Raw genomic sequence first — 54,385 nt, forward strand, 5'->3', positions numbered from 1 at the left:
GCTGGGGCTGACCGCCGACGGCGCCGCGGCCCTGGAGCAGTTGACCGTCGCCCCGATGGGCGACGGCGCCACCGTGCTGTTCCGGCAGCGCTTCGGCGACCTGCCGGCCGCGGTGGACGGCGTCCTCGCGGTCGGCGTACGCGACGGGGTGGTCTGGCACGTCAGCTCGTCCCTGGCCCGGGACGGCGGGGCCCCGGCCCCGGCCACGCTCAGCGCCGAGCAGGCGCGGCGGGCGGCCGTCGCAGACTCCGGGCTGACCGACCCGACGATCCTGCGTACCTCGCTGGTCGCGGTGCCGACCGCCGACCGGGGCGCGCGGGCCGCGTACGAGGTGGTCCTCGGCGCGGACGCCTCCGGCGCGGACCCGGCGGCCTTCGCCACCTACGTGGACGCCCGGGACGGCAGCGTGCTGGTCCGTGCGGACCTGGTCGACCACGACTCGGACAACCCCTCGTGGGACGTGTTCACGAACACGCCGTCGGTCGACAAGTCCTCCACCGACACCCGGGTGCGCTGGTGCTTCCAGCCCGGGGCCGGCTGCAACGAGGTGGTCGGCACCTCCGCCTCGCTGCCCTGGGACGTGAACCCGGCCACCGGGACGTCCACCAACACGACGAAGGGCAACAACGCGATCGCGGTGCAGAACTGGTTCAGCAACGACCCGTTCAGCGTGGGCACCGAGACCGCCACGCCGCGCCCCGACCGCAACTATGCGTACCCGTGGGCCAACCAGTGGTACGAGCAGAAGTGCAGCCCGGACACCTTCACCTCGCCGCAGGCCAACGACATCGACGCGGCCCGGGCGAACCTGTTCGCGATGCACAACCGGATGCACGACTGGTCCTACCACCTGGGCTTCACCGAGGCGACCTGGAACCTCCAGCAGGACAACCTGGGCCGCGGTGGGCTCGGCAACGACGCCGAGCAGGGCAACGCCCAGGCCGGTGGGGTCAGCGGCGGCCCGCCGAACTTCGCCGCCCGGGACAACGCCAACCAGATCACCCCGCCGGACGGCATCGCCCCGACCACCAACATGTACCTGTGGCAGCCCATCGCCGGCTCCTTCTACGCGCCCTGCGTGGACGGTGACTTCGACATGTCGGTCATCGCCCACGAGTACGGCCACGCGATCAGCAACCGCATGATCGCCGGCCCGAACGCCGGGGTGAGCTCGCCGCAGGGGATGAGTGAGAGCTGGTCGGACCAGCTCGCCATGGAATACCTCTACGAGCACGGTTACGCGGCGCCCGGCCGGCGCGGCTTCACCATCGGCGAGTACACCACCCGCGACCCGGACGCGGGCATCCGCAACTACAACATGAGCGACAGCCCGCTCAACTACAGCGCGATCGACTACGACTTCGTCGGCCTCCAGGTGCACGCGTCCGGCGAGGTGTGGTCCGCGACCAACGCCGACATCCGGACCGCGATGATGAAGCGGTACGGCGCCGGCGACGCGGCCCTGCAGAAGTCCTGCGCCAACGGGGCGACGCCGGTGACCGCCTGCCCGGGCAACCGGCGCTGGATCCAGCTGGTCTTCGACTCGTTCCTGCTGATGGCGGTCAGCCAGGTCAGCATGGTCGACGCCCGGGACGCGATGCTCGCCGCCGACCGGATCCGCTTCGGCGGGGCCAACCAGGACCTGCTCTGGAACGCCTTCGCCGCCCGGGGCCTCGGTGAGGCCGCGGCCAGCGTGGGCAACGGCGACGTCAACCCGACGCCCGGCTTCACCTCCCCGTACGCGGACGAGGCGACGCTGACCTTCAAGCCTGTCGACGACGACGTGCTGGTGCCGGGGGCGCAGCTGTTCGTGGGCCGCTACCAGGCCCGCGCCGTGCCGGTCGCCGACACCGACCCGGCCACCCCGCTCACCGACCAGGTGCGCCTGGTCCCCGGCACGTACGAGTTCGTCGTCCGTGCCCCGGGCCACGGGCACGTCCGGGTCGGCCCGGTCACCGTCAACGCCGGCCAGGTCCGCGACCTGCCGGTGAAGCTGCGCCGCAACCTCGCCTCCACCGCCGCTGGCGCGACGGTCAGCGGGGACGGGATCAACCTGGCCCGGATCGCGGACGACGACGAGACCACCGACTGGGCCTCGCTCGGCTCGCCGGTCGCCGGCCGGCAGGTCACCGTCGACCTGGCCGGCGGCACCCAGCAGGTCCGCCGGGTGCAGGTCAGCGCGATGCTCCGCCCGCCGGTCGCCGGTGACCCGGACGCCGGCACGCAGAGCCGCTTCTCGGCGCTGCGCCAGTTCCGGGTCCTCGCCTGCACGGCGGCGGACGGCGTGACCTGCGCCGACGCGGCCGACTTCCAGGTGGTCTACACCAGCGCGGCGGACGCCTTCCCGTCGGTGGCGCCCCGGCCGCGGGCCCCGGAGCTGATCATCCGGTCGTTCGACATCCCGCGGACCAAGGCGACCCACCTGCGGGTCGAGGTGGTCACCAACCAGTGCACCGGCGCGCCCGACTACGCCGGTGAGCAGGACGCCGACCCGCGGGCGGCGACCGACTGCGCCACCGCCAGCCCGCAGGCGAACAACGTGCGGATCGCCGAGTTCCAGGCGTTCGCGCAGTAGGCGAACGGGGTGCGGGTGGGCGGCGTCCGCCGCCCACCCGCACCCGTGCTCATGCACTTCTACCGGCTCTGACGGCGGCGGTCGGGTCGGACCGCCCCGGCGGCCCGGCCCGACCGACCGGGAAGGAAGGACGGATGGCCGCAGTCCACCCGCCGGCCTGGCTCGCGTTCGACAACGGGTCCGACGTGGCGTCGACCGCGCCCGCCCTGGCCGGGTTCGGCGCCCGTGACCGGGCGGGTCTCTTCGACGCGCTGACCGCAGCGCTCGCCCTGCCCGACTGGTTCGGGCGCAACTGGGACGCGCTCGCCGACGTGCTGGCCGAGCGGCTCGACGCCGGACCGCTCACCCTGGTCGTCGACGACGCGGGAGACCTGCTGGCCGACGAGCCGCCCGCGCAGATCGGCACCCTGCTCGACGTGCTCGGCGGGGTCGCCGCCGGCGGGCACCACTCGCTGCGGGTGGTGCTGCGCGACCGGGCGAACCGGCTACCCGCGCTGCGGCACCGGATCGCCGTCGCCCTGGACGGCCACGTCGGCGCCCCACCGCCCGACCCACGCTGACCACCCCGCGCCGCGCCCGCACGGCCCCGGCCGTCCAGTGAAGCCCTCATTCACGGAAATAGTGCCTTCAACTCGAAGAATGGGCACTCTTTCCGGGAATATGCGCGGATCTTGAGCGCGCCGGCGGGGGGCGGTTAGTTGGGGTGGTCGAGGATGGCGCTGAAGCGCTCCTCGGCCAGGTCGAGCTGGGCGAAGATGTGCCGCTTCACCGGGGCGGACAGCGGCGTGTCGGGGCGGGCGATGAGGTCCCGGTAGACCGGCACCAGCGGCCGGTACTTGGCCGCCGACCGGGCCACCTTCGGCCCGATCGTGTGGATCACGCCCACCCCGTTGTCGGTGAAGTCCGACACCTTGATCACCCGGGCCCACGGCTCCCGGTCCAAGCTGGCCGCGACGTGCTCGCGATACTGCGCGTGGCGGTCGCGCCCCGGGTCGTACGCCGGGTTGGTGACCGCGCCGACCAGGCGGGCGACGCGCGGGCCGAACCGGGAAGACAGCGCGGCCAGCGCCGCCGTCGTCGGGTCACCGGCGACGGCTCCAGGTCGACGCGCGGCGCCAGACGCGCCGAGCTGGAGTGGCCGCATGACGCCCGGGCCGGCCAGCTCCACCGGGTGGTCCTCCACCGCGTCGTGCAGCAGGCCCGCGACGATCACGTCCACATCCCGCACCTGGTAGTGGTGCATCATCCGGATCGCCACCCGGAGCAGGTGGTTGAGGTACGGCTCGCGTACCCGCCGGTCGTCGCGATGCAGTTCGGCGGCGAGGTCGAGGGCGGCGGTGAGCCGGTCCCGGGCGGCCTCGTCGAACGCCTCGATCTCCAGCCGGAACCGGGCCTGCAGGCCCGGTTCGCCGTGGATCTCGGTGATCGCGTGCATCGGCATCGTCGCCAGGTACGCGGGGAACTCCATGCGTCCCTTATAACTGATCTTCGCGGCCGGCGGGGTCCGCCGTCGTGCACCCGACCGACGTCAACCGCTTGATCATGCGCACTGTCGTCCCCTCCGGGGTGCCGGTGATGGCGGCCTCGTCCATCACCCGCGCCATGATCAAGCGCCCCCGGCCCCGGTCGATGCCGTCGTCGCCCGCGTCGTCCCGCCAGCCGCCGTGGTCGCGTACCTCGATCTCCAGCCGGTCGTCGCGCAGTTCGGCCCGGAGGATGGTGATCCCGCCGGACGCGAAACGGTACCCGTGCTCGATGGCGTTGGCGCACGCCTCCCCGGTGGCGATCAGCACCGTCTCGACGTCCCACTCGTCCACGCCGTGGGCGTGCAGCCAGCCACGCAGCCGTTCCCGAGTGGGGGCGAGCTGCCCCGGGTCGGCCGGCACCGTGAGGGTGAGGACCGGGTCGGGTCGGTCGACGGCGGGCGTCGTGCCGTCGCGGCCGGTCCCGGCGGTCGTCCCACCCTCCACGTCCGGCCCCCGTCCCGTGCGCGTCCCCGGCCTGACCGCTCGCTGGCGCGGTGCCCGTCCCGTCTCGGGATATTGTCCCCCGGCGGGCCCGGGCCACACCCCCCGACCCGGTGGTTCGGCCGCGCCGGCGCGCTTCGCGGTCCGCCGGTACGCCGGAGCTCGGGCGGACCCGGCGGTCGCGGGCGACAATCGGCGGATGGACCGGCTACTGAACCTGCTGGTGGCGCTGCCGCCCGCCCTGGTCCTGGCGCTGGTCTTCCTGCTGCCGGCGCTGGAGGCGTCGACCTTCCTCGGGCTGGTCGTACCGGGCGAGGTGGCGGTGCTGGTCGGCGGTGTGCTCGCCCACGAGGGGCGGCTGCCGCTCTGGGCGGTGATCGTGGCGGCGGTCGCCGGGGCGGCGCTCGGCGACCAGGTGGGCTACCTGGTCGGCCGCCGGTACGGCCGGCGGCTGCTGGACCGCGTCCCCCGGCGGTTCGCCCGCTCCGGCGAGCTGCGACGGGCACTGGACCTGTTACGCCGCCGGGGCGCGCTGGCGGTGGTGCTGGGCCGGTGGGCGGCGGCGCTGCGGGCACTGGTGCCCGGACTGGCCGGGATGAGCGGCATGCCGCGCCCCGCGTTCACGGTGGCGAACGTGGCCGGCGGCGCGCTCTGGGCGGCGACCGTGGCCGTGCTCGGCTACCTGGCCGGGGTCTCGTACCGACTGCTGGAGCGGCGGCTGGGCTGGGGCGGTGAGGCGGTGCTGGCGCTGGTGGTGCTGCTGGTGGCGGTGCGGCTGGTCCGGGCCCGCCAGCTCGCGCGCCGGGACCGCGAGGCGGGCGCGGGATCGCGCCGCGGCTGATCGCTCCCGAGGGCGTGGTGACCCGGCGCCCGCGCGCCCGGCCGCCTCACCGCGTCGAGGCGGTGGGGCGGGAGGTGGTGGCGGTGGAGCGGATCGCCTTGACGATCGCGGGGATCGACCCGATGAGCAGCACCAGAGCCCAGACGATCGCTACCACGGCGAAGACCAGCGCGCCGATGTCGTCGGTGATGCTGACCAGGATCCCCGGCACCAGCCGGTGCAGGAACTCCAGCACCACCGTGCAGAGCAGCGTGGTCAACGCCAGCAGCACCAGCCCCTTGTTCTGCAGGAAACGCGGCTGGGCGAGCAGCAGGAGGCCGCCCCAGACCAGCTTGAGCAACAGCACCAGCCCGAGCAGCCCGGCGGCCTCGCCGACCGGGAAGAATCCCCACACCGCCAGGTACGCGAGGGTGCCGAACGGCGCCGCCAGGAACAGCGACACCATGATGGTCAGTTCGACGAAGGCCACGATCAGCAGGACGATGGACACGATCAGCAGCACGATCGAGAAGATCAGGGTGGCCACGCCCTGCACCCGCCCCTGGATCCGGTCCGGCACCACCAGGCTCAGGCTGAACAGCCCGGTGGTCCAGAGCGCCACCACGTCGATCAGCGCCAGGTAGCCGGTGCCCCGGCCGGAGGGCTCGCTCACCCCGCCGACGTCACCGAGTTCGACGCCGAGCCGACCGGCGCTGTCCCGCAACGCGCCGCCGGCGTCCCCGCCGCCGGTGAGCAGCGCCGCGCCCAGCTCCAGCCCCACCACCAGGGCCACCGCGAGCAGCGCCAGCAGCAGGAACGGTTTGCGCAGCTCACCCATGGCGTACCTCCCCGCCGGTCAGGACCGGGCGACGGTGACCGTGCATCCGCCACCTCCCGGGCAGCCCAGGGCGACCTCGGTGGCCCGGTTCACGGCCACCTTCGCCACCGCCGTACCGTCCTCGCCGGGCGCCACCTCGTCGCGCACGGTGACCTTCGCGTCCCCGGGCGCCGGGGCGGTCACCTCGAACGACGCCCCGCTGCGCAGCACCAGGGTGCGTAGCCCGCCCGGGTCGGCGACCCGCAACAGGCAGCCGCTGGTGAAGCTGACCACCGTCCCGTCGGGGGACGCGCTGGGTGGCGGGGCGGGCGGCGCGCAGTCCACCCGTACCGTGGCCGGGTCGACCGGGCTGCTCCCGCCGCCGAGCCGGGCCAGCCAGCCGGGCCGGGCGGCCGGGTCCCCCCGGTCGTGCCGGCCCCCGCCGACCGCCACCAGGTAGAGCACCACCAGCAGCACGGCCAGCGCCGCCAGCAGGAGCTTCTGCCGTCCGGTCACGGCTGGAGGACCTGGGTGAAGCGGAGCTGGTCGACGCCGGCGAAGTACCGGTCGGTGCCCTGCGTCTTGCTGACCGCCACCAGGGTGACCTGGTGCGGCCCCTTGGTCAGGCTGACCGTGCCCACCTCGATCCAGTCGGTCTTCACCACCGTCGGCGTGAAGCCGAAGAAGGTGTCGCCGACCTGCCGGCCGTCCACCAGGAAGATGGTGTTGGCGTAGTCGAACGACGTGGTGCGCACGGTGGAGAAGCGCCAGGTTCCGTCGGCCGGGACGTCCACGGTGACGGTCACCCGGTCGCCGACCGACCGGCCCAGGAAGAACAGCTGGGCGTCGCCGGACCAGGTGACCAGGCAGCAGTTCTTCTGCTCGAGCACCTGCGCCGCGACCGGGCCGGTCGACTGGACCGTCGCGCCCGCCACCAGGCTCTCCGCCTCCAGGGTCACCTCCTGCGCCCGGGGCGGTGGCGGCGGCGGGTCGCCGCCGCGGGTCACCAGGAAGACGACCACCCCGGCCACCACCAGCACCAGCGCCGCCGCGGCCGCGATCCACGGCCACGGCGTGGGCTTCGGAGGTGCGGCCGCCTTCACGTCGTACGTCACCCGGCCGCTGGAGCGGGAGCTCTCCTCGGGCGCGGTGTTCGCCGAGTACGCGAACCCGGTCATGTCGTAGCGCCGGGGCGGGGTGCCGGCCGGCACGGTGAGCCGGACCAGGAAGGAGACCGAGCCCTGCCCGGGTACCACCCGCTGCGGTTCGGTGACGGTGAACCAGCCGCGCTGGCTGCCCTCGCCGGGCGCGACGTCGAAGACCACGGTGTCCGGCGCCGCGCCCGGGTTGGAGACGGTGAAGGTCAGCTCGCCGTTGTTGCGGGCGCCCAGGGTGAACTGCTCGGCGGCGGCGACGACGGCCCATTCGGTGGTCATGACGGCTCCTCTATGGCTGGTCACGGGGGACGGGGGACGGTACGTGCGCCCGGCCGACCGCGCGGACCTCGGCGACCCCGGTCGCCGGCCCGCCGGTCCCGCCGGGTTGGGGCTGGGCGTCGGTCGCCGCCGGGCCGGTGACGATCTCGACGGTGACCGCGGCCGGTTTCTCCGCCTCGACGATGCGGGTGATCACGGCGAGCTGGTCAACGGCCGCCGGCGGCACCCGGACCACCACGTGGAACGGCCGGTCCGCCGGTTCGTCCAGCCCGAAGCCGGTCACCCCGGTGGCCAGCTCCAACGCGGTGCGCATCCCGTACGGGGTGCCCCGCCAGCGGGCCAGCAGCGCGCCGTGCGCGACCAGGTCCCGCAGCCGCCCGACCGGCAGGGGCAGCGGCGCGTCCGTCCGGGGCGCGGCGACCACGTGGTCCATCGCCACCCACCGGGTCAGGTAGGCCACGAACCCGTCCGGCGTGCGGTAGGGCGCGAACAGCGCGTCCACCTCGGCGAGCACCGCCTCGTCGGGGGCGTGCAGCGCCTCCATCACGTCCAGCAGCGCGCCCAGCACGCTGCCCGGCCCGGCGGCCCGCTGGTACGCGGCGGGCAGCAGCCGCTCAATCGCCGCTCGGCGCATCCTGCCGCACCACCTCGATGTCGTGCTCGCCGGAGCAGAGCAGCCAGGTGTCGGGGACGGTGACCACGTCGGCGGTGGCCTGGTTGGCGCTGGCCGTCCAGTCCGCGGCGTCGCCGCTGCGGTACACCCCGCGTTCGCCGCCGGCGAGGATCAGCCGGGCGGCGCCACCGGCGCCGGACGGCACGGTGGCGGCGATCGCCTCGACCGGGACGAACCGGGGCCGGTCCCGCAGCGGCAGCCCGCAGTTGACCACCACCGGCTGCCACTGCGGCTGGGCGGCCAGGGTGTCCAGCCGGACCACCCCGCCGCTCTGCGTCGCGGCGACCGCCAGGCTGCCGCTGAAGGCGAGGCCCCGGCAGGTGCCGCCGATCCAGCCGGCCTGCACCGCCTGCCACTTCACGTCCGACTCGAACAGCCGGGTGCGGTGGCAGCCCTGCCCCGGCTTCTTCGGGTCGGGCTCGCCGGCGCCGCTCCACAGCAGGGTGGCCGGGCCGTCGTACTGGACGGCGAGGACCCGATTGTCCACGTTGGCCAGGCCGACGTGGGTGAAGGTGCCGGGGCGGCCGGCCGCGGTGGAGAGGTAGACCCCGAACCCGGCCTGTGCGGCCACCGCCACCCCGGGCGCGCCGCGCTCGGAGACGAACGCGCGGACGGCGTAGAAGCCGCGGTCGGCGTCGGTGGGATCGACCAGGATCTGCAGCGGCACCGCCCCGGGCAGCAGGGAGAGCTCGTACAGCCCGGTGTCGGTGGCGAGCAGCAGCGTCCCCGCCCCGTCCCGGTCGATCCAGGCCAGGTCCTGCACCCGGGAGTCCAGGTCGGTCAGCAGCGTCCAGGTCTCCCCGAGGTCGGTGCTCAGGTGCACCCGGGAACCCCCGGAGTCCCGGGCGGTGGCCACGGCCACCGAGCCGGCCCGGGGCACGATGCCGGGGCGGGCCGGGGCGGGGGCGGGCACCATCCGGACCACGATCTCCCCGTCGAACCGGCCGGCCGGCTCCCAGCCGGCCCCGGCGTTGGTGGAGCGGAACAGCACCGGGCCGCACCCGGCGTACCAGGTGCCGGGCTGGTACTGGTCGACGGCGAGGGTACGTACCTGCGCGTCGGGCGCCTCGTCCACGACGAACCGGACCGACTCGACGTAGCGCACGCCCGGCTCGGCGTGCTCCAGCATCCGGTACACGTTGGAGGCCCGCAGCGGCTCGCCGAACGCCCAGCCGGTGGGGTTGAGCGGGGTGGGCAGCGGGCTGAGCGTCTGGTGCAGCCGGTCGTGGATGCGGCGACGCACCGCGTCGACGTCCTCCTCCCGGCGGACCACCGCCCGGGCCCGGATGGAGACCGCCTTGTAGCGGGCCCACCCGGCCCGGACCGCGGTGCCCAGGGCGCGGCGCCGCTCCAGGTCGGCCTCCACTCCACGCCGGGCCTCCTCGACCTCGTGCTCGCGCAGCACGCTCACCGACAGCCGGCCCCCGGGCCGGGCCTGGTCCGGCACGTACGGCACCAGCACCACCTCGACCTCGCCTGGGCGGGCGAAGCTGTAGACGGCGGCCCGGGTGAACGCCCGGGCCCGGGCCACCGCGCCGGAGCCGGCGGCGAGGATCTCGAAGTCCCGGGCGGTGACGGCCCGCTGCTGGGCGAAGAACTCGTACGGCCCGCGCGCGAGGGCCGACTCCAGCGACTCCAGGTCCCGGCCGCCGCCGGCCGGCTGCGGGTTGTCCACCTTCAGTCCGGGCAGCGGGTCGCGCAGGCTGGTCAGGGTGCCGGCCGCGACGTTCCCGGCCGGCCCGCCGCCGCACCGGTACCAGAGCCGGATCTGCTGCCCGGCCGCCGGCACCGCCGCCACGGTCGTCGGCCCGACCGGGCCGGGCGCCCCCTCGACGCCCGGCCCGGTCCCGGGCCCGGCCGGTGGCCGCAGGTCCAGCGCGGGCGCGAAGGTGACCACCCCGGAGGCGCGGTCGACCAGGTAGACCTTCGCCTGCGGGCCGACGCCGGCGAAGCTGTCCACCGGCCGCCAGATCTCGTACGTGCGGCCCTCGTGCTCGCGGGCGGCCGCGCCCAGCTCCACCAAGCCGGTCGGCACCGCCACGCCGAGCAGCAGGTCCAGCGCCTCGGCGGTACGGGCCAGCGGCGGCCGGGCCGCCCGGAACACCTGCCCGGCCTGGCCGGTGCCGGTGCCGAGCAGTTCCGCCTCGACCACCTCGCAGTGGTGCACGCGTACCGTCACCTCGGTCTCCCCGGCGGGCAGCAGCGCCGGCTCGGTGGTGACGAAGACGACCGGCCGGGGGTCGGCGCCGCGGGCGGCGGCGACCCGGGTGCCGGCGGGGATGCGGACGGTGCCCCGGCCCGGTCCGGTCCGGCTGAACCGGACGTCCGCCCAGGCGGCGGCCGGCGGGTGCCGGGTGACCCCGAGCAGGTTGAGGAACGCCACGTACGCCTTCTCCGGCAACTGGTTCAGCCGGTAGATCATCACCTCGGTGAGGTACGCGAACGCCTCCAGCAGCGCCATCCCCGGGTCGTGGGCGGAGAGGTCCGTCCAGTCGGGGCAGGACCGACGGATCCGTTCCCGCGCCTCGGTGACCAGGTCGAGGAAGGCACGGTCGTCGAGGTGCGGCACCGGCAGCGTCATCGCGTCTCCTCCTCGGCGTGGTCGTCCGGGTCGTCGTCGGGCAGCAGGTCGACGGAGAAGACCAGCTGGCCGGGGGAGAGGCTGGCCCGGACCCGGTAGTCCAGGCGGATCACCAGGCGCCACGGGTCGTCCGGGTCGGGTCCGGCGTCCACGTCGATCACCTCGACCCGCGGCTCCCAGCGCCGGATGGCCTGCCGGACGTAGTGGATGGCCAGGCCGGCCGTGGTGTCGTCGTTGGGCGCGAAGACCAGCCGGTGCAGCCGGGAGCCGTACCCGGGGCGCATCAGCCGCTCGCCGGGCGTGGTCGACAGCAGCAGGTACAGCGCCTGGCGTACGGTCTCGTCGCCGTCGGTCATGGCCAGGCCGCCGGCCGCGGTCAGCGCGAGACCGCCGGTACGACCCGCGTCGAAGCCGGCGCCGACGAAGCGGAAGGCCCTCATCCGTCCGCCCCCAGGAAGGTCTGCCGCGGGTCGCGGACGGTGTGGTGGACCAGCCCGGGCGGGGTGCCGTCGGTGAGGCCGTCCAGGTTGGACAGCACCACCCGGTGGCCGTCGACCCGCAACCAGGAGCTGTAGCCGACGGTCACCTTCAGCGTCTGGGCGCAGGGCTTGATGGTCGGCCCGTAGTTCGGGCAGGCGGTGATGTCCCGTCCCTCCGGGTCGGCCTCCACCAGCACCGGCACGCCCTGCACGGTCAGCCACTGCTGGGAGGGCCGGTTGGCCACCCGGCCGTCGTGGTCGCAGGTGATCAGCGAGTCGCGGTGGATCCAGCGCATCAGCCACCTCCGTGGGCGCGGGCGAGGGTGCGGGCCTGAGCGGCGGCGGTGTCGGCGTCCTCGGTCGCCGGTGCGTGCCGGAAGTCGACGGTCCGGGCGCGGACCACCATGGCCCGGCCGGGCGCGGAGAGCACTAGGTCGCCGGCCGCGTGCACGGTGGTCAGTTCGGGGCGCAGCTCGACGAAGCTGCCCGCGTCGGTGGCCAGCCGCAGGGTGCGCCCGTCGTCGTCGATGACGATGGACTGGCCGGTGCCGGTCCGCATCGACCAGCGGCGGGACCGCCCGGACACGATCCCCGCGTCGTACGGCTCGACCGCCCCGAAGAGCGAGCCGAGCACGATCCCGGACGCCGGTTCGCCGCCGGGCAACGCCACCAGCACGGTGTCGTCCGGGTCGGGCAGCGCGACGATGCCCTTGCCCCGGCCCGCACCCGGGCAGACCACGGCCAGCCAGCCGGCGTCCAGGTCCCCGTACGCGGGCAGGGTGACCCGGGCCCGGCCCAGCCGGTCGGGGTCGTCGACGTCGGTGACCGTGCCGAGCGTGATCGTGGCCGGGGCGGGCGCCGCGGCCGGCGGCGGCTCGGGCGGGGCCGTGGCGAAGCGGGTCAGGTGGCCGTTCGCGTCGACGGTGTGCACCACCTCGGTGAGGACGTACACCCCGGCGACCGGGGCGGGGACGCCGGACAGGGCGATCCGCCGGCCGGGGCGCAGCGCCGGATCGCCCTCGGCTGTCCCCTCGGCGGTGACCAGCGCGGCCACCCGGGCGTCCAGCCCGGCCTGGGCCAGCGCGGCCAGCTCGTCGTCGCTGCGGCCGGGCTGGTCCACGGCGGTGCGCACGCCGTCCGCGCCGACCTCGCCGGGGTTGGGGCGCAGCGGGACCTGCCGGCCGGAACGGGCCTCGTCGGCCTGCTGGCGCAGCGGCTCGGCGCGCTGCGGGTGCCAGCCCAGCGCGACGCTCTCCCCGCCGGCCCGGTCCAGGTTCTCCGAGATCCGCAGGGTGTGCACGCTCTCGCCGAGGGCCAGCGGGATGGGCTCGCCGTAGCCGTCGAGGGTGAGCAGGCGCAGCCGGTCGCCGTCCACGGCCAGGTGCAGCCCGGCCCGGCCGGTGACCTCGCGCAGCAGCTCCAGGTCGGTGTGCCGGTGCTGGAGCAGCCGGTCCAGGCGCGGCCCGTCGGTGTCCGGGTCGACGGTGAGGCCGAGGTCGGCGCAGAGCGCCCCGGCCAGCTCGGCGGACGTCACCGACTCGAAGACCCGCAGCTCCTGCCGCTTGCGCAGCCGGTGCAGCGGATCGTACGCCCGGACCCGCAGCAGGGCCGCCCCGTCGGCGGCGTACTCCACCTCGACGCGGGTCACCTCGCCGGTGAACACGGCGTCGGACTGGCCGTCCAGGCGTACGTCCAGGGCGGCGCCCGGGCGGACCGGTGGGTCGAGGGCGGCGGCGCCCGGCGCGGCGGCGAGGGTGAGTTCGCACTGGGTGGGCTGGTCGAGGCGGGCGGCGACCCGGACGCCGCGCAGCCGGCGGGCGTCGGCGAGCGGGGTACCGTCGATGGTCACGGTGGCGGCCCGGATCACGGCGCACCTCCCGTCCCGGTGGATCCGTCGGCCGCCGGCGCGACGGCGGCGGTGACCGGCGGGACCGCGAGGGCGGTGCCGGCCGGCACGGTGAGCGGGTCGCTGATCCGGTTGTGTTCGGCGAGCAGCCGCCAGCGCAGCGGCGAGCCGAGCGCGTCGTGGGCGAGCAGGTCGAAGCGGACCCCGGACCAGCCCGGCTCGGCCGCCCCGTCGGCGGCGGCGACCACCGCCGAGCCGGGCGGTACGGTCGGCGTGCTCGCCGCGGCCAGCTCCTCCTCGAACCCCTCCCGGGCGGACTCGGCGGACTCGGCCACCCGGACCAGCTTCAGCCGCAGCCAGGAGCGGCGCGGGGTGCCGGTGAGGGTGAACGCGTCGAAGCGTTCGGCGATCGCCACGATGACGCCCGGCACGTTCCAGGTCTTGCCCCAGACCAGCCGGACCAGCGGCGGTCGCAGCCAGCCGTGTTCGGTGGTGGAGTTCTCCGCCAGCATCCACAGCGGACGGGTGAGCGCGCGGACGTCCTCGGGGCGTACCTGGGACTCCACGAAGTCGGTGTCGAAGAGCAGGTCCAGCACCAGCTCGGTGCGCCCGCCGCCGGTGAAGACCAGCGGGTCGTCGGCCAGGCCGACCCCGGTGAGCCGGCCGTCCGGGGCGCCCCGGGGGCGTACCCCGGCCAGCCGGGTGACCTGCACGGTCTCCGGGTTGAGCAGGCAGTCCACCCGGGTGCCGGACTCGTCCACGAGGAAGGCGACGCGTTCCATCAGCCACCCCGCTGTTCGCGGTCGAGCCGGCGCAGGTGCGCGGCGTCCGGCACGCCGGCAGCCGGCACCCACAGCTCGCGGTCGTCGGGCAGCGCCGGCCACGGGTCATGCCGGCGCTGATCCGCGGGCACGGCCCGGTCCTCGTCCGGCAGCGCCGGCCAGTGCCCGGCCAGCGCGCCGCTCCACTCCGGGGCGGAGAGTCCCGACCGGCCGGACGGCGCGGGACCGCCCGTGCCCACCGGGTTCGGGTGCGTTCGTTGTCCCCCCGGCGGCGACAAACGCATCCGGTGGTCGGGCTCCGGTGCCCGGCCCGGCCGTGTCGGCTCGCCGGCGAGCCGGAGATCGCCCTGCCGCCGGCCGGGGCGGGTCGGGTCGCCCGGCGTATCCCCGCGCCACACCGGATCGTCCGGTCGGCCCCGGTCGCCGTCCTGCCCGCCTCGCGGAGCCGGGCGCCCCGGCCATTCCGCCTGGCCGGCGGCTGCGCCCGGCCCGCCGCCGTCGGAGGGGACGGACGACGCGAGGCCGCGACCCTGCCCGGAGCGCGGGGTGCCGGCACCGGGCCCGGACCGCGAGCGGCCACCGCCGTACTCGGCAGGCCGGGCCCCATCGTCGGGACCGGCCGGGGTACGCCGCCCGACGGGGCGGGCGGCGCGGGACCGCAGGGCGAGCCCATCGCGTGCCGCGTCGTCTCCGGCGGTGTCCCGGCCCGACCCTGACGCTCTCGTCCGGACGCCGCCGCCGTCCGTCCGGCTGTCCGGCACGCCGCGGGCGGCACCGTGGTCCGCCCGCCCAGGGGAACCGGTGACGCCGTCCTCGCCGGTGTCGCTCCCCGGCCGGATCCGACCGGGGGCCGAGCTGGTAGGACCGGCCGGCCCGCCGGGCCCACCCGGGTGCCGCCGGCGTCCGACCCGGCGTCTCGCGGCCGGATCGTCCGGCTGCGCCGGTCCGGTGTCGACCTCGCGTTCCGCGCCCGCCAACTCCCCGCCCGGCGGAACGCCCGCACCCCACCAGTCGCCCGACGGCCGGTCGTTCCCGTCGAGCAAGAGGTTCCCGTCCGCCGAGGGCCCGAATCCGACCGGAACTTCCTGATCAACAGGGGAGTGCGGGAGGTCGTGGAGGAGGCCGGGGGCGTGCGCGGCGACCAGGCGCAGCCAGTGTTCCGGGGGTTCGCCGGGGCGGCGGGGCGCGGGGTGGTCCGGCGCGGGCGGGGTGACGGGTGGACCGGCGGGCGGGGCGAGGCGATCGGCGGTCGCCCGCAACGCCCGGGCCAGCAGGTCACGCGGTCGTCGGAGCGGCCGCACTGCCCGACTCCAGTTCCAGCCCCTCGTAGGCCAGGGTCAGCGCCTCGATGGCGATCTCCTGGGCGAGGGTGTTGAGGTGGGCGCCCCGCCACCGGGTCGGCCACGCGTTGATCATGTTCCAGCGCAGCACCTCGGCGGTGCCGGCCGGGTCCAGCAGCACCACCGAGACGTTGCGCCGGCTCACCGTGCCCTTCGCCGCCGCGTTCACCCAGTCCCAGAGCTCGCGGGACTGGGTGAGGCCGAAGTGGAGAGTAACCGGGGCGTACTCGACCTGGCCCGGCACCGCCCGGATCCGCTCGTTGCCCGCCTCCTTGTAGGTCACCGACGGGATGTACACCTCCAGGCCGCTGACCTCGGTGAAGTGCCCGTTGGTGACCCCGTTGATGAGCAGCTTGAAGTGGTACGACCGGTACGGGTCGACCGGAGCGCCCGGTTGCGGGGTGGCCGTGGTCGGCATGTCAGCCTCCGATCGTCTCGGTCTCGGTGCCGCCGGCCCACTGGCTCAGCTTGAACACCACGAACTCCGCGGGCTTGACCACCGCGATGCCGATGTGCGCGACCACCATGCCGGCGTCGCGGACGTCGGCCGGGTTGGTCTCCTCGTCGCACTTGACGAAGAACGCCTCCTCCGGCGTACGCCCGAGCAGTGCGCCGTCGCGCCACACCCGGGTCAGGAAGGCGCCGATGTCCCGCCGGATCGACCGCCAGAGCGTGTAGTCGTTGGGCTCGAACACCATCCACCGGGTGCCGTTGGCGATGGCCTGCTCGATGGCGATCGAGAGCCGCCGGACGTTGAGGTAGCGCCACTCGCTGGCCTCGGCGGCGAGCGTACGGGCCCCCCAGAGCCGGATCCCCTCGCCGGCGAAGTAGCGGATGACGTTGACGCCCTTGGGGTTGAGCACGTCGTGCTCGGGGCGGGTGACCAGGTAGCCGAGGTCCACCGCGCCGCGTACCGGCTCGTTGGCCGGGGCCTTGTGCACCCCGCGCAGGGCGTCGGTGCGGGCCCAGATGCCGGCCACGTGCCCGCTCGGCGGGGTGAGCACGAGGTCGCCGCTGATCGGGTCGCGTACCTTGATCCACGGGAAGTAGAAGGTGGCGAAGTCGGACTGCCGGGGCCGGTCGGCGCCCGGCTCGTTGTCATCGTCGTCGGGTTTGGCCGTGCCGTCCGCGGGCTTGCCGGCGGGCTTCCCGGAGCCCGGCGTGGCGACCCGGGTGAGGGTGGAGATGTCGTCGACGTCCGGCGGCGGGTCGCAGATCGCCACCATGGTGCGCAGCCGCTCGGCCATGCTGATCAGCGCCTCGTGCGACACCGGGTCGTGGTAGCCGGGGGCGGCGAGGATCGAGATCTCGTCGACCGCCTCCAGCAGTTGCAGCCCGCTGCGCCGCCCGCCGGTGCCGGTGAGCTGGCCGCCCTCCCCGACGTTCACCACCCAGCAGCGGGTGCCGCCGTTGTCGAGGTAGCCGAAGACCGCCCGGGCCAGGGCGGTGCTCTCCAGGTGCTCGCCGTCGGCGTAGCGGCGGAGGAACTCCGACCAGCTGTTCACCGCGAGGGCCTGGTTGACGTGGGCGGTGCGGTCCGGCGCGACCCCGACGAAGGCGGCGGTGCTGGTGCCGACCGCGCCGATCGGGCGGGCGCCGCTGGGCACCTCCTCGACGTAGATGCCGGGGGAGAAGTAGGTGGGCATCGGTCCTCCTTGAGGAGTCAGTCGGGGGCGCAGACGATGACGAGGTCGGGGTCGGCGGGGTCGAGGTCGGCGGTGAGGGTGCGGCCGCGCCCGACCAGCCGCACCCGGACCGGCCGGTCCGGGTCCTCCGGGTCGTGCGGGAGGCCGACCAGTCGGAACCGTCCGGCGTGGTCGGTCTCCGTGGCGTACGGGGTGCCGACCACCTCGACCCGCATCGCGGCGAGCGGCTGCCGTTCCGGGCCGACCACCTGCCCGTCGAGGGCGCGCATGGCGAGCTGCCGCAGCCGCAGCGGCTGCCGCACGGGCGGTGCGGCCGGCAGCGGCCGGGCGATCTGCGCCGGCACATCGAGCAGCAGCGCCGGCCGGGGCGCGACCCCGAACGCCCGCCAGAGCTCGGGGTCGCCCGCGGCGAGCACGACCTCCGGCTCGCCGGCCGTCGCCGCGGCGGCCAGCACCCGGTCCAGCGTGGGGAGCGCGTCCGGTCTGGTGCCGGCGAGCAGCAGCCGGACCACGAACCGGTACGGTTCGCGGGCCGCGCCGCTGCCCGCGGTCTGCCGGGCCGGCCGCAGCTCCAGCGGCCAGACGGTGAGACCGCCGTCGGGGTCGTCGCGGGGCGGGCCGACCGGGACGGACTCGCCCGCCGCCCCGGTCAGCCAGGCCGTGAGGTCCGCGACGGCCGCCTCGATCGCACCGGTCATCGCGGCGGCGTCCCCTGGATCCGGTACGCGATGACCTCGTTCCACACGTGCGGGTAGACGCCGATCTCGAAGTACCGGGTGAACCGGTTGATCGGCGCGTTGGTGTGGTCGTGCCAGAGCAGCCAGACCGGGGCGATGGTGAACAGGACGTAGTTGAGCATGACCAGCGGCAGGTAGAGCGGGCCGAGCAGCCGGGCCTGGAGGATGTGCACGTCCTCGTGGCGCTGGATGCCGGGGCGGGACCCGGCGCAGACCGTGCCGATGGTGGTGGCGTACCGGGGGGAGACCCCCTCGACCACGTTGACCCGGCCGCTGGCCTGGGAGATCACCCGGTCGAGCTGGTGCCCGAAGACCAGGTGCAGGGCGAGGTAGAGCGCGCCGACGGCGGTGTTGAGCAGGCTCCAGGTGTGGTCGACGACGAAGAGGAGGATCCCCTTCGCGTCCGCGCCGTACGTGCCCGCGGCGGCGACCGCCCAGCCGAAGGGCGCGCCGATCAGCAGCCCGACGACCGCGCCGACGAGCAGGCCGAGGAGACCGCCGGCCAGTTGGCCGAGCAGGGCCCCGAGGACGATGTGGACGGCGACGCTGATGATGCCGAAGACCATGGGGGTCACCTCTCTCAGACCCACGAGCGGAGGTAGCGGGGCTCGCGTCCCTGCGCGAGCTGGGTCGGCGAGGCGCTCGTCGCCTGCCGGTTGCCGGGCGGCAGCTGGTTGATGCCGAGGGCGGCGGAGAAGATGACCAGCCCGTTGAAGAACGCGATGATCCACTTTTCCGGGCCGGCGTCGTCGGCGAACGCCGCCGTCAGGTACGACAGCGCCAGGGCGAAGCCCAGCGCGATCCACTTGCGGGCCTTGTCGCCGCTGGGGCCGAGCAGTCCGCCGATGACGTTGCTGGCCAGCAGGGTGGCGGCGCTGGCGCCGGTGAGGCTGCCCAGGGCGGCCCAGGTGAAGAGATCGTTCACGGCGATCTCCCTTCGGATGGTGCGGTGGTGCCTTCGGGGTGGTGGGTGAGGTGCGGCGGCCGGGACCGGGCGGGCCCGCCCGCCCGAGGGGCGGCGCCGCGCCGGGTCAGGCCGGATGGTCGGCCCGGGGTGCCGGCGCGGGGGTGGTGGCGGTCGGGGCGGCGGTGGCCGGGCCACGCGGGCGGCGGAGCAGGAGGACGACGACCACAGCGACCAGCAGCAGGACGACCACGCCGCCCACCACCAGGAGCCAGGGGAAGCCGTCGCCGGAGGCGGGGTCGGCGGTGGCGGTGGCGGACGCCGGCGCCTCCGCCTCGGCGACCAGCTCGGTCGGCTTGTCCTGGTTGCTGGCCACCTTCCAGCTCACCGACCGGCCGTTGACCGTGCCGTTGGAGCTGATCACCCGGCCCGGGAAGGTCACCGATATCTCGAACGACATCAACGTGACGAACGCCCGCCGGGTGTCCGGATTCTGCTCGGGCACTTTCCCGGCGTAACTGTCCGGGTTCAGCGGAAACGAGAAGCGGTAGCGGTCGCCGAGGCGGACCAGTTTCACGCTGTCGCTGGTGAATTGCGACAACGGCTTTTTCCGGTACGCGACCTGCACGCCGTAGAACTTGGCGTCCTCGTAGCGGCTCTCGTCGCCGGCGGGGAGGGTGGGGAGCTGCCGCCGCATGTCGGCGAAGGCCGTCTGGACGTCCGGGTTGCGATCCTTGAGCAGGGACTTCTCGGCGGTCACCAGGAGCTGGCCGGTGACCGTGTCGTCGGGGTTCACGGTCAGCCCGAGATTGAGCTGCATGCAGCCGCTCAGCGCCGCCACGAGGGCGAGACCTACCGCGAGGCGAATAGCCCGACTGCGGCGGAGTCTCGTATTCATGCGCACAGTGTGTGTGATCGCTATCACACTGAGCAGTCAGCGATCAGTCACAAGCAAGTCGCCGATCTTACCGGTCGTATCTCCCATTCGGACGACCCCGGAAAGTCACGCGATCGATATTCTGGAAGGTTGACCAATTTCCGGTTCCACGGGTGATCCACGTCGGACGGACCGCGTCGCGGCCGGGGGCGGAATGCGGTTGTGGCGGTGGGCGTCGCCGGTGATGCTGGCCGGGATGACGCGACAGGACGATACGCCGATGACGGCCCGGGACCGCGTCCCGCCGATCGACGTGGCGCTGGTCCGCCGGCTGGTGGCCACGCAGTTCCCGCGCTGGGCCGACCTCCCGGTCCGGCCGGTCGCGGTGGGCGGCTGGGACAACCGCACCTTCCACCTGGGCGACGAGCTGACCGTGCGGCTGCCCAGCGCGGCGGGATACGTGCCGCAGGTCGAGAAGGAGGATCGCTGGCTACCGGTCCTCGCACCGCGGCTCCCGCTGGCGGTGCCGACCGCGGTGGCCAGGGGAGAGCCGGGCGAGGGCTACCCGTTCCCGTGGTCGGTCCGGCGCTGGATCGCGGGGGAGACCGCCACGGCCGAGCGAATCGGCGATCAGGTCGCGTTCGCCCGGGCGCTCGCCGACTTCCTCCTCACCCTGCACCGCACCGAGCCGGCGGGTGGGCCGCCGGCCGGCGCGCACAGCGCCTTCCGGGGCGCTCCGCTGGCCACCTACGACGGGGAGACCCGCCGGGCGGTCGCGCAGCTCGGCGACCGGATCCCCGGCGGCGAGGTCATGGCGATCTGGGCGGCGGCCCTGCGGTCCACCTGGACCGGCCCGCCGGTGTGGTTCCACGGCGACGTCGCCTGGGGGAACCTGCTGGTGCGGGCGGGACGGCTCGCGGCGGTCATCGACTTCGGCTGCTGCGGGACGGGCGACCCGGCGTGCGACCTGGCCATCGCCTGGACGCTGCTGTCCGGGGCGAGCCGGGAGGTCTTCCGCGCCGCGCTCGGCACCGACGACGCCACCTGGGCGCGGGGGCGGGGCTGGGTGCTCTGGAAGGCGCTGATCACCCTCGACAACCCCGACCCGGTCCGCGCGGCGGAGGCCCGCCACGCGCTCGACGCGGTCCTCACCGACTGGCGGGCGACCGGTCCGGGGTGATCCGGAAGACCGGGATGTCGGCCGCGACCCGGACGAACTCGGCCGGCGGGGCGTGCCGGTCCACCGGGACGTGCGCCCGTGCCCCGGGGGCGAGCGCGAGGTGCCGGCGCAGGACCGGGGGCCGCTCCGCCACGTCCACCTCGACCAGCCGGACCGGCTCCCGCCGACCGTGCCGCAGCACCGCCCGGCCGCCCGCAGCGCGGACGTTGGCCACCCATTCGGCCCGGGCGCCGAGCATCGACACCAGGTAGCGGCCGCCGTCGTGGTCGGCGACGACCAGGGGCACGGAGATCGTCCGGCCGCTGCGGCGCCCCCGCACCTCGAGGATCACCCAGTGCCCGGGGGCGAGCCCGGCCGCGTACTGCCGGGCGGAGAGCCGGTTCAGGAACCTGGCGACCGCGTTCGGGTGGCCGGTGCGGTACATCCACCTCAGGTGCCGGTACCAGAGGCCAGCGGACATCGGAACCTCCTCGGACGGGGCGTACACCTACATTGAGGACCGCCCGGGGCGGTGCCGGGAAGGGTCCTAAGGCCCGCGCCGCCTGTACTAGGTTGGGCCGATGCATCCTGTCGCCACCGTCATCCTGGTCGACCGCTCCGGCCGGCTGCTGCTCCAGCTCCGCGACGCGCACGCGCCGTACCACCCGAACGTGTGGGGCCTGCCGGGCGGGCACTGGGAGCCGGGGGAGACCGTCGACGAGACGGCGGTCCGGGAGCTGCGGGAGGAGACCGGGCTGCGGCCCGACGCGCCGCTGCAGCTCTTCACCGTCCAGGAGCTCCCCGAGGTCGACCGGGTGAAGCACTACTTCTGCGGCGCGACCGCCGCGCGGCAGGAGGACGTGGTGCTCGGCGAGGGTGCCGCGATCGTCTTCACCACCCCGGATGAGGTGCTGGACGGGCGACCGTACACCCCGGGCACCGCGGCGGTGCTCGCCGACTTCCTCGCCTCGCCGGAATACGCCGAGCTGGCCGCGGGCTGAGTCAGCGGTCGGGCCGACGGCGGCTGCCGGTCGGCGTACCGGGCCATGCCGCTGGCCGCCGGGTGACCGTCGCCACCGGCTCGGGGTGGCCTCCACCGCTGCCGACCGGGCCGCCGCGTCGCAGGATGGTGGGCGAAACGACGGGAGGCGACGATGGCGTGGTGGGGCAGGGTCCGAGCGGCCGCCGGTCGGCTGCGGCGCGGCTGGCTGCCGGTGGCGGAGGCGACCCTCGCGGCCACCGTCGCCTGGATCCTCGCCACCCGGCTGGTCGGCCACCCGGAGCCGTTCTTCGCCCCGGCCGCGGCGCTGATCGTGCTCGGCCAGGCTCGCGGCCAACGGATGCGCCGGGCGGTCGAGGTGGTGCTCGGCGTGGCTGCCGGCGTGCTCGTGGCCGACCTGGTGGTGCAGGCGCTCGGCCCGCGTACCACCTGGACGGTCCTCACCGTCATCCTGCTCACCGTCTCCCTCGCGGTGGCGATCGGCGCCAGCTCGGTCACCGTCGTACAGGCCGCCGTCTCCGCCCTCTACCTGGTGGTCGTCGCGCCCCCGACGGAGACGCTGATCCCGTTCCGGTTCGTCGACGCGCTGATCGGCGGCGGGGTGGCGGTCGTGGCAAGCCAACTCGTCGACGTCCGCCGTCCGCTCGCCCCGCTGATCACCGAGTTCCGGCACACCTTCCAGGAACTCGCCGGCGTGCTCGACGAGGTCGCCGCCGCCTTGGACGCCGGCGACGACGAGGCGGCGCTGGCCGCGCTGGAGCGGGCCCGCCACGCCGACGCCGGGGTGGAACGGCTGCGCGGGGCCGTACAGGCGGCCGGCGAGGCGCTCCGGCTCAACCTGCGCCGCCGCGAGCACCTCGGGCGGCTGCGCTCGGTCGAGGCCTCGATCCGGCAGATCGACTACGCGGTCCGCAACGTGCGCGTGCTGGCCCGCGCCGCGGTCACCCTCACCCGGGGCCCCGCGCCGGTGCCGCCCGACCTGGGTGCCGCCGTACGGACCCTCGCCGAGGCGGTGCGCTCGGCCGGCGACGCGCTCGCCGCCGACCTCAACGGGCAGGACGCCGTTGCCGACACCCACGCCGAGCGGGCGGACGTCGCCGCGCTGGAGGCGGTCCGGGCGGCGGGACGGCTCTTCACCGCGGGCCAGACGCTGCCTCTCGCCATGATCATCGGCCAGATCCGGGCGACCGCCATCGACCTGCTGCGCGGGGTCGGCGGGGACGACGACGCGACGGTGCTCAGCCGGGTCGACGCGGCGGTCACCGGGCCGGCGCACTGACCCCGGGCTCAGCCACCAGCCAGTCCACGGCCCGCCGCCGGATCTCCTCCGGCACCTCGTGCCCGCCGGTGAACTCGGCGTACTCGGCCGGGTAGCCGAGGGTGTGGAGGCGCGGGACCAGCCGCCGGCTGCACACGTCCACCGGCAGCACCCGGTCGTCGGTGCCGTGCGAGACGAAGACCCGCGGCCGGCCGTGGGTCACCAGCGGCGCGGCGAAGCCGGGGGAGAAGGCCAGCACCGCGTCGACCAGGTCGCCGTTGGTCAACCCCAGGGAGAGGGCGTACGACGCGCCGTCGGAGAAGCCGCCGAACGTCACCCCGGCCACCGGATACGTGCCGAGGGCGTCCGCCAGGAGCGTGTCGATCCGGGCGACGTCCGGGCCGTACCCCTCGGCGATCAGGTCCCAGGTGCTCGCGGCGGCCTGTGGGGCGACCAGCAGCAGCCGGTGCGCGTCGGCGAGCGGCAGCAGCAGGTCCAGGCCCTGCCGGGCCGAGCCGCCCGCGCCGTGCAGCAGCACCACCAGCCGGTACGGCCCGGCGCCCGGCGGGACGTGCCGCAGGCCCGGCCGACCGCCGCTCGGGTCGGCCAGCGGGGTGGTCCCGGGCGGAGCGGGCTGGGCAACCACGGTCGCGCGGGCGCTCAGCCGGCCGTGCCGGTGCCCCTCCTCGGGCTGCCGGTGCGGCGGCGCGGGCTCGGTCACCTCGTCCTCGCCCCCTCGTCGGTCGGATCGCCGGCGCTCACCCCGCTGCCGCCGGTCGGGTCGCCGGGGCTTACCCGGCTCCCGCCGGTCCAACCGCGCGGGTCAGGCGCTCTCCCGAGCGACCAGCGCCGACGGGAACGCGGTCACGGGGGGCACCGGCCGGCCCTCCAGCACCGCCGTGACCGCCGCGGCGGCGATCCGGGCCACCGGGTGGGTGGCGGTGGTCAGCGCCGGGCTGCTCACCGCCGCGTACGGGATGTCGTCGAAACCGGCGACCGCCACGTCCCGCGGCACCCCGATGCCGCGCCCGCGCAGCGCGGCGATCGCGCCCAGCGCGGTGGCGTCGCTCGCGGCGTAGATGGCGTCGGTCTCCGGCCAGCGGTCGAGGGCCTCCAGCGCGGCCCGGCCGCCCCGGTCGGCGGTGAAGTCCCCGATCACCAGGCGCTCCGGCAGGCCCGCTGCCCGCATCAACGACCGGTACGCGGTCACCGACCGCTCGGCACAGGTGAGCCAGCGGGGACCGGTGACCATGACGATCCGCCGCCGACCCCCGGCGTACAGGTGGCGCAGCACCGCGTCGGAGCCCCCGGCGTTGTCCACGTCGAACGAGGGCACGGCGGGCGAGCCGATGCCGATCGAGGCGACCCGGCCGCGCATCCCGGCGGGCAGCGCGTCGAGCACCGGCTGCGTGGTGTTGACCAGCACCATCCCGCACACGCTCCGGTCGTCGCCGAGCCGGCGCAGGCCGGCCGAAGCGGTCCGGGACAGCCACTGCAGGGTCACCCCGACGCCGTGCGGGGAGCAGACCCGGGCCGCCGCGCTGACCACCCGGTCCACGTACGGGTCGTCGAGGACGGTCTCGTCCCGGCCGGCGACGGCGACCACGAGGCGTACCCCGGCACCCCGGACCAGGGCGCGGGCGGTGGTGTTCGGCACGTAGCCGAGGCGGTCGGCGGCGGCGGTGACCCGATCGCGGGCGTCCGGCGAGGCGAACCCGTAGCCGCCGAGCACCCAGGAGGCGGTGGCCCGGGAGACCCCGGCCGCCTGCGCGACGTCGTCGAGGGTGGTGGGTCGTGTCGTCGGCGTACCCATGTCGGCATCATGCCTGCTCGGGGCGGACGGGGTAAGGGGTGGGAGCGCTTGCGATGAGAGCGCTCTCAGGTGTGCGATGGTGGTCGGCAGCACCGGGGGAGAGGACCACAACACAGTGAACAGCACCATCGACGCGCCGGCCGTCGACCGGCGGGCCGTGCCGCGGCCGGTCCTGGCGGCCCGCAACGGGGTGGCGGTCGTGTTCGCCCTCAACGGGCTCGCGGTGGCCACCTGGTTCTCGCGGGTGCCCGCGATCCGCGAGGCGCTCGGGCTCAGCGCCGGGCGGCTCGGCCTGCTGCTGCTGGCCATGTCGGCCGGCGCGCTGGTGGCGATGTCCACCGCCGGGCTGGTCACCCTGCGGCTCGGCCCGTCCCGCACCGTAACCGCGTCGACCGTGCTGGTCGCGCTCGGCCTGACGGTCGCCGGCCTCTCCGCCAGCCTGGCCGGTTCGCTGGTCGGCGTCGTGGTCGGGCTCTTCGCCGTCGGCTACGGCTCCGGCACCTGCGACGTGGCGATGAACGTCGAGGGCGCGGCGGTGGAGAAGCGGCTCGGCCGGACGATCATGCCCCGGTTCCACGCCGCCTGGAGCCTCGGCTCGGTGGCCGGGGCCGGGATCGGCGCCGGGGCGGCCCGGTTGGGCGTACCGGTCGGCTGGCACCTGCCCGTGGTCGCGGCGGCGGTCCTGGCCGGCACGCTGCTCGGCGCCCGCGCCTTCCTGCCCGCACCGGCCGAGGCGGCCGGCCCGGCCGATCCGGCGGCCCGCCGGCGCGCGCTGCTGGCCACCTGGCGGGAGCCGCGCACCCTGCTGATCGGCCTGTTCGTGCTGGTGATGGCGTTCACTGAGGGCAGCGCCAACGACTGGCTGGCGGTGGCGTTCGTCGACGGGTACGGGGTCAGCGAGGCGATCGGTGCCACCGTCTTCGGAGTCTTCGTGGTCGGCATGACCCTCGGCCGGACCGCCGGCACCGTCGCCATCGACCGGTGGGGCCGGGTGCCGGTGCTGTTCGGCACCATCGGGCTGGCCGCCACCGGCGCCACCCTAGCCGTGCTGGCCGGCTCCGGGCCCCTCGCCGTGGTCGGCGTGGCGCTGTGGGGGATCGGAGCGTCGCTCGGCTTCCCGGTCGGGATGAGCGCCGCCGCCGACGACGAGGACCGGGCGCCGACCCGGGTCAGCGTGGTCGCGATGGTCGGCTACAGCGCCTTCCTCGGCGGCCCGCCGCTGCTCGGCTTCCTCGGCGACCACCTGGGCATCCTGCCCGCCCTCGGGCTCGTACCGCTGCTCCTGCTGCCCACCTTCGCCCTGGTGTCGGTGCTGCGCCCGCCGTCCCGCTGACCCGCGGCCGGGCCCGGCCACGGCACCGCTCACGCGCCGTCAGCGGACTCCCACCGGCCTCGCAGCCGGTTGACAGGTACGGGTGCTGCACTGGGAGGACGCCGAGGAGAGGAGGCGGAGATGGGCTGGTTCAGCCGCCGGGCCACCGACCCGACCACCCCGACCAAGCTCGACCGTGAGGCGAATCGGGACGACCTGGCCGCGCTGGAGGCCTTCGTGACCAGCCGGCGCGGGGTGGAGTTCTACCTGGAGCCGGAGACCACGGCCACCGACACCACGGTGGTCGCCATCGCCCACGACGGCGAGTGGATCCGTCGCCGCACCGGCTCGCCCCGGACCGCCGCGAAGATCGCCCAGCGGCACGCGGTGCCGCTCTACGAGGCGGCCCGCTCCGGCTACCCGGAGCGGATGCGGGCCTGGAACCGCGCGCACCCGGAGCGCCGCGCCCGCTGACCCGTCGCGACGCCCGGGGCGGTCAGACCCCGGCGGCCACGCCGGCGCCGATGCAGAGCAGGGCGCAGCCGGTGACGAGCTGGAGGCGTCGGTGCACGGCCGGCGTGGACACCAGCGCGCGCCCGCGGTCCACCGCCCAGGTGAACAGCAGGTACCAGCAGCCGGTGACGGCCGCCCAGAGCGCCCCGAGGGCGAGGCTGGAGAGGAACACCGGCCCGTCGGTGGTGAGGAACTGCGGCAGCAGGGAGACGGCGAACACACCGGCCTTCGGATTGCCGAGGTTGGTCGCCAGGCCCGCGGCGTACGCCCGCCAGCGGCCGGCCCGCGCGGCGACCGTCCGGCCGGGGGCGATAGTCGCGGGTCGACGCAGCGACAGCAGCGTGGTCACCCCGAGAACGGTCAGCAGCGCGCCGCCGGCGACGCGTACCGCCGCGTAGGCGTGGGGGTTGGCCAGCAGGACCGCGGACAGGCCGGCCGCCGCGGCCGTGGTCCAGATCAGCAGCCCGCTGCACGTGCCGGCGATGCTGGCCCAGGCCCGACGCCGACCGCCGTCGAGGGTCTGCCGCAGCATGAGCGCCTGCCCGGCCCCGGGCAGCATCGCCAGCAGCCACGTCGTGGCGACGAAAACGGGCAGGTGAGTGGGCATGTCCGGCCACCTCCAGGTCGCAGTCAGGTGCTCCACCGTAAGGCTGCCCACCGTTGCCGATTCAGAGAAGTAAAAGATCTGCGCTGCAGCTGTAAGCTGGCTTAATGCTCCTGGAGCCGGCGCAGTTGCGGCTGTTGGCCCTGGTCGAACGCCACCGATCGCTGTCGGCCGCCGCGACGGCGTTGGGTATCACCCCCGCCGCGGTGACGCAGCAGGTCGCCCGGGCCGAACGCGACTGCGGTGCGGCGCTGGTGCGTCGCGGGCCTCGAGGCGCCACGCTGACGGCGGCGGGCGCGCTGCTCGCCGCGCACGGGCAGGTGATCGACCAGCACACCCGGGAGGCCGCCGACGGCCTGGCGGCGCTGCTCGGCGAGCTGTCCCTCCGGCTGCGCATCGGCGCGTTCCAGGCGGCCGCCCTGCACCTGCTGCCCCCGGCGCTGACCGCCCTGCGCCACCGCCATCCCGACGCCGACCTGTCGGTGGTCGACATCACCTCCGACCTCGGCATGCCCGCCGTGGCCGCCGGCGACCTCGACCTGGCCGTCATCGCCTCCTGGGACGAGCCACCCGCCCCGCCGGAACACGTCCGGGTGCACCCGCTGCTGACCGACCCGATGGTCGTCGTCCTGCCCGACGACCACCCGCTCGCCGCCGCGCACCCGCCGGACGTCGCCCTCCAGCTCGACCAGCTCCGCGACGAAGCCTGGGTCACCATCCTGGCCGGGCATGCCGCCCGGGCCCAGTTCGACCGCGCCGCGGCCGCCGCCGGCTTCAGCCCGAGGGTGCGTTTCCAGACCGCGTCCTACGACGTCGCCCAGGCTCTCGTCGGCACCGGCATCGGCGTCGCCCTGGTCTCCCGACTCGCCCTCACCAACACCCCCGGCACCACCCACCGCGAACTGACCCCGCACGGGCTGCACCGCCGGCTCTCCGCCGCCACCCTCGCCGACAGCAGCCTCACCCCGCTGGTCGGGGCGTTCCTCCAGCTCCTGCACGACGTCGCCAATGACGTCACCGCCACCTGGGCGGCGCGCTAGGCAGGGTGTTTCGCCCGGGCGTCAGGACCGGTTGCCGGACTGCCACCCCTGCTGATGGAGTCTCTCGAACCCGTCGAGCAGCAGGTCGAGCGCGAACTCGAACTCGAACTGGTCGTCACAGCCGCGGCCCACGACCGACCCTTCGTCGTGGGCGCCGGACGTGGCTATCTCCGCGATGTGCGGATACCGACCGGCGAGCTCCCGGAACATGGCCGCGTGCGCCTCCGGCTCGGCGGGCAGCGGTGAGGCGGGAAACAGCTCCTGGGTGAACCCCCACACGCGGCTGCCGAGAACGTGCATCACGTGGTGAGTGAGGTCAACGGACAAGCCGCCGGCCCGGAACGTGCCGGCGATCGAGTCCAGGTAGTCCAGAACGAGCAGGGTGGGCTGCGAGCGGGACTCGATCACGCGCGACGCCCAGGGGTGGCGCAGCAGCGCCCGTCGGGCCGAGAGGATGCGCTGGCGGATGCCGGTCTTCCAGCCGGTGTCGAGGTCCGGTGGGTCGATCTCGCCGACGATGACGTCGACCATGCCCTCGAGGAGCTCTTCCTTGTTGGCCACGTGCTTGTAGAGCGCCATCGGCACGACGCCCAGCTCCTGGGCGAGGTTGCGCATGCTCAGCGAGTCGATTCCGGCGGCGTCGGCGAGCGCGACGGCGGCGCGCAGTACGCGGTCTCGGTTGAGGGGGCTCCGGCGCCCACCATCCGGCTGCTGGACCATCTCGACCGCCTTCCATGCCAACGGTTGCCGAAGGGTACCCGCCCTTGACGGTGTACGGCGTACACCTTAGCCTGGCGGGAGATGTGTACGCCGTACACCTCTGGGTCGCGCCGACGTGGCCGACCACCGATGACCGGAACCAGGAAGGGACCCCCGTGACCTCCTCCAGTAAACGAGAGTGGCTGGTACCAGTCGGGCTGATCGTGCTCAGCGCCGTTCCGGTCATCGCCGGCGCCGCCCGCCTCACCGAGCTCACCGGGGGTGCGACGGTGACACCGGAGAACGCGCGGTTCTTCGCCTCACCGGTACCCGTGGTCGTGCACATCGTCGGTGCGAGCCTGTACTGCCTGCTGGGCGCCTTCCAGTTCGCCCGCGGCTTCCGCCGCCGCAGGCCCGGCTGGCACCGGATCGCCGGGCGGCTGCTGATCCCCTGCGGGCTCGCCGCGGCCCTGTCGGGCGTGTGGATGGCGGCGCTCTATCCCCGTCCGCCCATCGACGACGTGCTCCTGACCCCGATCCGGCTCGTCTTCGGCTCGGCCATGGTCGCCTGCATCGTCCTCGGCGTCGCCGCCATCCGGCGTCGGGACCTCGCTCGGCACCGGGTGTGGATGGCCCGTGGCTACGCGATCGGTCTGGGCGCGGGTACCCAGGTCCTGACCCACCTGCCCTGGATGCTGCTGGCCGGTCAGCCGAGGGGGCTCGGCCGGGTGCTGCTGATGGTCGCCGGCTGGGTGATCAACCTGGCCGTGGCCGAGTGGGCGCTTCGCCGGGGGCAGATCAAGTCAGCCCGGGCCGTCAGAGACCTTACCGGCGCTCGCGCCGGCGTACTTGCCAGCCGGTGAGGTCGACACGGCGACGCGCGGTCGGACAGCTCCACCCGGGTACTGGCGCTGGCCATCCGCGGATCCATCATGGACGGACCCCAGCCGGCAGGCGGCATTGGCCGGCAAGCGGTATCCTACCGCCCGCACGACCACAAGATTTGCCCGAAGGGAGGGACTGCCCATGACAACCGACAGCCCAACGGTGGCCGCATCGGGCCTGGTCTGCCGCGTCGGCGCGGGCGTGATCGGCGGGCTCGCCGGGGGCGTGGTCTTCGGTGTCATGATGCAGGCGACGGACATGTTGCCGATGGTTGCCAGGCTCGTCGATGGCGAGTCGGTCCTCGTTGGCTGGGGTGTGCACCTGGCGATCTCCGCGTTCGTCGGCACCACGTACGCGCTCATCTTCGGCGCCTTGGCCGAGGTCCTCGTCGCATCGACGGTGCTCGGTGTGCTCTACGGGGCGGTCTGGTGGCTCCTCGGCGGGCTCACGCTCATGCCGCTACGGCTGGGCTTGGGCCTGTTCGTCCTCGACAGCGCGGCCTGGCAGAGCCTGGCCGGCCACCTCGCCTACGGCCTGGTCCTCGGCCTCACGTACGCCCTGGTCATCCCCGGGCGGCTCGGGGCCGAATAGCTCGCCGGGTCGGACAACGTCCACGACGGCGACCAGGGCGCGGAAGGGGACTTGCCTGCCTGGCACGATGGGCGGGTGAACATCACCCGACTCGTCACCGCGGCGGACGCGCCTGCCCTGGCCGAGCTGCTCCGCGTCAACCGTGAGTTTCTCGCGCCATGGTGCCCCATCCGCAACGACGACTACCGCACGGCAGACGGCCAGCACGCCGTCATCCAAGCCGATCTCCAGCAGCACGAGCAGGGATCGAAGCTGCCCCACGTCATCCTCGACGACTCCGATCGAGTGATCGGCCGCATCACGCTCAGCGGCATCGTGCACGGCCCGTTCCAGTCATGCGCCATGGGGTACTGGGTGAGCGCCAGCCACAACGGCCGAGGGTTCGCGACCAGGGCAGTGCGCGAGATCGTGCAGGTGGCCTTCGAGGAGTTGGGGTTGCACCGGGTGCAGGCAGAGATCCTGCTGCACAACACCGGATCGCAGCGGGTGCTGGAACGCAACGGGTTCGTGCAGTACGGCATGGCGCCGGAGTACCTCAACATCGCCGGCCGATGGCAGGACCACGCCATGTACCAGGTGGTGAAGCCGTCCTCGGCAACCGGCTGAACGTCATCGCCCCAGCACAGCGCGCTGAAGCCGCGCCTTACGATCACGGTGCCCGGTGTTCGACGGCCCACCGGGTGGTCAGCCGGCCAGCGCTGCCCGCGCCTCGGCCAGCCGCACCGGCTCGTCGTGGGCCGAGACGTACCACTCGACGTCGTCGCTGAGCAGGCCGCGCGCCATCGCCAGGTCGGGCCCGTCCTCCGGGGTGCGCAGGTGGGCCGGGGGCGGATACCAGCAGTCACCGAGCAGCAGCACTCCCGAGTCCGGCACCAGCACCACCGCCGAGTCCGGCGCGTGCCGGCCGCCCACGTGCCGGACCACCACACCGGTGGGCAGGGTCAGCTCGTCGGTGAAGGTCCGGGTCGGCGGGAGCACCGCGAAGCCGTCCCAGGAGTCCACGGCGAGGGCTCGGGCGCGGTAGCTGTGCCCGAGCAGGGGGTTGTCGCGTACCTGCTCGCGGAGGTGGCGGTGGCTCCACGGCCGGGCCGCCTCGGCGCGCAGCGGCGCCACCCCGGCCTCGTGCCCGACGATCTCGACGCCCGGCCAGGCGCAGGCGCCCCAGACGTGGTCCCAGTGGTGGTGGGTGTAGACCAGCCAGCGCGGCTCGGGGAGCCCGGCCGCGGCCAGCCCGGCCTGGATCTCGCGGGCGTGCGCCGGGCTCTGTCCCGCGTCGACGATCACACTTCCGCGCTCGTCGGCGACGACCGCCACGGTCGGCCGCACCGCGTACGGGTCCGGGTCGCCGGGGAACAACCAGACCCGGCCGGCCAGTTGCGTGGGCGCGAGAGCGTCCATGGCGGCAATTCCTCTCGCTCGGCGGGAACCGGTCCACATTCCGCCCGGATCCTATCGAGCCTGGCCCGTCTCGGCCGTCCCCGTCAGCCCGGCCGCAATTCCCCAACGGCGCAGGGAATCCTTGTCGAGCGATGACGCAGTTTGCGCTGCCATCGGCGTCGGTACATTCGCTCGATTCCCTTCCAGTCAGGACGGTCGATCGCCGGCGCGGCCCCGGGCGGGGAGACGGGCCGGGGGTGGGGGCGCGTTGACCCGCGCCGGGAGGCTGTGGCGGCATTCGCGGCCAGACGGCAGTGAAGGAAGTCGGTGTGAATCCGGCGCGGTCCCGCCACTGTCACCGGGGAGCGATCCCCCCTCGTGAGTCACGGCCGTGCGTGCGCGGCTGGAAGACCGGGGGTGAGCGTCGATCCGGGAGCCAGGATACTTCGGCCGTCGGAGAGCCCCAGGGCGTGGACACCCGAGGAGGACCGATGCACGGCCTTTCCGCCGTCGCCGACGACCGTCGCAACCGGCCGGCGCGCACCGACGCGCCGTTGACCGCTCACCCCACCAGGTGTCGACCCGGCCGTGTCGCCGCGTCCACGACCGGTGCCACCGGCGTCGTCGGCCCGGCCGACCTCGGGTACGGCCACTCCGTCCGCCGCTGACGGCCGCTCCGCCGGGGTCCGCACCCGGCCGCGCCTGCCTGCCGACGTGCCGTCGGTGAGCCGCCCGCCCGGCCCGCGTACCCGCTGAACCACGCCCACCCGCTGCCCGCCGCCGGCCCCGCCGCGCCGCCGGGCGTCACGATCCGGAGCTGTCCGTGCGCATCCTGCTGTTCTCCACCGCCGACACCGACCTGCTCGCCGCCCGCGCCAGCGGCGCGGACCACCGGCTTCTGCACGTGCTCGCCGAGGCGCCCACCGGGGAGGCCCGGGTCAACCTGGTCCTCGCCGTGCTCCGCGCCCCGCAGGTGTGGGGCGGGGTCCGCGCCCTGCCCGGGCTGCGCCGGGCCCTCGCCGCTCACGCCGGCCTCGACGAGGCGGCCCTGCTCGCCGCGCCCGGGAAGCGGGTCGCCGTGCCGGCGGCGCTGACCGAGGCCGTCGACGGCCCGGCCGCCACCGCCGCCGACGCCATCGACCTGATCGAGACCCTGGCCCGCCGGTTGGTCCTCGGTATGGAGACCCTCGGCTGGGATCCGTCCAAGGTGGACGCGGTGGTCGAGGAGGTGGTCGGTGCGGCTGTGCCGGACGCCGCCGAGGTGCTGCGGTTCGCCGCCCGCGAGGTGGTGCCCCGGCTGGCGCGGACCACGGACGAGATCGACCAGCGCCACGCGCACTCAGGGTGACGACATCGCGGAGGTGCTGGCGCTTCTCGGTGTCCGTCCGACGGCGAGTCCGCAAGACGCACGGTCCCGCGGCGGTGTTCGTGGTCGGCGGGGTCGTCGACCTGCGCCGCTGATCGGGGGATCGGCCGGCCCGGTTCCGGAGTTCGGGCCGGCCGCCCCCAGGCGGGTGGACGCTCGCTCGCCGTCCACCCGTCGTCGCCCGCCGGTCAGGTGCGGACGTTCGGCAGGTTGATCCCGCAGGTGCGTTCGATGAACTCACCCGCCCGCCGTCCGCTCGCCTCGACCTCCGCGGGCGAGTCCTGCGTGTGCGCGACCGCCGCCGGCTCGTGCGTGTGCTCGGCCGTGCCCGGCTCGTGCGCGTGCGGGTCGGCCATCGAAGCGACCAGCCGTTCCAGGTCCGGGGTCAGGTCCTCCGGTGCCGAGCGGATCATGGCCTGCAGCGCCGCCACTCGCTCGTCGCCGGTCACCCGGGCCTGGTTGGTCAGCCTGAAGGCTTCCGCCTCGGCGCAGAATCGGTCCCGCCCTGACCAGTCCGACGGCAGGTCGGGCCGGGATAGCCACCAGCCGCCGAGGGCGACGGCGACCAGCCCGGCGACGACCCCGCCGACGAGTAGTCGTCGGTCAGACATTGTCGTTGATCGCGTCGATGTCGTGGGTGTCGTAGTACAGCGGCCAGATGTCGTCGCGCATGCACGAGTTGTCGTTGCCGTCGGTGCTGTGGTATCGGTGCTTCAGCGCGCCCGTGTGCCCGAACTCGTGGCAGCCGAGGCTCTTCCAGTACGACACGCCGTAGCCGCTCATCGTTCGGGTGTTGAACTTGACGTCGAAGTGGTCGCACCGGCCGTTCCACCAGTTGGTGTCCGTGCAGGTCTCCTGCCCGTACCAGCTCGCGGTGTACGACTTGTCGTAGACGTGGATGTCCGATCCGCCGACCGAGGTGGTGATGTCGGTGCGGTCGAGCTGCGCGCGGCCGTGCGCCACCGCCGCCTTGCCGTTGGTGGTCAGGTAGTTGGACTCCACGTCCTGGCTGGTGTTGTCCGGCTTGTGGCCGGAGTTTCCGCCGTGGCTGGCCAGGGCCGGTGGCGCGAAGGCCAGCACGGCGGCCAGCGTGGTGCCCAGGATCATCGCCGTACGCTTCATGTCCCACTCTCCTCGATGACCGGCTGGTTCGCCGTCGGGGCCGAGGCGGTCAGCGTGCCGGCGGCCACCGCCGCGCTGGCCTCGGTGACCGTCTGGTTGAACAGGCCGGCCGTCATCCCGCTGATGGATCCGGCCAGCTCGTTCTGCGGGTTGCTCGGCTCCAGCACGCCGTTCGCCTCCAGTGCCCGGCCGTCGGAGCTGGCCAGCAGGAAGGTGTGCGGGTCGCTGACGTCGAGGTCACGACGGAGGAAGAAGTAGCCGCTGTCGCCGACCTCGCTCCACGCCACGTTGTTGGAGAGGTAGCCGCGCCCCTCCTCGTCCCAGCCCTCCTCCTCGAGGGTGATCGTTGGCGGGACCAGCATGTTCTTCGGGTTGTGCAGGACGTCCCACACCGTGATCGTCACGTTGCGCAGCCGGATGTCCCCGCCGACCGCCGCCGGGTCCTCGTCGACGCTGGCGATCCGGCCGGGCTCGACCGCGGACACCGAGCCGTAGACGACCAGGTGCGACGTCGCGGTCATCTGCGCGACGGTGTCGAAGTGGTAGACCTCCTTGCCGAACGCCAGCGACTCCGGGCGCGCGTCGAGGCGGACGCCGGTGTCGGCGTGCCGGACGGCGACCGTGGCCACCAGTCCGGCCAGCGCCACCGCGCCCGCCGCCGCCAGGCCCAGCCGGCGCAGGCCGGGCCGCCTGATTCTGTTCACTCGCCGTACCCCCAATCCGTGGTCACCGGCGCGGCACGGGGCGGCCGCGCCCGTGCCCCGCCGGACGCTCTCGGGCGATCGCCCGGCGGGACGGCACGAGAATCCACTCCCACCAATGCAGCCACCTTGCAGCCGGCTTGCAGTCGGTCCACAGGGGACCGGCATACTGCGGCACCGGGGAGGTGTGTCGATGGAGTTCCGGGTCCTGGGCGCGGTGGAGGTGTGGTCCCACGGCGCCCGCGTGGACGTGGGCGGGCGGCAACCCCGCCTGGTCCTCGCCGCGCTGCTGCTGGAGCCCGGCCGGGTGGTGCCCGTGGACCGGCTGGTCGACCTGGTCTGGGGGCAGTCGCCGCCACGCAGCGCCCGGGGCACCCTCCAGGCGCTGGTCTCCCGGCTGCGGGCCACCTTCCGCCGGCTCGACGCGTCGGTCGAGCTTGTCAGCCGGGGTGGCGGCTACCTCGTCCGGGCCGACCCGGACACGGTGGACGCGCACCGGTTCACCGCGCTGACCGCGCTGGCCCGGAACGCCGACGACGAGGCCGCGGTCGGCCTCCTCGACCGGGCGCTCGGGCTGTGGCGGGGGGAGCCGCTCGCCGACGTGGCCGAGGAGGACGTCCGGCACCGGCTCTGCGCCGGGCTGCACGAGGCCCGGTGGACCGCGGTGGAGGACCGGGCGGCGGCGCTGCTGCGCCTGGGCCGCGCCCGGCAGGTGGTCGGCGAGCTGACCGACCAGGTCGCCCGGCACCCGGACCGGCAGCGGATGGCCGGGCAGCTGATGCTCGCCCTGCACCGGGAGGGCCGGGCCGACCAGGCGCTGGCCACCTACCGGCGGGTCCGCCTCCGGCTCGCCGACGAGCTGGGTCTCGACCCTGCGCCCGAGCTGCGTCGCCTGGAACAGCTCATCCTCCGGGCCGACCCGACGCTGGATCCGCCCGACGGCACCCGGGACCGGGTCCGTCCCGCCCAACTGCCGCACGACGTGCCCGGCTTCACCGGCCGCGCCGCCGACCTGGCCCGGCTGGACGCCACCCTGGACGAACCGTCCGGCGGCATCCGGATCTGGGTGGTCAGCGGTACCGCCGGGGTGGGCAAGACCGCGCTTGCGGTGCGCTGGGCGCACCGGGTCCGCGACGCCTTCCCCGACGGCCAGCTCTTCGTCGACCTGCGGGGCTTCGACGCCGAACGGGAGCCGGTCCTGCCGGCCGCCGCGCTCGCCCAGCTGCTCGGCGGGCTTGGCGTCGACCCGCGGGCCGTGCCCGACGGGCTGGACGCCCGGGCGGCGCTGTTCCGCTCCCGGCTGGCCGGGCGGGACGTGCTGCTGGTGCTGGACAACGCCCGCGACGCCGGCCAGGTGCTGCCGCTGATCCCGGCCGCGGGCACCGTGCTGGTCACCAGCCGGCACCGCCTCGGCGAGCTGGTGGCCCGGGCCGGCGCCCGGCCGCTCCCGCTGGACGTGCTCACCCCGGCCGACTCGGCCCGCCTGCTGGCCACGCTGCTGGGCGACGGGACCGTCCGGGCCGAGGCGGCCGCGGCGGCCCGGCTGGCCCGGCTCTGCGGGCACCTTCCGCTGGCGTTGCGGATCGCCGCGGCGAACCTCCAGGCGGCGGGGGAGCCGGAGATCGCCGGGTTGGCCCGGGAACTCGCCGAGGGCGACCCGCTGGCCGGGCTCACCGTGGACGGCTCCGACGAGTCGGCGGTGACCAAGGCGTTCGCGCTGTCGTACCGGGCGCTGTCGGCGGAGCAGCAACGGATGTTCCGCCGCCTCGGACTGGTGCCCGGGTCGAGCTTTGCCGCCGGGGCGGCGGCCGCCCTCGCCGAGACGCCGCCGGTCATCGCCGAGCGGCTGCTCCGGGCCCTCGCGGCGGCGCACCTGGTGGAACGGCACCCCGGCGGCCGGTACCGCTTCCACGACCTGCTGGGCCGGTACGCGCTGGACCGGCTCACCGGGGAGGAGGACACCGGGCAGCGCGAGCAGGCATGGCAACGCCTCCTCGACCACTGGCTGGCGACCGCGGACGCGGCGGGCCGCCGGCTCATCCCGCACTTCGCCCGGCTGCCCCGCCCCGTGCCGGCGGACCCGTTCGGCACCCCGGAGGCGGCCCTGGCCTGGGTGGACGCCGAGTGGCAGAACCTCACCGTGGCGGTGGAGCAGACCGCCCGGCAGGGTCCCCGCCGCTACGCCTGGCAGCTCGCCGACGCGTTGCGAGCCTGGTTCCACCAGCGGGGGCGGCGCGCGGAGTGGCTGGCGGCGGCGACGGTCGCGCTCGACGCCGCCCGGGCCGAGGACGACCTGCCGGCCCAGGTCGCCATGCACCTGAGCATCGCCCTGGTCCACGTGACCAGCGGCCGGTACGAGGAGGCCCGCCGGCACCTGCGCGACGGGCTGCGGATCGACATCGGCGACGACTGGCCGGAGGGGCGTGCCGGGATGCTCAACAACCTCAGCGCGGTGCACCAGCGGCTCGGCGACCCGCAGGCCGCGATCGACTGCGCGCGCCGCTCGCTGGCGCTCAACCGGCAGCTCGGCAGCGACGGCGGGGAGGCGATGTCGCTGGCCAACCTCGGCTTCGCGTACTGGCAGCTGGGCGCGCTGGCCGAGGCGGAGGAGCACTTCCGGGCGGCGCACGACCGGGGCGCGCGGGCCGGGGCGCGGTACAACGTGGCCGTCCTCCTGGTCGACCTGGCCAGCGTCCGCCGGGACCTCGGCGACCACGCCGTCGCCGAGGAGCTGTACGCGCGCGGCCTGGCCGCCCACCACGACCTCGGCTACCGGTACGGCGAGGCGACCGCGCTCGCCGGCCGGGCGGTGCTCTGGGGCGCGACCGGCCGGGCGGAGCCGGCCCGGCCGGACGCCGAGCGGGCGGTCGCGCTCACCCGGGAGATCGGCGACACCGGCACCGAGGCGTGGGCGCGGGACGCGCTCGCCCGGGTGCTGCTGGCGCTGGGCCGACCGGCCGAGGCGGCCGCGGAGCACCGGCGGGCCCTCGAACTGGCCCGGGAGACCCGGTTCTGCTGGTGCGAGGCGACCTCGCTGGCCGGCCTCGCCGCCGCCGAGCTGGCCGCCGAGGCACCCGACGCCGCCCGGGAGCACGGGCAGGCCGCCGTCGAGTTGGCGGTACGGGCCGGCTACCGGCCGATCGAGCTGCGGGCCGCGCGGGTGCTCGCCCGGGTGGCCGAGGCGGCCGGGGACACGGCGGAGGCGGCCCGGCTCGACGAGCGGGCCGCGCTGCTGGCCAAGGAGACCGGGTACGCCGAGACGCCGGCGGGCTGACCGACGGCTCCAGGTCGCGGCGCGGCGCCAGACGCGCCGAGCTGGAGTTGTCGCAGATCAGCCGGTGACCGCGCGGGCCAGCACGTATCCCAGGGCGGCCGCCCCCAGCCCGGCGACCAGGCTGACCGACACGTTGGCCAGGGCGTGGAACCGGGCGCCCTCCCGGCTCAGCCGCAGCGTCTCGTAACTGAGTGTGGACCAGGTGGTCAGCGCACCGCAGAAACCGGTGCCGACCAGCGCGCTCACCGCCGGGGAAGACGGGATCTCGGCGACCGCGCCGAGCAGCAGTGACCCGGCCACGTTGACGGTCAGCGTCCCCCACGGGAACGGTGAGTCGTGCCGGGCCTGCACCGCCCGGTCGGTGAGGTAGCGCAGCGGAGCGCCGAGCGCGGCCCCGATCACGATCAGCAGGACGGTCACCGGGCCTCCCCATCGCCGGTCCGGGCCAGCAGCCGGCCGGCCACCGCGTCCCCGGTCCAGACCGCCAGGAGCGCCCCGAGCACGGTCGCCGCCAGGTACGCCAGCGCCGTCCCCGGCGCTCCCGCGGCCACCGCCCGCTGCACGTCGACCGCGTACGTGGAGAAGGTGGTGAAGCCGCCGAGCACCCCGACGCCGAGGAACGGTCGGACCAGCGGGCCGGCCGGGCGGGCGGTGATCACCGCCATCAGCACGCCGATCAGCAGGCAGCCGGCGACGTTGATGCCGAAGGTGGCCCACGGGAAGCCGGTAGGCGGGTGCGGGAACACGGACTGGAGGCCGGCCCGGGCCAGCGCGCCGAGCACGCCCCCGGCGGCGATGGCGCCGAGCACCGCCGCCGGGTGGGCGGCCAGCTCGCCCCGGTCGGCGGGTACGTGCAGGTCGACGTCGGGGTCGACGCGGAAGTCGTCGGGTGTGGTCACCGGGCCTCCCCACCAGTCAGGGCATCACTGGCAGGGACCGTTGGCGACGTGACGCGGTTCTCCCGGTGGTGCCCGGGACGGCGGGCCCCACCGCCGGTCTGCGCCGAGGATAACCCGGGGAGACCGGCCCGTCCGCCGCGGTCCGGGTCCGGGCCGGCGTTCCGTCAGGCGACGGTGTCGACCAGTTCGTGGGCGGGCGGGACGTCGGCCGGCGCGCGCCGGGCGCGCCGCTCGGCGAGCAGGAGCACGGCGAGACCGAGCAGGGTGAGCCCGGCGCCGGCCCAGATCGGGGCGGTGAAGCCGAGCCCCGCGCTGATGGTCAGCCCGCCGATCCAGGCGCCGAGCGCGTTGCCGACGTTGAAGGCGGCGATGTTGGCGCCGGAGGCGAGCGTCGGGGCCTGGTGGGCGTACTTCATGATCCGCATCTGCAGCGGCGGCACGGTGGCGAACCCGAACCCGCCCATCAGCACCAGCGAGGCGATCGTCAGGCCCGGGCTGGCGGCGGTCAGGGCGAAGCCGACCAGCACCACGCTGAGCACCGCGAGCACGGTCACCAGGGTCCGGGAGAGCGACGCGTCGGCGGCCCGGCCGCCGACCAGGTTGCCGACGAACAGCCCGACGCCGAAGAGGACCAGCAGCCACGGCACGGTCGCGGTGGCGAAGCCGCTCACCTCGGTCAGCGTGTACGCGATGTAGGTGAAGGCACCGAACATGCCGCCGAAGCCGAGGATGGTGACCACGAGGGAGAACCAGACCTGTGGCCGGGTGAACGCGCGCAGCTCGCCGCGGAGCCCCCCGGTGGGTGCGTCGGCGGTGGCCGCCCCGCGCCCCGGCACCAGCAGCGCCAGCCCGACCAGCGCGACCAGCCCGATGGCGGTGATCGCCCAGAAGGTGGCGCGCCAGCCGAGGTGCTGGCCGAGGAAGGTGCCGAACGGCACGCCGAGCACGTTGGCGATGGTCAGGCCGGCGAACATCATCGCGATGGCGCCCGCTCGGCGGGCCGGCGGGACCAGGCCGGCCGCCACCACCGCGCCGATGCCGAAGAAGGCGCCGTGGCACAGCGCGGCGACGATCCGGCCGGCCAGCATGGTGGCGTAGTCGCCGGCGAGGGCGGAGAGCAGGTTGCCGGCGATGAAGAGCACCATCAGGCCGAGCAGTACGGGCTTGCGGGGCAGCCGGGTGACGGCGGCGGTGAGGGCCACCCCGCCGACGGCGACGCTGAGCGCGTACCCGGAGATCAGCCAGCCGGCGACCGACTCGGTGACCGCGAAGTCCGCGGCGACCTGGGGGAGCAGCCCCATGATCACGAACTCGGTCAGCCCGATGCCGAACGCCCCGATCGCGAGGGCGACCAGGCCGCCGGGGAGGGCGGAGGTGCGCTGAGACATGGCGTACCCGTTTCCAGTCGGTGAGAGATAGCGAGCGCTTGCAACTACCCGCGCGAACAACGAAATAGTTGCACGCGCCTGATATCCGCGCAAGCGTGCTAGCCTGGGAGCCGTCCAGGTCACACCGAGGGGGCGTCATGGGGATCGGCGACGACGCGGTCGAGATCCGCGCACAGGGCTGGCGTACCCTCGCCGCCCTGCACGGCCTGATCGAGACCGCCCTCGAGCGCGCCCTCCAGGCCGAGCACGCCCTCTCCGTCGTCGAGTACACGGTGCTCGACGCGCTGTCCCGGCAGGACGGCTGGCACATGCGGATGCGTCAGCTGGCCCGCGCCGCAGCGCTCTCCGGCAGCGCCACCACCCGCCTGGTCACCCGGCTCGAGGACCGGGGCCTGCTCACCCGGATCCTCTGCGAGGACGACCGGCGCGGCATCTACACCGAGCTGACCCCGGCCGGCTCCGACCTGCTCGCCCGGGCGCGGCCCACCCACGACCGGGTGCTCGCCGAGGCGCTCGCCGAAGCCGAACGGACCCCCGAGCTGGCCCCCCTCGTCGACGCCCTGCACCGGCTTCCCGTCGCCGGCTGACCCCCCGGCCGGACAGGCCTCGGCCCCGGCCGCTGCCCACCCTCCCGACCTGGCACGACGACCGGTACGGGCGTACGGTGTGCGGCATCGCCCGGCGCGAGGCGGCGTCGGGACCGTCGCGCAGGAGGCAACCGTGCAGGACCGCACCCCTCGTCCCGAGGAGCTGGAACCCGTCGAGCGGGTCGGCGTCGACGAGCTGCGGGCCCTGCAACTGGAGCGGCTGCGCTGGTCCCTGCGGCACGCGTACGACAACGTGCCGCACTACCGCCGGGCGTTCGAGGCGGTCGGGGCGCACCCGGACGACCTTCGCGAGCTGGCCGACCTGGCCCGCTTCCCGTTCACCGGCAAGGCCGAGCTGCGGGAGAACTACCCGTTCGGCATGTTCGCCGTGCCCCGGGAGCGCGTCGCCCGGCTGCACGCCTCCTCCGGCACCACCGGCCGGCCCACCGTGGTCGGCTACACCCGGGACGACGTGACCACCTGGGCCCGGCTGATGGCCCGGTCGATCCGCGCCTCCGGCGGCCGCCCCGGCGACCGGGTGCACGTGGCGTACGGCTACGGGCTCTTCACCGGTGGGCTCGGCGCGCACTACGGCGCCGAGGAGCTGGGCTGCACCGTCATCCCCGTCTCCGGCGGCATGACCGAGCGGCAGGTGATGCTGATCCGCGACTTCGAGCCGGACGTCGTCATGGTCACCCCCAGCTACATGCTGGCGATCGTGGACGAGATGGAACGCCAGGGCGTCGACCCGAGGTCCACCTCGCTGCAGGTGGGCATCTTCGGCGCCGAGCCGTGGACCGAGGACATGCGCCGGGAGATGGAGCGGCGCCTCGACATGCACGCGGTGGACATCTACGGCCTGTCCGAGGTGATGGGCCCCGGCGTCGCGGTCGAGTGCGTGGAGACCAAGGACGGCCTGCACCTGTGGGAGGACCACTTCTACCCGGAGATCATCGACCCGGTCACCGGCGACGTGCTGCCCGACGGCGAGCAGGGCGAGCTGGTGCTCACCTCGCTCACCAAGGAGGCGATGCCGGTGGTCCGCTACCGCACCCGCGACCTGACCCGGCTGCTGCCCGGCACCGCCCGGCCGATGCGGCGGATCGAGAAGATCACCGGCCGGACCGACGACATGATGATCGTCCGTGGGGTGAACGTCTTCCCCACCCAGATCGAGGAGCTGATCCTGCGCACGCCGGCGCTGTCCCCGCACTTCCAGTGCGTGCTGGACCGGCAGGGCCGGATGGACACCCTCACCGTGAAGGTGGAACGGCGGGTCGGGGTGGCCGCCGAGGAGGCGGAGCGGGCCGGCGCGGACCTGGTGCAGCAGGTCAAGAACACGATCGGGGTCAGCGTGGCGGTGCAGGTCATCGAGCCGGACGGGGTGGAACGCTCGATGGGCAAGATGCGCCGGATCGTGGACCAGCGGCGGGGTAACTGAGGTGGGGGAGAGCGACGGCCGCACCGCGGCCCACGACATGTTCGACGCCGACGTCGCCTCCAAGGGGCTCGGCATCGAGCTGGTCTCGGCCGGCGACGGCGCGGCGGTGGCCCGGATGCGGGTCACCTCGGCCATGCTCAACGGCCACGCCATCGGCCACGGCGGGTTCGTCTTCCTGCTCGCCGACACCGCGTTCGCGCTGGCCTGCAACAGCCACGGCCCGGCCACCGTGGCCGCCGGCGGCGAGATCAGCTTCCTGCGCCCGGTCCGCGAGGGCGACCTGCTCGAGGCCCGGGCCACCGAGCGGGTCCGCTACGGCCGCAGCGGCATCTACGACGTCACGGTGTGGCGGGACGACGAGGTGGTCGCCGAGTTCCGGGGCCGCAGCCGCACCATCGCCCGCGAGCCCGGCGGCGGCGCGCAGATCTGAGCAGGCGATGCCCCGCTGACCCAGGGCCGGACGCCTGGTCGCCCCGCCGCGTCGTGCGGATTCCGTCGGCGGTCTGGGGCAGGATGGCCGAATGGCGCAGATCCTGCTGTTGCACTCCGTCTACGGGTTGCGGCCCGCCGTGCTGGCCGCCGCCGACCGGTTGCGCGCCGCCGGCCACCAGGTCACCACCCCCGACCTGTACGGGCTGCCCGCCGCCGACACCGTCGAGGCGGGCTTCGCGCTCCTCGAGAAGGTCGGCCGGGACGTGGTCCTCGACCGGGCCCGGGCGGCGGCGCGTGACCTGCCCGCCGAGGCGGTGCTGGCCGGGTTCTCGATGGGGGCCGGGGTGGCCGGGGCGCTGCTCGCCGAGCGGCCCGAGGCGGCGGCGCTGCTCCTGCTGCACGGCACCGGCGGCGCCCCGGAGTCCGTCCGTCCCGGGCTGCCGGTCCAGCTCCATCTCGCCGATCCGGACGAGTACGAGCCGCAGGACGAGGTGGACGAGTGGCGGCGGGCGATGACCGCGGCCGGCGCCGAGGTGTCCGTGCACCGCTATCCGGGCCCGGGCCACCTCTACACCGATCCGGACGTGCCCGACCACGACGCGCTGGCGGCCGCACTGACCTGGGACCGCGTGCTGGCGTTCCTCGCCGACCGCTGAGTCTCCGGCGCGGACATCCGGTCCTCGGCGGATCCGCGCCGCGGAGGGTCCAGGGCCGCGGGCGGCCCGGCCCCCGCACGGCGACGTGGTGACCATCGGCGCCGCGCGGTACGACGTCCCGGGTCGGAGTGGCCCCGTGCCCGCTCCGACCCGGGCGCCGGGCTCAGGCGGCGAGCAGCGGGACGTCGGCGGGACCGCCGGTCCGGGTACGACGCGACGTTGTCCGGGCCGCCGGTTCCCGTCCCGCGATCCCGCGCAGACGTGGCCGCGGCGGCCCGACGGCCGGTGGTCGACCGCCGACCGGTCCGGTCCGCCCGCTGACCGGCGCCGACACCGACGCCCGGGCGTCGCCCGGCGTGCCGCTGGTCGGGCCGGCCGACGGATGCCCGAGCCCGGCCGCCCCGACCAGGCTGTCCGGCACCGGCCACCGCCCACCCGCCCGGCCCGGGCCGACCGGTGACCCGTCGCCCGACCGGTCCACCGGCACCCCCGCACGGTTCACCGGGGCATCGAGCGTCGAGCCCACCGGCCGGTCCGCCACCGCCGGGCTGCCGGCCCGCGCAGCCGCCGGCCGACCCGTCACCACGGGATGGTCCGTCGCGCCGCCGGTGCCGGTACCAGCCACGGTGGGGCGGGCGGCCGAGCCGCCACTGAGGGCGCCCGCCACGGTGGGGCAGGCGGCCGGGCCGCCGGTGCGGGTGACCGCCGCCGCCCGGCCCGCGACCGCGGGGCGTGCGGGGACGTCGGCCGGACGCCGGGCGGGCCTGGCGGGGCGGCCGTCGTTCGACAAGCGGCGGGTGAACTCCGCCCGCAGCGCGCGAGGCAGCCGGTGTCGCGCCACCCGGGCCACCACCGGGTCGGTGACGACGTACCCGTCCGCACCGGTCCGGCGCAGCAGTCCGGCCCCGGCCAGGGCACGCAGCACCGGCGCCGCGCGGCCCGCCGGCCAGTCGAGCAGTCGCTCCACCGTGTCGCTGTCGACGGCCATCCCGTGGTGCGCGCCCGCCATCAGCACCGCCCGCTGGGCCCCGTCCAGCTGGTCCAGCCGCACGTCCACCATGCGACGCACCGGCTCCGGCACGCCGGCCGGCGGGCCGTCGTGGTCGAGCGCCGCCACGTACGCCCGCGCCGCGGCCGGGTTCCCGCCGACCAGAGACAGCAGTTCCCGGGCCAGCGCGGCCGGCCGACCGGCCCGGCCGAGCAGGTGCCGCAGCAGGCGTCCGGTGTCCACGGTGCCCAGTGCGGGCAGCGGCACCCGGCGTCGCCGGCCGGCGGCTCCCGGCAGCAGGTCGGCCCAACCCGGCCCGTGGGTGACCACCACCGCGAGGGGCAGGGCCCGCTCGGTCGCGGTGACGAAGAGCCGGTGCAGGAACCGGTTCAGCGGCGGGGCGGCCCGGTCCAGGTCGTCCACGGCCACCACCACCGGCCCACCGGCTGCCAGGTCGAGGAGGATCTCCCGCCACACCTCGGCCCCGCCGGCCGCCGCCCCCTCCTCCTGCGGTGTCGCCACGAAGTCGGCCAGGGCGTGCGCCGCCGCGGCCCGCCGGGCCGGCGGCAGCAGTCCGTCCAGCGCGGCGGCCAGTCGTCGGCGTACCGTCGCCGCGGGGTCCGTGTCGCGGACCCCGGCGAAGGCGCGGACCATGTCGGCCAGCGGCGCCAGCTCCCCCTGGGGGTACGGCGGGCAGTGCGTCACGCACCAGCGCACCGGTGCACCGTCCACGCTCGACACGGCGCGGGTCAGCTCGTGCAGCAGCCGGCTGCGCCCGCTGCCCGCCGGGCCGGTCAGGGAGACCCAGCGCGGCCGGCGGTCCCGTACCGCCCGGGTGATCTCGTCACCGGCGGTGGCCAGCTCCCGCCGCCGGCCGACCAGCGGGCCGTGGTGGCGGGCCGGCCGGGGCCGGGCCAGCCCGGCGACCCGCCAGACGTCCAGCGGCGACGCCTTGCCGGCGACCGCCATCGCGGCCAGCGGCCGCAGGTCGAGCAGGCCGGCGGTGGTCCGCTGGGTGGCCGCGCAGACCACCACTCCGCCCGGCGGCGCGTACTCCTGGAGGCGGGCGGCGGTGGTGATCACCGCGCCGCTGGCGGTGCCGTGCCCGCCGTTCCGGGTGGCGGCCAGGTCCACCAGGACCTCCCCGGTGGCCACCCCGACCCGGACCCGCAGCCGGATGCCGGCCGGCGCCCGCCGGTCCAACGCGTCCTGGATCTCCAGGCCGGCCCGCACCGCCCGGTACGCGTCGAAGCCGTCCGAGCCGTGCACCCCGAACAGGGCCATCACCGCGTCGCCGATGTACTTCTCCACCACGCCGTTCCACCGGCGCAGCACCCCGGCCACCGTGCCGAAGTACGCCTGCTGCAGCGCCCGGACGTCCTCCGGGTCGAGCCGTTCGACCAGACCGGTCGAGCCGACGATGTCGGCGAACAGGACGGTGACCGTACGTCTCTCCTCCGGCACCGGCCACCGCGTGACGGCATCCTGACACCCCACGGTCGAGGTCACTGGCATCGCACCCACCCTTTCCCCCGGTCCGCTGCCTGACGACCTCCGGAGACTTTCACCACCGGGTTGTCGGGGGATCGGTAGGACGACGTATGTCGACCACCCGCAACCTTTAGTCGCAATGTCGACGCGAGAGGTACCACAAGCGTCCTGAGCCCGTAGAACGGTGCGGGAACCTGTGACTAGGCTGCGTGCCATGGCCACCGATGTGGACACCGCACCGCTCGTCGGCCGTGCCGACACCGTCGCGTCGCTCCGGTCGGCCCTGCTCGACGACGTCGCCCCCGGCAACACCGCGGCGGTCTTCCTCACCGGCGAGAGCGGGGTGGGCAAGAGCCGACTGCTGGCCGAGGTCAGCGAGCGGCTGCGCGACGCGGGCGCGGTGGTGCTGACCGGCTCCTGCCTGGACATCGGCGACGCCTCCCCGCTGCACCCGCTGCGGCAGGCGCTGCGCCGCTGCGACGCCGAGCTGACCGAGGCTCGCACCTCCTCCGCGGTGCGCGGCCTGCTCCAGGTGTTCGACGAGGAGACCCCGGGTCCGGACGGAGCGGGTGCGCTGCTGGAGCGGGTCTCCCGCGGATTGCACCTGGTCGCCGGCGGGCGTCCGCTGGTGCTCGTGCTGGACGACCTGCAGTGGGTCGACCGGAGCACCCGCCAGCTCCTGCTCTACCTGCTGGCCGGGCTCGGCGACCTGCACCTGTCGGTGCTCGCCGCGATCCGCGCCGAGTCGCTGCAGGGCGCCCACCCGCTGCGCCGCGTCCTCACCGAGCTGCGCCGGCTGCGCTCGGTACGGGTGGTCGACCTGGCGCCGCTGGACCGGGCCGGCACCGACGAGCTGGCCGCCGCGATCGTCGGCGCCCCGCTGCCGCCCGAGGCGGCCGACCGGATGTGGCAGCGCAGCGGCGGCAACCCGTTCGTGGTCGAGGAACTCGCCCGCGACCTGCGGGACGGCCGCGACGGCCTCTCCGACACGCTGCGCGAGGTCTTCCTGTCCCGGGTCGACGCGCTGCCGCAGCATGCGCACGCGGTGGTGCACGCCGTCGCCGCCGGCGTCGAACCGGTCGAGCACTGGCTGCTGGCCCAGGTGGTGCGGCTGCCGGAGGAGGAGCTGATCGAGGCGGTCCGGGCGGCGGTGGCGCACCGCCTGCTGGTCGGCGCCGACGACGGCTACCGGCTGCGACACCGGCTGGTGGCCGAGGTGCTGGCGCACGAGCTGCTGCCCGCCGAGCGCGCCGTGCTGCACCGGCGCTACGCCGAGGGGCTGACCTCGGCCACCGGGGAGCTGCACCAGGCGCGGCTGGCCCACCACTGGCGGCTGGCCGGCGAGCCGGGCCGGGCGCTGCCCGCCGCCATGGCCGCCGCCCGCGAGGCCGAGCGGCTGCACGGGTACGCCGAGGCGCACCGGCACTGGTCGGTGGCGTTGCAGCTGGCCGCCCCGGCGGCGGGCCCGACCGACGCCGAGCGGCCCGCGCCGGCGGGGGTGGGCCGCGCCGAGCTGCTGACGCACGCGGCGGAGACGGCGCACCACTGCGGCGAGCACGCCCGGGCGCTGGACCTGCTGGAGGAGTTGGCTCGACACCCGGCCGGGCCGCCGACCTGCGCCCTGCACATCCGGCGGGCCCGTTACCTGGCCGCCGCCGGCCGGTCCGCGCCGGCCGAGGCGGAGTACCGGCGCGCGCTGGAGGCGGCCGACTGCACGCCCCGGGAGCAGGCCACCGCCGCCGCCCACCTGGCCGAGCTGCTGCTGCACCTGGGCCGGTACGCCGAGGCCGGTGCGCAGGCCCGGGAGGCGCTCCAGCTCGCCGCGGCGGTGGACGGCTCCACCTCCGAGGTGGTGCTGGCCAGCGCCGCGCTCGGCTACAGCGAGGCGTACCTGGAGGACCCGGAGGCCGGGCTGGCCGTGATGCGGCGGGCCCTGCAGACCGCCGAGCGGTCCGGCCGGCCGGAGGACGTGGCGTGCGCGTACCTGCACCTGGCGGAGTTGCTGACCGGGCCGCTGAACATCCTCGAGGAGGGGGTGGTCGTGGCCCGCCGGGGCGCCGAGCGGGTCGCTGAGCTGGGGCTGGGCCGCACCTGGGAGACCCGGCTGCTGGCCATCGCCACGAACGGGTTGTTCCGGGTCGGGCAGTGGGCCGAGGCGGAGAAGGTGGTCGCCGCCGCGCTGCGGCACCGCCCGTCCGGCGCCGACGCGGTGGAATTGCTGCTCGCCCGCTGCCGGCTCTCCGTCGGGTACGGCGACATCGAGGCCTCCGACCGGGACCTGGAGGCGGTGGCCACCGTGCTCGCCGGCGGCGGCGCCCGGCACGTGCTGCCCATGCTCATCCTGCGCGCCGGGCTGGCCATGTGGCAGGGCCGGCACGACCTGGCCCGGCAGGCCGTCCAGCGGGGCCTGACCGAGAGCCGCTCCGACGACGTGATCGTGCTCGCCACCCTGGCCTGGCACGGGCTGCGCGCCGAGGCGGAGGCGTCCGCCAGCCGGACGGTCGAGGTGGACCCGACGGCGGTGCGCCGGCTGCGCGAGGTGGTGGACCGGGTGGCCCGCAAGAGCGAGAAGGCCGGCGCGCCGGTGCGTTACGTCGCGGACGGGTTCCTGGCGCTCTGCGATGCCGAGATCAGCCGGCTCGACGACGGCCGCGGCGACCCGGAGCTGTGGGGCCGCTCGGCGGCCGAGTGGGACCGCCGCAACCACCCGTACCCGGCGGCGTACTCGCGGCTGCGGCAGGCCGAGGCGCTGCTGGGCCGGCGCAGCCGGGTGGCGACCGCCGGCAAGCTGCTGCGGCAGGCGCACCAGATGGCGCAGGCGCTGGGCGCGGTGCCGCTGAGCTCGGAGATCCGCGGCCTGGCCGGGCGGGCCAGGGTGACGTTGGCGGAGCCTCCGGCAGCGGAGACCCGGACCGTGCCCCGGCCGCGGACCGCCCCGCCGGCCGCCCTCCCGGCGGTGGACGAGCTGACCGCGCTCACCGCCCGGGAACGCGAGGTGCTCGCCGCCGTGGCCGAGGGACTGACCAACAAGGAGATCGGTCAGCGGCTGTTCATCAGCGAGCGGACCATCGGGGTGCACGTGTCGCACATCTTCGACAAGCTCCAGGTCCGCACCCGGGTGCAGGCGAGCGCGATCCACCTGCGCAACCGCCCGGAGTAGCGGTAGGTAGCCGCCGCCGAATACGTCGTTCTACTGATCCGTCCGGTGGGCGGCGGCTGGCAGGCTGTCCGAGGTCGATGGGGCGCTGCGGGGCGCTGGCCACAGTGGAGGAGAGATGACCGAACCGGTCTGGGGTCCTGTGCACCAGGACATCGTCGGGCTGCTCGCCGACCACCCCGCGGACGTGCCGGCGGTCGTCGACCACCTCACCAAGCTGCAGGACCTGCTGGTCCGGCTGCCTCCGCTGGAGGAGAGCTGCCCCCTGGCGGACTTCAACAAGCTCTACCTGGTCATCACGAGCACCGTCCTCGACGGCCTGTACGACGACCGGTTCGTCGACCCGGTCTTCCTCGCGCGGCTGGACGTGGAGTTCGCCGCCCGCTACTTCGACGCGTTGCGGTACTGGACCGAATCGAGCCCGAGCACCCCGAAGGCATGGTCCTGCCTGTTCAAGCGGATGCGCGGCCCGGACGCCCGCCCGCTGCCGTCGGCGGCCGCCGGGGTGAACGCCCACATCAACTACGACCTGCCATTCGCGCTGGTCACCACGTTGGAGAGTCTGGAGTCCGAGCCGGTCGACGGCAGCGACCAGCACCGCGACTACCTGGAGATCAACGAGATCTTCGCCGAGCGGATCCCGGAGCTGCGCCGGGGCTACCTGGACCACTGGCAGCTGATGATCGACATGGTCAACGGCGACATCGACGACTGGTACCAGGGCGAGCTGGTGGAGTACACCCGGAACGTGGCCTGGCGCAACGCGCAGAAGATCTGGCGCTGCCGGCACGACCCGGAGGCCCGCGAGTGTGAGCGGACGCGGCTGGACGACAACGCCGCGCTGCTCGGCCGGCTGCTGCTGTCGCCTCTCGGGGCGTTCCTCCAGTAGCCGCGACGGGGGGTCCCCGCGTTCCGTCGGTCGGCGGAACGCGGGGACGTCGTCGGTGCCGCCCCGGGTGCGAGGATAGGCCCGTGGAACAGGCGCTGACCGGCAACGTCACCACCGGCGTCGTGCGGGTCGGCGACACGGTCCGGCGGCCGGTCGGCCCGTGGACGGACGCCGTCGACGCCCTACTCACCCACCTGCACGAGGTCGGCTTCCCCGGCGCGCCCCGACCGCTCGGCCGGGACGACCGGGGCCGCCAGGTGCTGGAGTACGTCCCGGGGGAGCTCGGCGACCCGGCCGGCACGTACTCCCCGGGGGAGCTGGCGTCGATCGGCGCGTTCCTGGCCGACCTGCACCGCGCGACGGCCGACTTCGTGCCCCCGCCGTCGGCGGTGTGGCAGCGGGTCATCCCGCCCGACGGCGAGGCGCTGATCTGCCACCACGACGTCGCGCCGTGGAACCTGGTCCGGTCGTCCCGTGGCTGGGTGCTGATCGACTGGGACGGCGCCGGCCCGGGCACCCGGGGTTGGGAGTTGGCGTACGCGGCACAGAGCATGGCCGGGATGCGCCCCGACCGGCCGCTCGCGGAGTCGGCCGCCCGGCTGCGCGCCTTCGTCGACGGCTACGGCCTGCCCGCCGCGGACCGGCCGGCGCTGGCCGCGCTGCTCGGCCACCGGGCCCGGGCCATGTCCGACCTGCTGCGGCGGGGCGCCCGGGACGGGGTGCAGCCGTGGGCGCGGATCCACGCCGAGGACGGGGCCTACTGGCTGGCCACCGCCGAGCTGCTGGACGCGCATGTGGGCCGGTGGTCGGCCGCGCTGGCCTGACGCCTCAGCCGCGCCGGGACCGGCTCCGGTACGCCGCCGCGGCGGCCCGGTTGTTGCACAGTTCGCAGCAGTACCGCTGCCGGCCTGCTCGGGTGCGGTCGAGGTAGGGCGCCCGGCAGGGGTCGGCCGCGCAGACCCCGAACCGGTCCGCCCCGCCGGTCGCGGCGGCCCGCGCGAGCGCCCCGGTGGCCAGGGCGGCGAACGGCCCGACCGGGCCGGGCCGGGGCAGCGGGGTGAGCCGCAGCGTGCCGTCCGGGGTGGACTCGACCGTCGTGCCCGCGCTGACCTCGGCCAGCACCTCGTTGAGGGTGGCCACCCGGGCGGCCGGGTCGGGAGCGGCGAAGACCTGGTAGAGCCGTTCCCGCAGGTCCCGGAGCCGGGGCAGGTCCGGCTCGCCGAGCGGGTCGGTGACCTCGGCGAGGCCGAGCTCCCGACCGGCGGCCCGGATCCGGGCCACGGAGAGCTGGTCGATCGGGTCCTGGAGCACCCAGTAGCTGTGCAGCAGCGCGACGGCCAGCCGCAGCGCGGGCTCCAGGGGTGGCACCGCGCTCATCCGCGTCCGCTCCGCCGTCCGGTTTCCGACACGCCCGCCGTCCCTCCGCCCTTGACCGATCGCCGCCCGCCATCCTAGCGTCATCAGTTGTTAAACGCGTTTAAAAACTTATGGAGGTGTTGTGGTGCGACGACTGCCCGTGCTCGTGTCCGCGGCGGTGCTGCTGGTCACCGGCGCGCTCGTCGGCGCCGGCGGGGCGAAGGCGGAGACACCCGCCGGGCCCGCGCCGGCCGCCGAGGGACGCGGGGACGCCGTGCTGGTCCGGGACATCGAGATCCCGGTGCCCGGACAGCCGGCCGTCCGGGCGTACCTGGTGCGGCCGCAGCGGTCCGGCGCCGGGCTGCCCGGCGTGCTGGACCTGCACTGGTTCGAGCCGGGCCGGGCCAGCCAGGACCGCACCGAGTTCCTCGCCGAGGCGACCGCGCTGGCCGGGCGCGGGGTGGTCTCGGTGCTGCCCCAGCTCACCTTCCCGTGGGCGGGCGACCCGGTCGGCGACGCCCGGGACCGGGCCACGGTGACCGCCCAGCTCGACGCCGTGCGGCAGGCGTACCGGCGGCTGCTCGCCGAGCCCGGGGTCGACCGGACCCGCACCGCGGTGGTCGGCCACGACTACGGCGCGATGTACGCCGCCGACCTCGCCGCGGGGGAGCCCGGGCTGCGCACGGCGGTGCTCCTCGCGCCGGACGCCACCTGGGCGAACTGGTTCGACCAGTACTGGCTGCAACTGCCGGCGGGGGAGCAGGCGGCGTACCGGGCGGTCTTCGCCGGGCTGGACCCGGTGGACCTGGTGGGGCAGCTCGGCGCCGGGGCGTACCTCCAGTTCGCCGGCGCGGACCGGTTCGTCGGCCCGGAGACCCGCGCCGCCTTCGCCGCCGCGGCGCCGCAGGCGCGGGTGTCGCTCTACCCGCGCGAGGAGCACGACCTCGGCGCGACCAGCGCCCGCGACGACCGGGTCGCCTGGCTGGCCGACCGCCTGGGCCTGGGTGGATGACCCGAAGGGGAGGGGACCGGCCGGCCCGGGGGGTGCCGGCCGGTCCCGGCGCACGGTTGGGCGACTGGGCCGGCCCGACCTGCCGGCCCGGTCCCGACGGCACCGCGGCGGGCCGGAGGTGACGCGGGCCGGTCGGCACACTGTCCGTCGGGGGGTGTTGGACCGGCCGGGCCGGGTACGTCGCCGCCATGACGTACAGCGAACCGGCCCCTCCCGGGCCGGCCCCGGGCGGCGGGGTCCGCCGCTTCGCGTTCCGGTTCGACCCGGCGTTCCGGCTGCCGCTGGGCCTGCTCGGGGTACGCCCGGAGACCGCCCGGGTCGAACTCGGCCCCGACGAGCTGACCGTCCGGTTCGGCCCGTGGCTGCTGCGCACCGCCCGCGACAACGTCACCGGGGCGGAGCTCGGCGGCCCGTACCGCTGGTGGCGGGCGATCGGGCCGCGCCTGTCCGCCGCCGACGGCGGGATCACCTTCGGCAGCAGCGTGGCCGCCGGGGTCTGCGTGCGCTTCGGCACCCCGGTGCCGGCCCTGGTCCCCGGCCCCTGGCTGCGCCACCCGGCGGTCACCGTGACGGTGACCGACGCGGAGGCCCTGCGCGACGCCCTGCGCGCCTCGTCCGGCTGACCGCGGCCGGCGGTCCGGACGATCTTTTTCGGCCTGTCGGGTTCCGCCGGTGTGGCCCTGGGTACCGCCTACGGTCGGTGCAGGGCCTGAAGGGGTGTACATGGCGGACAGGCGGGACGGGGCGCAGGCCCGGCGTGCGCGGGGGCGGCGCAACCAGGCGCAGTACGCCGCGGCGGATCGGGCGCGGCGCGCGGTCCGTGACCCGGAGCGGGGCGACCGGGAAGGCCGGGGGCCGGCGGCGGTCCCGGCGTGCGTGGACACCCCGGTCCGGCCGCCCGAGCCGGGCAGCCCGCTCGCGCGGTGGCTGTTCGAGCACCGGGTGCAGCCGGTCGGCCCGGAGACGCGCGAGCACCAGGCGGCGGCGCACCCCTGGTGGCAGGTGATGTGCCTGACCGGCGTCGACTACTTCTCCACCCTGTCCTACCTGCCGGGTATCGCGGCGGTGGCGGCCGGGGCGCTCTCCCCGCTGGCCACGCTGCTGATCGTGGCGCTGACCCTGCTCGGGATGCTGCCGATGTACCGGCGGGTGGCCCGGGAGAGCCCGCACGGCCAGGGCTCGGTGGCGATGCTGGAGCGGCTGCTGCCGTTCTGGCGGGGCAAGATCTTCGTGCTGGTGCTGCTCGGCTTCGTGGCCACCTCGTGGATCATCACGATCACCCTGTCGGCCGCCGACGCCACCGTCCACCTGCTGGAGAACCCGATCCTGCCGCAGTCGTTCCCGCACGGCGGCGTGGCAGCGGTGCTGGTGACCGTGGTGCTGCTGTTGATCCTCGGCGGGGTGTTCCTGATGGGGTTCCGGGAGGCGGTGCAGGTCGCCATCCCCCTGGTCGCTGTCTTCCTCGCGCTGAACGCGGTGATCGTGGTCGTCGGCCTGGTCGAGGTCGCCCGCGACCCCGCGGTGCTCTCCGGCTGGACCACCCGGCTGACCTCGCTCGGCGGGGCCGGCGACGTGCTGCGCACCAGCGTGCTCGCCTTCCCGCTGCTGGTGCTGGGCCTCTCCGGCTTCGAGACCGGGGTGAGCATGATGCCGCTGGTGAAGGGGGACGGCGGGGACACCGAGGAACGCCTACGGGCCCGGATCCACAACACCCGCAAGCTGCTCACCACCGCGGCGCTGATCATGTCGGTCTACCTGATCACCACTACGTTCGTCACGACGGTGCTGATCCCGGCCAAGGAGTTCCAGCCCGGCGGGGCCGCCAACGGGCGGGCGCTGGCCTGGCTGGCCCACGAGCACCTGGGCGAGGCGTTCGGCACCGGCTACGACGTCAG

Annotated in this window: 56 protein-coding genes, 1 pseudogene and 1 riboswitch (2 of these 58 only partly in view); of the genes and pseudogenes, 25 read left to right on the plus strand and 32 right to left on the minus strand. The window is 75.2% G+C overall.

Annotated elements, in window-relative coordinates:
* Window positions 1–2,575: the 3' portion of a M36 family metallopeptidase gene (locus tag ACFYOS_RS05850; protein ID WP_387136257.1), read on the plus strand. It extends 356 nt beyond the left edge of the window; only the last 2,575 of its 2,931 coding nucleotides appear in the window; its start codon lies beyond the left edge, outside the window; it ends in the stop codon at window positions 2,573–2,575.
* Window positions 2,576–2,709: 134 nt separating this feature from the next.
* Window positions 2,710–3,135: a barstar family protein gene (locus tag ACFYOS_RS05855; protein WP_387136258.1), complete on the plus strand. Its 426-nt coding sequence runs from the start codon at window positions 2,710–2,712 to the stop codon at window positions 3,133–3,135.
* Between the two features lie 134 nt (window positions 3,136–3,269).
* On the opposite strand, the gene ACFYOS_RS05860 is transcribed toward ACFYOS_RS05855, so the two are convergent.
* Entirely contained in the window at window positions 3,270–4,043 is a 774-nt protein-coding gene (locus tag ACFYOS_RS05860) for an HD domain-containing protein (protein WP_387136259.1), read from the minus strand.
* A gap of 7 nt (window positions 4,044–4,050) precedes the next feature.
* On the minus strand, window positions 4,051–4,545 hold the full coding sequence (locus tag ACFYOS_RS05865) for an ATP-binding protein (RefSeq protein ID WP_387136260.1): 495 nt from the start codon (window positions 4,543–4,545) through the stop codon (window positions 4,051–4,053).
* 196 nt (window positions 4,546–4,741) lie between these two features.
* On the opposite strand from ACFYOS_RS05865, the gene ACFYOS_RS05870 reads away from it, so the two are divergent.
* Window positions 4,742–5,383: a DedA family protein gene (locus ACFYOS_RS05870; RefSeq protein WP_387136261.1), complete on the plus strand. Its 642-nt coding sequence runs from the start codon at window positions 4,742–4,744 to the stop codon at window positions 5,381–5,383.
* 46 nt (window positions 5,384–5,429) lie between these two features.
* On the opposite strand, the gene ACFYOS_RS05875 is transcribed toward ACFYOS_RS05870, so the two are convergent.
* The 16 genes from ACFYOS_RS05875 to ACFYOS_RS05950 all read right to left on the minus strand — a co-directional run bounded on the left by ACFYOS_RS05875 (window position 5,430) and on the right by ACFYOS_RS05950 (window position 19,501).
* The gene (locus ACFYOS_RS05875; RefSeq protein WP_387136262.1) at window positions 5,430–6,200 is read right to left on the minus strand and encodes a hypothetical protein; all 771 of its coding nucleotides are present in this window, start codon (window positions 6,198–6,200) and stop codon (window positions 5,430–5,432) included.
* Between the two features lie 18 nt (window positions 6,201–6,218).
* Window positions 6,219–6,695 carry a hypothetical protein gene (locus tag ACFYOS_RS05880; RefSeq protein WP_387136263.1) on the minus strand — a complete coding sequence of 159 codons (477 nt, stop codon included), beginning with the start codon at window positions 6,693–6,695 and terminating at the stop codon, window positions 6,219–6,221.
* Window positions 6,692–7,615, minus strand: coding sequence for a hypothetical protein (locus tag ACFYOS_RS05885; protein WP_387136264.1), 924 nt, complete (start codon window positions 7,613–7,615; stop codon window positions 6,692–6,694). Before ACFYOS_RS05885 ends, ACFYOS_RS05880 begins: the two co-directional genes overlap by 4 nt.
* Window positions 7,616–7,625: 10 nt before the next feature.
* Window positions 7,626–8,249, minus strand: a complete 624-nt coding sequence (locus tag ACFYOS_RS05890; protein ID WP_387136265.1) for a phage tail protein — start codon at window positions 8,247–8,249, stop codon at window positions 7,626–7,628.
* Entirely contained in the window at window positions 8,230–10,869 is a 2,640-nt protein-coding gene (locus ACFYOS_RS05895) for a putative baseplate assembly protein (RefSeq protein ID WP_387136266.1), read from the minus strand. Before ACFYOS_RS05895 ends, ACFYOS_RS05890 begins: the two co-directional genes overlap by 20 nt.
* Window positions 10,866–11,309 (minus strand): GPW/gp25 family protein, encoded by a 444-nt coding sequence (locus tag ACFYOS_RS05900; protein WP_387136267.1) that lies wholly within the window; start codon window positions 11,307–11,309, stop codon window positions 10,866–10,868. The genes ACFYOS_RS05895 and ACFYOS_RS05900 overlap by 4 nt, the downstream gene beginning before the upstream one ends.
* Window positions 11,306–11,644, minus strand: coding sequence for a hypothetical protein (locus ACFYOS_RS05905; RefSeq protein ID WP_387136268.1), 339 nt, complete (start codon window positions 11,642–11,644; stop codon window positions 11,306–11,308). Before ACFYOS_RS05905 ends, ACFYOS_RS05900 begins: the two co-directional genes overlap by 4 nt.
* Complete coding sequence (locus tag ACFYOS_RS05910) at window positions 11,644–13,215, minus strand: phage baseplate assembly protein V (RefSeq protein WP_387136269.1); 1,572 nt, start codon at window positions 13,213–13,215, stop codon at window positions 11,644–11,646. The genes ACFYOS_RS05905 and ACFYOS_RS05910 overlap by 1 nt, the downstream gene beginning before the upstream one ends.
* Window positions 13,212–13,976: a hypothetical protein gene (locus ACFYOS_RS05915; RefSeq protein ID WP_387136270.1), complete on the minus strand. Its 765-nt coding sequence runs from the start codon at window positions 13,974–13,976 to the stop codon at window positions 13,212–13,214. Before ACFYOS_RS05915 ends, ACFYOS_RS05910 begins: the two co-directional genes overlap by 4 nt.
* Window positions 13,976–14,215, minus strand: coding sequence for a hypothetical protein (locus tag ACFYOS_RS05920; RefSeq protein ID WP_387136271.1), 240 nt, complete (start codon window positions 14,213–14,215; stop codon window positions 13,976–13,978). Before ACFYOS_RS05920 ends, ACFYOS_RS05915 begins: the two co-directional genes overlap by 1 nt.
* 1,036 nt (window positions 14,216–15,251) lie before the next feature.
* Complete coding sequence (locus ACFYOS_RS05925) at window positions 15,252–15,734, minus strand: phage tail protein (protein ID WP_387136272.1); 483 nt, start codon at window positions 15,732–15,734, stop codon at window positions 15,252–15,254.
* Window position 15,735: 1 nt separating this feature from the next.
* Window positions 15,736–16,962, minus strand: coding sequence for a phage tail sheath family protein (locus ACFYOS_RS05930; protein ID WP_387136273.1), 1,227 nt, complete (start codon window positions 16,960–16,962; stop codon window positions 15,736–15,738).
* A 17-nt stretch (window positions 16,963–16,979) separates the two neighbouring features.
* Window positions 16,980–17,660, minus strand: a complete 681-nt coding sequence (locus ACFYOS_RS05935) for a carboxypeptidase regulatory-like domain-containing protein (protein ID WP_387136274.1) — start codon at window positions 17,658–17,660, stop codon at window positions 16,980–16,982.
* The gene (locus ACFYOS_RS05940; protein ID WP_387136275.1) at window positions 17,657–18,265 is read right to left on the minus strand and encodes a glycine zipper family protein; all 609 of its coding nucleotides are present in this window, start codon (window positions 18,263–18,265) and stop codon (window positions 17,657–17,659) included. Before ACFYOS_RS05940 ends, ACFYOS_RS05935 begins: the two co-directional genes overlap by 4 nt.
* A gap of 14 nt (window positions 18,266–18,279) precedes the next feature.
* Window positions 18,280–18,624: a hypothetical protein gene (locus tag ACFYOS_RS05945; RefSeq protein WP_387136276.1), complete on the minus strand. Its 345-nt coding sequence runs from the start codon at window positions 18,622–18,624 to the stop codon at window positions 18,280–18,282.
* A gap of 106 nt (window positions 18,625–18,730) precedes the next feature.
* Window positions 18,731–19,501 carry an LppM family (lipo)protein gene (locus ACFYOS_RS05950; protein ID WP_387136277.1) on the minus strand — a complete coding sequence of 257 codons (771 nt, stop codon included), beginning with the start codon at window positions 19,499–19,501 and terminating at the stop codon, window positions 18,731–18,733.
* A 235-nt stretch (window positions 19,502–19,736) separates the two neighbouring features.
* Between ACFYOS_RS05950 and ACFYOS_RS05955 the strand changes: the two genes are divergently transcribed.
* The gene (locus tag ACFYOS_RS05955) at window positions 19,737–20,660 is read left to right on the plus strand and encodes an aminoglycoside phosphotransferase family protein (protein WP_387136278.1); all 924 of its coding nucleotides are present in this window, start codon (window positions 19,737–19,739) and stop codon (window positions 20,658–20,660) included.
* On the opposite strand, the gene ACFYOS_RS05960 is transcribed toward ACFYOS_RS05955, so the two are convergent.
* Window positions 20,629–21,120: a nitroreductase/quinone reductase family protein gene (locus ACFYOS_RS05960; RefSeq protein WP_387136279.1), complete on the minus strand. Its 492-nt coding sequence runs from the start codon at window positions 21,118–21,120 to the stop codon at window positions 20,629–20,631. The genes ACFYOS_RS05955 and ACFYOS_RS05960 overlap by 32 nt on opposite strands.
* 100 nt (window positions 21,121–21,220) lie before the next feature.
* Here ACFYOS_RS05960 and ACFYOS_RS05965 point away from each other — a divergent pair, with 100 nt between their 5' ends.
* Window positions 21,221–21,640 (plus strand): NUDIX domain-containing protein, encoded by a 420-nt coding sequence (locus ACFYOS_RS05965; protein ID WP_387136280.1) that lies wholly within the window; start codon window positions 21,221–21,223, stop codon window positions 21,638–21,640.
* 153 nt (window positions 21,641–21,793) lie between these two features.
* Window positions 21,794–22,918 carry an aromatic acid exporter family protein gene (locus tag ACFYOS_RS05970; protein ID WP_387136281.1) on the plus strand — a complete coding sequence of 375 codons (1,125 nt, stop codon included), beginning with the start codon at window positions 21,794–21,796 and terminating at the stop codon, window positions 22,916–22,918.
* Here ACFYOS_RS05970 and ACFYOS_RS05975 read toward each other — a convergent pair.
* On the minus strand, window positions 22,899–23,618 hold the full coding sequence (locus ACFYOS_RS05975; protein ID WP_387136282.1) for an alpha/beta hydrolase: 720 nt from the start codon (window positions 23,616–23,618) through the stop codon (window positions 22,899–22,901). The genes ACFYOS_RS05970 and ACFYOS_RS05975 overlap by 20 nt on opposite strands.
* 102 nt (window positions 23,619–23,720) lie before the next feature.
* Window positions 23,721–24,710, minus strand: a complete 990-nt coding sequence (locus ACFYOS_RS05980; RefSeq protein WP_387136283.1) for a LacI family DNA-binding transcriptional regulator — start codon at window positions 24,708–24,710, stop codon at window positions 23,721–23,723.
* Between the two features lie 76 nt (window positions 24,711–24,786).
* Here ACFYOS_RS05980 and ACFYOS_RS05985 point away from each other — a divergent pair, with 76 nt between their 5' ends.
* Both ACFYOS_RS05985 and ACFYOS_RS05990 read left to right on the plus strand, forming a co-directional pair.
* On the plus strand, window positions 24,787–26,043 hold the full coding sequence (locus tag ACFYOS_RS05985) for an MFS transporter (protein ID WP_387136284.1): 1,257 nt from the start codon (window positions 24,787–24,789) through the stop codon (window positions 26,041–26,043).
* A 120-nt stretch (window positions 26,044–26,163) separates the two neighbouring features.
* Window positions 26,164–26,496 (plus strand): hypothetical protein, encoded by a 333-nt coding sequence (locus ACFYOS_RS05990; RefSeq protein ID WP_387136285.1) that lies wholly within the window; start codon window positions 26,164–26,166, stop codon window positions 26,494–26,496.
* Window positions 26,497–26,518: 22 nt separating this feature from the next.
* Here the strand turns inward: ACFYOS_RS05990 and ACFYOS_RS05995 are convergent, their stop codons facing one another.
* On the minus strand, window positions 26,519–27,142 hold the full coding sequence (locus ACFYOS_RS05995) for a LysE family translocator (RefSeq protein WP_387136286.1): 624 nt from the start codon (window positions 27,140–27,142) through the stop codon (window positions 26,519–26,521).
* Window positions 27,143–27,246: 104 nt separating this feature from the next.
* Here ACFYOS_RS05995 and ACFYOS_RS06000 point away from each other — a divergent pair, with 104 nt between their 5' ends.
* Window positions 27,247–28,179 (plus strand): LysR substrate-binding domain-containing protein, encoded by a 933-nt coding sequence (locus tag ACFYOS_RS06000; protein WP_387136287.1) that lies wholly within the window; start codon window positions 27,247–27,249, stop codon window positions 28,177–28,179.
* Window positions 28,180–28,200: 21 nt separating this feature from the next.
* Here the strand turns inward: ACFYOS_RS06000 and ACFYOS_RS06005 are convergent, their stop codons facing one another.
* Entirely contained in the window at window positions 28,201–28,899 is a 699-nt protein-coding gene (locus ACFYOS_RS06005) for a TetR/AcrR family transcriptional regulator (RefSeq protein WP_387136288.1), read from the minus strand.
* Between the two features lie 155 nt (window positions 28,900–29,054).
* Here ACFYOS_RS06005 and ACFYOS_RS06010 point away from each other — a divergent pair, with 155 nt between their 5' ends.
* The 3 genes from ACFYOS_RS06010 to ACFYOS_RS06020 all read left to right on the plus strand — a co-directional run bounded on the left by ACFYOS_RS06010 (window position 29,055) and on the right by ACFYOS_RS06020 (window position 30,960).
* On the plus strand, window positions 29,055–29,741 hold the full coding sequence (locus ACFYOS_RS06010; protein WP_387136289.1) for a DUF2306 domain-containing protein: 687 nt from the start codon (window positions 29,055–29,057) through the stop codon (window positions 29,739–29,741).
* 163 nt (window positions 29,742–29,904) lie between these two features.
* Window positions 29,905–30,354, plus strand: a complete 450-nt coding sequence (locus tag ACFYOS_RS06015) for a hypothetical protein (protein WP_387136290.1) — start codon at window positions 29,905–29,907, stop codon at window positions 30,352–30,354.
* 75 nt (window positions 30,355–30,429) lie between these two features.
* The gene (locus ACFYOS_RS06020; protein ID WP_387136291.1) at window positions 30,430–30,960 is read left to right on the plus strand and encodes a GNAT family N-acetyltransferase; all 531 of its coding nucleotides are present in this window, start codon (window positions 30,430–30,432) and stop codon (window positions 30,958–30,960) included.
* A gap of 78 nt (window positions 30,961–31,038) precedes the next feature.
* Here the strand turns inward: ACFYOS_RS06020 and ACFYOS_RS06025 are convergent, their stop codons facing one another.
* Window positions 31,039–31,752, minus strand: coding sequence for an MBL fold metallo-hydrolase (locus ACFYOS_RS06025; protein ID WP_387136292.1), 714 nt, complete (start codon window positions 31,750–31,752; stop codon window positions 31,039–31,041).
* A gap of 296 nt (window positions 31,753–32,048) precedes the next feature.
* A riboswitch (cobalamin riboswitch) is annotated at window positions 32,049–32,178 on the plus strand.
* A gap of 44 nt (window positions 32,179–32,222) precedes the next feature.
* Here ACFYOS_RS06025 and ACFYOS_RS06030 point away from each other — a divergent pair.
* Window positions 32,223–32,399 (plus strand): hypothetical protein, encoded by a 177-nt coding sequence (locus tag ACFYOS_RS06030; protein WP_387136293.1) that lies wholly within the window; start codon window positions 32,223–32,225, stop codon window positions 32,397–32,399.
* A 230-nt stretch (window positions 32,400–32,629) separates the two neighbouring features.
* Window positions 32,630–33,052, plus strand: a pseudogene (locus ACFYOS_RS06035) (cobaltochelatase subunit CobN); the annotation flags it as partial.
* A gap of 233 nt (window positions 33,053–33,285) precedes the next feature.
* On the opposite strand, the gene ACFYOS_RS06040 reads toward ACFYOS_RS06035, so the two are convergent.
* From ACFYOS_RS06040 to ACFYOS_RS06050, 3 genes are read right to left on the minus strand one after another with little or no spacing between them, the layout of a single operon-like run.
* Window positions 33,286–33,708: a hypothetical protein gene (locus ACFYOS_RS06040; protein WP_387136294.1), complete on the minus strand. Its 423-nt coding sequence runs from the start codon at window positions 33,706–33,708 to the stop codon at window positions 33,286–33,288.
* Window positions 33,701–34,219, minus strand: a complete 519-nt coding sequence (locus tag ACFYOS_RS06045; RefSeq protein ID WP_387136295.1) for a hypothetical protein — start codon at window positions 34,217–34,219, stop codon at window positions 33,701–33,703. The genes ACFYOS_RS06040 and ACFYOS_RS06045 overlap by 8 nt, the downstream gene beginning before the upstream one ends.
* The gene (locus ACFYOS_RS06050; RefSeq protein ID WP_387136296.1) at window positions 34,216–34,923 is read right to left on the minus strand and encodes a hypothetical protein; all 708 of its coding nucleotides are present in this window, start codon (window positions 34,921–34,923) and stop codon (window positions 34,216–34,218) included. Before ACFYOS_RS06050 ends, ACFYOS_RS06045 begins: the two co-directional genes overlap by 4 nt.
* 190 nt (window positions 34,924–35,113) lie before the next feature.
* On the opposite strand from ACFYOS_RS06050, the gene ACFYOS_RS06055 reads away from it, so the two are divergent.
* Window positions 35,114–38,194: a BTAD domain-containing putative transcriptional regulator gene (locus ACFYOS_RS06055; protein WP_387136297.1), complete on the plus strand. Its 3,081-nt coding sequence runs from the start codon at window positions 35,114–35,116 to the stop codon at window positions 38,192–38,194.
* Between the two features lie 57 nt (window positions 38,195–38,251).
* Here the strand turns inward: ACFYOS_RS06055 and crcB are convergent, their stop codons facing one another.
* The 3 genes from crcB to ACFYOS_RS06070 form a co-directional block, all read right to left on the minus strand.
* The gene (gene crcB / locus ACFYOS_RS06060; protein WP_387136298.1) at window positions 38,252–38,614 is read right to left on the minus strand and encodes a fluoride efflux transporter CrcB; all 363 of its coding nucleotides are present in this window, start codon (window positions 38,612–38,614) and stop codon (window positions 38,252–38,254) included.
* Window positions 38,611–39,093 (minus strand): CrcB family protein, encoded by a 483-nt coding sequence (locus tag ACFYOS_RS06065; RefSeq protein WP_387136299.1) that lies wholly within the window; start codon window positions 39,091–39,093, stop codon window positions 38,611–38,613. The genes crcB and ACFYOS_RS06065 overlap by 4 nt, the downstream gene beginning before the upstream one ends.
* Window positions 39,094–39,257: 164 nt before the next feature.
* Window positions 39,258–40,481 carry an MFS transporter gene (locus ACFYOS_RS06070; protein WP_387136300.1) on the minus strand — a complete coding sequence of 408 codons (1,224 nt, stop codon included), beginning with the start codon at window positions 40,479–40,481 and terminating at the stop codon, window positions 39,258–39,260.
* Between the two features lie 137 nt (window positions 40,482–40,618).
* On the opposite strand from ACFYOS_RS06070, the gene ACFYOS_RS06075 reads away from it, so the two are divergent.
* From ACFYOS_RS06075 to ACFYOS_RS06090, 4 genes are all read left to right on the plus strand, one after another.
* Window positions 40,619–41,068, plus strand: coding sequence for a MarR family winged helix-turn-helix transcriptional regulator (locus tag ACFYOS_RS06075; protein WP_387136301.1), 450 nt, complete (start codon window positions 40,619–40,621; stop codon window positions 41,066–41,068).
* Between the two features lie 133 nt (window positions 41,069–41,201).
* Window positions 41,202–42,509: a phenylacetate--CoA ligase PaaK gene (gene paaK / locus ACFYOS_RS06080; RefSeq protein ID WP_387136302.1), complete on the plus strand. Its 1,308-nt coding sequence runs from the start codon at window positions 41,202–41,204 to the stop codon at window positions 42,507–42,509.
* 37 nt (window positions 42,510–42,546) lie between these two features.
* Entirely contained in the window at window positions 42,547–42,939 is a 393-nt protein-coding gene (gene paaI / locus ACFYOS_RS06085) for a hydroxyphenylacetyl-CoA thioesterase PaaI (RefSeq protein WP_387136359.1), read from the plus strand.
* A 91-nt stretch (window positions 42,940–43,030) separates the two neighbouring features.
* Window positions 43,031–43,597 (plus strand): dienelactone hydrolase family protein, encoded by a 567-nt coding sequence (locus tag ACFYOS_RS06090; protein WP_387136303.1) that lies wholly within the window; start codon window positions 43,031–43,033, stop codon window positions 43,595–43,597.
* A 163-nt stretch (window positions 43,598–43,760) separates the two neighbouring features.
* Here the strand turns inward: ACFYOS_RS06090 and ACFYOS_RS06095 are convergent, their stop codons facing one another.
* On the minus strand, window positions 43,761–46,049 hold the full coding sequence (locus ACFYOS_RS06095; RefSeq protein WP_387136304.1) for an adenylate/guanylate cyclase domain-containing protein: 2,289 nt from the start codon (window positions 46,047–46,049) through the stop codon (window positions 43,761–43,763).
* Window positions 46,050–46,290: 241 nt separating this feature from the next.
* On the opposite strand from ACFYOS_RS06095, the gene ACFYOS_RS06100 reads away from it, so the two are divergent.
* The 3 genes from ACFYOS_RS06100 to ACFYOS_RS06110 all read left to right on the plus strand — a co-directional run bounded on the left by ACFYOS_RS06100 (window position 46,291) and on the right by ACFYOS_RS06110 (window position 50,946).
* A complete protein-coding gene (locus tag ACFYOS_RS06100) occupies window positions 46,291–49,236 on the plus strand; it encodes a helix-turn-helix transcriptional regulator (protein WP_387136305.1) in 2,946 nt (981 codons plus the stop codon).
* A 115-nt stretch (window positions 49,237–49,351) separates the two neighbouring features.
* Window positions 49,352–50,122 (plus strand): DUF5995 family protein, encoded by a 771-nt coding sequence (locus tag ACFYOS_RS06105; RefSeq protein WP_387136306.1) that lies wholly within the window; start codon window positions 49,352–49,354, stop codon window positions 50,120–50,122.
* 83 nt (window positions 50,123–50,205) lie between these two features.
* Window positions 50,206–50,946 carry a phosphotransferase enzyme family protein gene (locus ACFYOS_RS06110; protein ID WP_387136307.1) on the plus strand — a complete coding sequence of 247 codons (741 nt, stop codon included), beginning with the start codon at window positions 50,206–50,208 and terminating at the stop codon, window positions 50,944–50,946.
* A gap of 4 nt (window positions 50,947–50,950) precedes the next feature.
* Here the strand turns inward: ACFYOS_RS06110 and ACFYOS_RS06115 are convergent, their stop codons facing one another.
* Complete coding sequence (locus ACFYOS_RS06115; protein ID WP_387136308.1) at window positions 50,951–51,499, minus strand: CGNR zinc finger domain-containing protein; 549 nt, start codon at window positions 51,497–51,499, stop codon at window positions 50,951–50,953.
* 124 nt (window positions 51,500–51,623) lie between these two features.
* Between ACFYOS_RS06115 and ACFYOS_RS06120 the strand changes: the two genes are divergently transcribed.
* The 3 genes from ACFYOS_RS06120 to ACFYOS_RS06130 all read left to right on the plus strand — a co-directional run.
* A complete protein-coding gene (locus tag ACFYOS_RS06120; protein WP_387136309.1) occupies window positions 51,624–52,490 on the plus strand; it encodes an alpha/beta hydrolase family protein in 867 nt (288 codons plus the stop codon).
* Between the two features lie 188 nt (window positions 52,491–52,678).
* Window positions 52,679–53,113: a hypothetical protein gene (locus ACFYOS_RS06125; RefSeq protein WP_387136310.1), complete on the plus strand. Its 435-nt coding sequence runs from the start codon at window positions 52,679–52,681 to the stop codon at window positions 53,111–53,113.
* 100 nt (window positions 53,114–53,213) lie between these two features.
* Window positions 53,214–54,385 carry the 5' portion of an amino acid transporter gene (locus ACFYOS_RS06130; RefSeq protein WP_387136311.1) on the plus strand. The gene runs 1,060 nt beyond the window's last position, so only the first 1,172 of its 2,232 coding nucleotides appear in the window; its start codon is at window positions 53,214–53,216; its stop codon lies off the right edge, out of view.

The sequence above is a fragment of the Micromonospora sp. NPDC005806 genome (assembly GCF_042871425.1).
Lineage (GTDB): Bacteria > Actinomycetota > Actinomycetes > Mycobacteriales > Micromonosporaceae > Micromonospora.

Excerpts from the sequence above, each read along its gene's own strand:
- ACFYOS_RS05855 (WP_387136258.1), top strand. The coding sequence starts at position 2,710 with ATGGCCGCAGTCCACCCGCCGGCCTGGCTCGCGTTCGACAACGGGTCC.
- ACFYOS_RS05860 (WP_387136259.1), bottom strand. The coding sequence starts at position 4,043 with ATGGAGTTCCCCGCGTACCTGGCGACGATGCCGATGCACGCGATCACC.
- ACFYOS_RS05870 (WP_387136261.1), top strand. The coding sequence starts at position 4,742 with ATGGACCGGCTACTGAACCTGCTGGTGGCGCTGCCGCCCGCCCTGGTC.
- ACFYOS_RS05875 (WP_387136262.1), bottom strand. The coding sequence starts at position 6,200 with ATGGGTGAGCTGCGCAAACCGTTCCTGCTGCTGGCGCTGCTCGCGGTG.
- ACFYOS_RS05885 (WP_387136264.1), bottom strand. The coding sequence starts at position 7,615 with ATGACCACCGAATGGGCCGTCGTCGCCGCCGCCGAGCAGTTCACCCTG.
- ACFYOS_RS05890 (WP_387136265.1), bottom strand. The coding sequence starts at position 8,249 with ATGCGCCGAGCGGCGATTGAGCGGCTGCTGCCCGCCGCGTACCAGCGG.
- ACFYOS_RS05895 (WP_387136266.1), bottom strand. The coding sequence starts at position 10,869 with ATGACGCTGCCGGTGCCGCACCTCGACGACCGTGCCTTCCTCGACCTG.
- ACFYOS_RS05900 (WP_387136267.1), bottom strand. The coding sequence starts at position 11,309 with ATGAGGGCCTTCCGCTTCGTCGGCGCCGGCTTCGACGCGGGTCGTACC.
- ACFYOS_RS05905 (WP_387136268.1), bottom strand. The coding sequence starts at position 11,644 with ATGCGCTGGATCCACCGCGACTCGCTGATCACCTGCGACCACGACGGC.
- ACFYOS_RS05915 (WP_387136270.1), bottom strand. The coding sequence starts at position 13,976 with ATGGAACGCGTCGCCTTCCTCGTGGACGAGTCCGGCACCCGGGTGGAC.
- ACFYOS_RS05925 (WP_387136272.1), bottom strand. The coding sequence starts at position 15,734 with ATGCCGACCACGGCCACCCCGCAACCGGGCGCTCCGGTCGACCCGTAC.
- ACFYOS_RS05930 (WP_387136273.1), bottom strand. The coding sequence starts at position 16,962 with ATGCCCACCTACTTCTCCCCCGGCATCTACGTCGAGGAGGTGCCCAGC.
- ACFYOS_RS05935 (WP_387136274.1), bottom strand. The coding sequence starts at position 17,660 with ATGACCGGTGCGATCGAGGCGGCCGTCGCGGACCTCACGGCCTGGCTG.
- ACFYOS_RS05940 (WP_387136275.1), bottom strand. The coding sequence starts at position 18,265 with ATGGTCTTCGGCATCATCAGCGTCGCCGTCCACATCGTCCTCGGGGCC.
- ACFYOS_RS05950 (WP_387136277.1), bottom strand. The coding sequence starts at position 19,501 with ATGAATACGAGACTCCGCCGCAGTCGGGCTATTCGCCTCGCGGTAGGT.
- ACFYOS_RS05955 (WP_387136278.1), top strand. The coding sequence starts at position 19,737 with ATGACGCGACAGGACGATACGCCGATGACGGCCCGGGACCGCGTCCCG.
- ACFYOS_RS05960 (WP_387136279.1), bottom strand. The coding sequence starts at position 21,120 with ATGTCCGCTGGCCTCTGGTACCGGCACCTGAGGTGGATGTACCGCACC.
- ACFYOS_RS05965 (WP_387136280.1), top strand. The coding sequence starts at position 21,221 with ATGCATCCTGTCGCCACCGTCATCCTGGTCGACCGCTCCGGCCGGCTG.
- ACFYOS_RS05970 (WP_387136281.1), top strand. The coding sequence starts at position 21,794 with ATGGCGTGGTGGGGCAGGGTCCGAGCGGCCGCCGGTCGGCTGCGGCGC.
- ACFYOS_RS05980 (WP_387136283.1), bottom strand. The coding sequence starts at position 24,710 with ATGGGTACGCCGACGACACGACCCACCACCCTCGACGACGTCGCGCAG.
- ACFYOS_RS05985 (WP_387136284.1), top strand. The coding sequence starts at position 24,787 with ATGGTGGTCGGCAGCACCGGGGGAGAGGACCACAACACAGTGAACAGC.
- ACFYOS_RS05990 (WP_387136285.1), top strand. The coding sequence starts at position 26,164 with ATGGGCTGGTTCAGCCGCCGGGCCACCGACCCGACCACCCCGACCAAG.
- ACFYOS_RS05995 (WP_387136286.1), bottom strand. The coding sequence starts at position 27,142 with ATGCCCACTCACCTGCCCGTTTTCGTCGCCACGACGTGGCTGCTGGCG.
- ACFYOS_RS06000 (WP_387136287.1), top strand. The coding sequence starts at position 27,247 with ATGCTCCTGGAGCCGGCGCAGTTGCGGCTGTTGGCCCTGGTCGAACGC.
- ACFYOS_RS06005 (WP_387136288.1), bottom strand. The coding sequence starts at position 28,899 with ATGGTCCAGCAGCCGGATGGTGGGCGCCGGAGCCCCCTCAACCGAGAC.
- ACFYOS_RS06015 (WP_387136290.1), top strand. The coding sequence starts at position 29,905 with ATGACAACCGACAGCCCAACGGTGGCCGCATCGGGCCTGGTCTGCCGC.
- ACFYOS_RS06025 (WP_387136292.1), bottom strand. The coding sequence starts at position 31,752 with ATGGACGCTCTCGCGCCCACGCAACTGGCCGGCCGGGTCTGGTTGTTC.
- ACFYOS_RS06030 (WP_387136293.1), top strand. The coding sequence starts at position 32,223 with ATGCACGGCCTTTCCGCCGTCGCCGACGACCGTCGCAACCGGCCGGCG.
- ACFYOS_RS06040 (WP_387136294.1), bottom strand. The coding sequence starts at position 33,708 with ATGTCTGACCGACGACTACTCGTCGGCGGGGTCGTCGCCGGGCTGGTC.
- ACFYOS_RS06045 (WP_387136295.1), bottom strand. The coding sequence starts at position 34,219 with ATGAAGCGTACGGCGATGATCCTGGGCACCACGCTGGCCGCCGTGCTG.
- ACFYOS_RS06055 (WP_387136297.1), top strand. The coding sequence starts at position 35,114 with ATGGAGTTCCGGGTCCTGGGCGCGGTGGAGGTGTGGTCCCACGGCGCC.
- ACFYOS_RS06070 (WP_387136300.1), bottom strand. The coding sequence starts at position 40,481 with ATGTCTCAGCGCACCTCCGCCCTCCCCGGCGGCCTGGTCGCCCTCGCG.
- ACFYOS_RS06075 (WP_387136301.1), top strand. The coding sequence starts at position 40,619 with ATGGGGATCGGCGACGACGCGGTCGAGATCCGCGCACAGGGCTGGCGT.
- paaI (WP_387136359.1), top strand. The coding sequence starts at position 42,547 with ATGTTCGACGCCGACGTCGCCTCCAAGGGGCTCGGCATCGAGCTGGTC.
- ACFYOS_RS06090 (WP_387136303.1), top strand. The coding sequence starts at position 43,031 with ATGGCGCAGATCCTGCTGTTGCACTCCGTCTACGGGTTGCGGCCCGCC.
- ACFYOS_RS06100 (WP_387136305.1), top strand. The coding sequence starts at position 46,291 with ATGGCCACCGATGTGGACACCGCACCGCTCGTCGGCCGTGCCGACACC.
- ACFYOS_RS06105 (WP_387136306.1), top strand. The coding sequence starts at position 49,352 with ATGACCGAACCGGTCTGGGGTCCTGTGCACCAGGACATCGTCGGGCTG.
- ACFYOS_RS06115 (WP_387136308.1), bottom strand. The coding sequence starts at position 51,499 with ATGAGCGCGGTGCCACCCCTGGAGCCCGCGCTGCGGCTGGCCGTCGCG.
- ACFYOS_RS06125 (WP_387136310.1), top strand. The coding sequence starts at position 52,679 with ATGACGTACAGCGAACCGGCCCCTCCCGGGCCGGCCCCGGGCGGCGGG.